The organism is Roseomonas populi, from assembly GCF_024594815.1.
GTDB classification, from domain to species: domain Bacteria; phylum Pseudomonadota; class Alphaproteobacteria; order Acetobacterales; family Acetobacteraceae; genus Roseomonas; species Roseomonas populi.
Genome location: NZ_JANJOU010000006.1, coordinates 1 through 56,121, shown reverse-complemented (window position 1 = coordinate 56,121; position 56,121 = coordinate 1). Strand labels below are relative to the sequence as shown.

Sequence of the window (56,121 nt, the reverse complement as noted above, 5' to 3'; positions counted from 1 at the left end):
GCGCGGGCCTGCGCTGACAACGGCGTGGCACTGGCCGTGCCCTGCCACCGCGTGGTGGGCCGGGACGGATCGCTGCGCGGGTATCGCTGGGGCTTGCCGCGCAAGGCGGCGCTCCTGGCGCGGGAGCGCGGCGGGGCGGCGTGAGGCCCCGCGCCGCGCCGCGATCTCACGCGGAGTGGATTGTCCGTTGCGCGCGAATGCGGATGATGGGGCTTGCATAAGGTGCAACAGGGAGGTCAGGGCGCGTGCAACGCCATTCGACCTATGACAACGTCTTCAGGAAGAAGGGGTCCCACCCTCCGCGGGAGGCGGCGGTGGACCGGTTCGCCGGGATTGACCAGGCGCCCTGGGACACCCAGGCGCCGAAGGAGCTCTGGACCGAGGAGGAGCGGCGGGGCGCCGCGCGGCTGCGGGCGGTGCGGCTGCTGCTCTGGGTCACGGTGCTGGGCGCCGTGGTGGCCCTGCTGGTGGGGCTCTGGCGGGTGTTCCTGGCGGGCTGAGGAGGAGGTTGCCGGCCCCCATCGCGGCGCGTCCTGAACCGTTTGGCGCACTGGTCGCGGCGCGTCGATCAGGTGGACAGCCCGCCCTCGAACTCGGTTGGAAGGGGCGCGGGTCCGGATGCGAGCAGCAGGAGCGGCAACGTGACGACGATCGTGGCGACGAGCAGCAGGCGAAGGACGCCGGGCATGCCTTCGTGCCGGGTGAGCAGGGCGTGCGGCGCGAAGCCGACGAGCAGGACCACGAAGGGCAGGAGCGCCTCCGCTGAGCCTCCCAGGCGGATCGTGATGGCGTAGGTGATGGCAAGGGCGGCCAGTGCGCCGCCAGCAGCGGTTCCCCCCGGGGCGCGGGCCGGCGCGCGCTCCGCCCAGCCGCGCACGACATGGGCCATGTGGGCGAGAGCGGCACCGGCCAGGATGATCGGCGGCCCGAACCAGAGCGAGACCAACGCGAAGCCCCAGAGGCTGGAGACGCCGGTGGGCTCGGCCCCGAGCCAGGCCAGCACGGCAGCCGCCGACCAGGCCAGCGCGGTTCCTGCCATCAGCCCAACCGGAAGGCCGAGGGGGACGACGAAGAGGAAGATGGCCATCACGAGGATCGTGGCGATCGTGACCCGTCCGGCCGGCGCGGAGCCGAGGCCGAGCCAGGGCAAGAGGTAGAGCAGCGGCGCGAGGGGATAGGCGGCGAGCCCCGCCCGAGGTCCCGCGGCAAGCAGCACCGCCCAGCCGAGCGCCGCGACGGCCAGAGGGAGGAGGGCGGCCGGCACGGTGTCTCGCGCGCCGCTCGCAGGGCTAGCGCGGTGCGGCGGGCGCGCCGCTCGGGCGGTCGCGCGGGGTCAGCGTTTCCGTGCCGATGCCGCTGCTGCCGACGATGGTCCACTGGCCGTTGAGGCTGCCGTCATCGGCGCGCTGGAAGATCGCGATGCCCGGACGCTCGGCCACGGTGAAGCCGATCGCGAAGCTCGGGCCGGCGGACATGGCGTATCCCTCGAACCGCGCCTCGCCGACCTGCCACGCGACGCGCCAGGAGGCGAGGCCGACCTGCTGCATGATCATGGTGCCGTTGTAGGCGGTGCCTTCCGGGCTGACGCCGTTCACCTCGTAGAGGCCGTTGCGCTGAGCCTGGGCGGGCGCGGCGGCCAGGGACAGCCCGGCCACGGCCACCATGGGAAGCCAGCGGGCCGCCATCATCATACGCTTCATCATCGTCCTCATTACCCGGCGCATGGTCCCGGCCGGCGCCGCATTCTCGGGCGCGCGGGCCGGTCTGTGAATGGGGGCGGGCGCTACTCCACGACCGCCACGCGCAGCGCGTTGGTGGTGCCGGGCGTGCCGAAGGGGACGCCGGCGACCACCACCACCTCGTCCCCGGTGGTCGCGAAGCCCTCGCTCGCCGCGGCGCGGACGCCCTTGGCGACCATGTCCGTCATGCTCGCCGGTTCCTTGCTCAGCACGGGATGCACGCCCCAGACGAGGGCGAGGCGGCGTGCCGTGCGCTCGTTCGCCGTCATGCCGATGATGGGGGCGGCGGGGCGTTCCCGTGCCACGCGCAGCACGGTGGAGCCGGTGGAGGTGAAGGCGCCGATCGCCTCGGCGTCGATGGTGCTGGCCACCTGGCGCGCGGCGGCGGCGATGGCGTCGGAGGAGGTGTGGCGCGGCTCCGGGCGGTTGTTGTCGGTGATGGCGCGCCAGCCCGGGTCCTGCTCGGTCCGGGCGACGATGCGGTCCATGATGTTCACCGCCTCGTAGGGGTAGCTGCCGGCCGCGGTCTCGGCGGAGAGCATGACGGCATCGGCGCCGTCGAACACCGCGGTCGCCACGTCGGACGCCTCCGCGCGGGTGGGCGTGGGTGCGGAGATCATGCTCTCCAGCATCTGGGTGGCCACCACCACGGGCAGGCCGCGGGTGCGGGCGGCGCGGACGATGCGCTTCTGGATCAGCGGCACCTCCTCCGGCGGGCACTCCACGCCGAGGTCGCCGCGCGCGACCATCACGGCATCGGCGATGTCGAGGATGTCGTCCATCCGCTCCACCGCCTGTGGCTTCTCCATCTTCACCATGATCCAGGCGCGGCCGTTGGCGATGGCCTTGGCCTCGGCCACGTCCTCCGGGCGCTGGACGAAGGAGAGGCCGATGAACTCCACGCCCTGCTCCAGCACGAAGTCGAGGTCGGCGCGGTCCTTCTCCGTTAGTGCGGGGATGGGCAGCACCACGTCCGGCACGTTCACGCCCTTGCGGTCGGACAGGGCGCCGCCGACGAGGACTTCCGTCTCCAGGTGGTCGTCGCGCTGGCGAACGACGCCGAGGCGAAGCTTGCCGTCATCCAGCAGCAGGGTGGTGCCGATGCGGGCGGCGGCGATGATCTCGGGGTGGGGCAGCTGCACGCGCCGCACGTCACCGGGCACGGGGGAGAGGTCCAGGCGGAAGGACTGGCCCTGCTGGAGCTGGACGCGGCCGCCGCCGAACTTGCCGACGCGGAGCTTCGGGCCCTGGACATCCGCCAGGATGCCGATGGGGCGGCCGGTGCGGCGCTCGATCTCGCGGATGGTGGCGATACGGGCGGCGTGATCCTCGTGGCTGCCGTGGGAGAAGTTGAGGCGGAAGACGTCGGCGCCGGCGCGGAACAGCCGCTCGATCACCTGCGGGTCGGCGCTGGCCGGGCCGAGGGTGGCGATCATCTTCGTGCGGCGGCGGCGGCGGATGGGGATGCGGCTGGCCAAGCGGGGGCCTCCTATCTGCTCGAATACCGGGCGGCGGAGGGTTTCGGGCGGGACCTCCATGATCCGGGCCACCTCCTCCACGCGCTCCGGGGGGACGCGGCGCCACTGGGAGACAGCGGCGGTGGAGATGCCGAGCCCGGTGGCGATCCGGGTGACGGCGCCACGGCGGGCGAGAAGGTCTTCGAGGAGCTTGTCGCGCATAGGGCGAAGTTAGGCGCCCTAAGTTACATATGCGAGGGCCTTCGGACTTATATTTATTAAGCTATGATGATGGCCCGGAAGTCGTTGACGTTCGTCAAGGTGGGGCCGGTGGTGACGAGGTCGTCCAGAACCCTGAAGACGTCGTGGCTGCGGTGGGCGTGCAAGGCCGCAATCGGATCCATGCCGGCGGCGCGGCTGCGGGACAGGGTATCCGGGGCGGCGATGGCGCCGGCATTGTCCATGGCGCCGTCGATCCCGTCCGTGTCGCCCATCAGCGCCCAGATCCCGGGATGGCCGCCCAGGGCTGCGGTGAGGCCGAGGAGGCACTCGCCGTTGCGGCCGCCCGCGCCCTTTGCACCGCCGAGGGTGACCGTGGTCTCGCCGCCCGAGAGGAGGACGGCGGGCCCGGCCACCGGCTGGCCGTGGGCAGCGACGGAACGGGCGATGCCGGCGAGGAGGGTTCCGACCTCCCGCGCCTCGCCTTCCAGCGCGTCCCCGAGGATGAGGGGGGCGAGGCCCAGCGCCTCCGCCTCTCTCGCGGCGGCCTGAAGGGCCATGAGGGGGGTGGCGATCAGGCGGTACTCGGCGCGGGCGAGGCGCGGGTCGCCGGGCTTGGGGGTTTCCTCCTCCGCCGCCTCCAGATGGGCGCGGACGGGGGCGGGAAGGTCGATGCCGTAGCGGGCGACGATGCGCCGCGCGTCCTCGAAGCTGCTGGGGTCCGGGACGGTTGGGCCGGAGGCGATAGCGGCCGGGTCGTCGCCGGGGACATCCGAGATGGCGAGGGTGACCATGCGAGCGGGATGCGCCGCCGCCGCGAGGCGCCCGCCCTTGATGGCGGAGAGGTGGCGGCGAAGGACGTTCATCTCGTTGATGGTGGCGCCGCAGGCCAGCAGGGCGCGGTTGACGGCCTGCTTGTCCGCCAGGGTCAGGCCGGGGGCGGCCAGCGGCATGAGGGCGGAGCCGCCGCCGGAGATGAGGGCGAGGACGAGGTCATCCTCCGCCAGGCCCCCGACGGCCTGCAGGATGCGGCGAGCGGCAACCTCGCCGGCTGCGTCGGGAACGGGGTGGGAGGCTTCCAGCACCTCGATGTGCCGGGTGGGCACGGCGTGGCCGTATCGGGTGACGACGAGGCCGGTCATCGGAACGTCGGGCCAGGCATCCTCAAGCGCCGCTGCCATGACGGCGGAGGACTTGCCAGCGCCCACCACGACCACGCGGCCCTTCGGCCTCTCCGGCAGGAAGTCCTTCAGGATGGCGCGGGGATCGGCGCTGCGGACGGCGGCGTCGAAGAGGCGGCGCAGGGCGTCGCGGGCGCGGCTGTCGTTCCAGTCGGTCAAGTTCGGTCCTCCCCGGCGGCGCGCATCATGGCGGCGGGCGCGGGCGCGGCAAGAGGCTTGTGGTATGCTTGGTGGTATGGAAGAAGGGGCTCGGGAGGAGGGGCCGTGCCGTCAGGAGCCGCCGAGGCGCATCAGGGGCAGGGAGAGCGTGCGCAGGATCTCCGCGCTCGCGCGCTGCCGGTGCGCGGAGACGGCGGCACGGGCGGCCTCCGGGTCGCCGCCCTCCAGTGCGGACAGGATGCGGGCGTGCTCGTCGGCGGAGCCGGCGGGTTCCGGGCGCAGCGCGGCCGTGGCGAATCGGGCGCGCTGGGCAAGGTCGGCCGCCTCCTGCGCCAGGCGGGCGAGGCGCGCGTTGCCGCAGCCCTGGAGGAGGGCGCGGTGGAACGCGTCGTCTGCCGCGGCCCAGGCGCGGCGGTCCCCGGCGGAGAGGGCGGCGCGCATGGCTTCCGTGGCGCGGGCCATGGCGGCGGTGGCCCCGGCGTTCGGGTTGACGGCAAGCCGCGCGGCGGCGGCGCCTTCGAGCGCGATCAGCACCTCGTAGGTTTCGGCCATGCCCGCCGGGTCGATCGGCAGCACGCGCAGGCCGCGGCGGGAACGTACGGCCAGGAAGCCCTCGGACTGCAGGCGCAGCACGGCCTCGTGGACGGGGGTGCGGCTCATGCCCAGGCCGGCGGCGAGGTCGCCCTCTGTCGCCTCGTCGCCGGGGGCGAGGCTCATGTCGAGCAGCCGGGCGCGCAGGGCGCGGTAGGCGGACTCGGCGAGGCTGGGGCGCGCCGCCCCTTCGTCTTTGATCGGGTCCTGGCTCATCGGGCGCTGGATGCCAGCCGGCGCCGCATATTCCAACAGGGAAGGATTTCATCGTGAGCAAGCGCGTGCACCGGATTGCCGCCATTCCCGCGGACGGGATCGGCAAGGAGGTCATTCCCGCCGGGCTGCGGGTGCTGGAGGCGCTGGCGAAGCGCGACGGCGGCTTCTCCCTGGAGGTGGAGACGCTGCCCTGGGGCAGCGACTACTACCGCGAGAAGGGCGAGATGATGCCCGAGGACGGGCTGGAGACGCTGCGCGGCTTCGACGCCATCTACTTCGGCGCGGTGGGCGACCCGGAACTGCCGGACAGCATCACGCTCTGGGGACTGCGGCTGAAGATCTGCCAGGGCTTCGACCAGTACGCGAATATCCGCCCCACGCGGGTGCTGCCGGGTCTGACCAGCCCGTTGCGCGCGGTGGAGCCGGGCGACATCGACTGGGTAATCGTGCGGGAGAACTCCGAGGGCGAGTATGCCGGCCATGGCGGGCGGGCCCATCGCGGCCACCCGGAGGAGGTGGCGACGGAGACCGCCATCTTCACCCGCGCGGGCGTGGAGCGGATCATGCGCGTGGCCTTCGACATCGCGCGCGGCCGCCCGCGCAAGCTTCTGACGGTGGTGACGAAGTCCAACGCGCAGCGCCACGGCATGGTGATGTGGGACGACATCGCGGCGCTGGTGGCGAAGGACTACCCGGACGTGACCTGGGAGAAGGAGCTGGTGGACGCCATGGCTGCGCGCATGGTGCGCAAGCCCGCCAGCATCGACACGGTCGTGGCGACGAACCTGCACGCCGACATCCTCTCGGACCTCGCCGGAGCCGTGGCGGGCTCACTCGGCGTGGCGCCGACCGCGAACCTCGATCCGTCGCGCCGCGCGCCCTCGATGTTCGAGCCGATCCACGGCTCGGCCTTCGACATCATGGGCAAGGGGGTCGCCAATCCCGTCGCCACCTTCTGGACCGGCGCGATGATGCTGGAGCAGCTGGGCGAGGGGGACGCGGCGAAGGCCCTGATGGCTGCGGTGGAGCGGGTCTGCGCCGATGGCGTGCTGACGGCCGACCTGGGCGGCACGGCGGACACCGAGACGGTGACGCGGGCGGTGATCGCCGCGATCGAGGGCGCGAACACCCCCTCGGGCGCCACGGCGGCCTGACGGACTGCCCTGGCGCGCCGGGGCTGACGGCGCGCCCGGGCGGGTGCAGGATGCTTGCAAGAAAGAAACGGAGGAAGAGATGTCCAAGCGTTCCCGGCGGTCCGTGCTGGCCGCCCTGACCTTGCTGGGTGCGGGCGCTCTCGTCGGGCCGGCTCCCGCCCTGGCGCAGGCTTTCCCGAACCGCCCCATCACGATCATCGTGCCCTTCGCGGCGGGTGGGCCGACCGACGTGATCAACCGCCTCGTCGCGGAGGGCATGTCCAAGGACCTCGGCCAGCCCGTGGTGGTGGAGAACGTGACGGGGGCGGGCGGCACCATCGCCGCGGCGCGCGTGGCGAACGCGCGGCCTGACGGCTACACCATCCTGGCGCACCATATCGGCCATGCGACCTCCGCCACGCTCTACCGGAACCTGACCTACGACGTGGAGAAGTCCTTCGCGCCGCTCGGCCTCGTCTCCGACGCGGCGATGACGATCGTGGCGCGGCCGGACTTCCCGGCGAACGACCTCGCGGGGCTGATGGCGGAGATCAGGCGCCAGGGCGACAAGCTGAACCTCGCCCATGCCGGGGTGGGCGGCGCGAACCATCTCTGCGGCGTGCTGATGCAGTACGCGGCGAAGACGAACCTCAACACCGTCGCCTTCCGCGGTTCCGCGCCCGTGCTGACGGAGCTGATGGCCGGGCGGATCGACGTGTTCTGCGACCAGGCGACGAACACCGTGCCCTTCATCCGCGACAACCGGATCCGGAGCTACGCGGTGACGCTGGACCGCCGCGTGGAGGGGCTGAACCTGCCGACCACGGCGGAGGCCGGGGAGCCGAGCGTGGCGATGAGCACCTGGCACGGGCTCTACGCACCGGCCGGCACGCCGGAGCCGGTGGTGGAGCGGCTTTCCGCCGCTCTCCGCGCCGCGCTGCGGGAGGAGCGGCTGCGGGCGCGCTTCGCGGAGCTGGTGACGGAGGTGGCGACGCCGGAGCAGGCGACGCCGGCGGCGCACCGGCGCCACCTGGCCGCGGAGGTGGCACGGTGGCGGCCGATCATCCAGGCCGCCGGCGTCTACGCGGACTGAGCGCCCGCGCCTCGTCGCCGCTCAGGCGGCGAGGCGCTTCTGCGGGCCGTAGATCTCCGGCATCTCGCCGATGTCGTGGCGAACGAGGCCGGGCAGGGGGACCATGCGGGTCTCGAAGCCTCCATCGGGGTGGAGGAGGTGCTCCACATAGCCCACGGCCTTCTCGCCCGCCGTCTCCTGATAGGCGTCGCCCACGATGAAGGCGGCGGAAGGGCCCCAGATCTGGCGCAGGCCCTCGCTGATGCCGCGGTCTCGCCACTGGTGGACATGGCCGTTGGCGATGAAGGCCGGCCGCTGCGGCAGGAGGAGGTCTACCAGGCGGTGACGCGGGCGGGACTGGACGCACCAGTAGGTGCTTTCCGTCTCGTCCATCCGCTCCTGGCAGAGGGGCTTGTGCATGAAGACGGCGACGGCGCGGCCGGAGGTGCCGTGCAGGGCCTCCACCAGCATCTCCATCTGCTCCTCGGCCTCGGGCAGCGTCGTGGAGGTGATCTGGGTGTCCAGGCCGATCAGCCGCCAGCCCGGCACGTCGCGCACGAAGGTGTCGGGGCCGAGATGGGCGCGCCAGCGGGCCAGGCGCTCAGCGTTCGCGGGCTGGCGGCAGCCCGGCAGGGGGTCGTCGCCGATGTCGTGGTTCCCCGGCACGGCCAGCCAGTCCAGGCCCAGCTCCTCATGCGCCACGCGGGCGAAGGCGAGGTCCTCGGCACGGTCCGCGCCGTCCAGCGAGATGTCGCCGGTGTTGATCACGAGGTTCGGCCGCGACGCGCGCAGGTGATCGGCCAGGAGATCAAAGTTCGCGCGGAAGCCGGGCACACGGTCGGAGAGGTGGGTGTCGCTGATCTGGGCGAGGCGGAAGGTCATGGGGGCCGTCCTTCTGAGGGAGGATGGGGCCGGCGGCTGGCCGGCCCCGGATCGGGTTCAGGAACGGCGCGGCAGCAGGCGGCGCACCTCGGCCGCCATGTCGCGCTGGACTTCCTCCGGCGTGGCGCGGCCTTCGACGATGCGGGCGATGTTGTCCACCATCGTCTGCGTCACGCGCACGGAGTTCGTGCCGGGGAAGGCGTACCAGGGGATGGAGATCGGGATCTGCTTCACCGCCGCGAGGAAGAGCGGGTTCTCGCGGTAGAACTGGCCGAGATATTGCGGATCGTCGATCGCGATCTGGTTGCAGGGCAGGTAGCCGGTGTTGCGCACCATCAGCGCCTGGCCCTCCGGCCCGGTGGAGAAGCGCAGGAACTTCCAGGCGGCGTCGCGCCTGGCGGGGTCTTTCGCGGTCAACATCCCGGCGGCGCCGCCGGTGGGCAGGCGGCCCTTCGCCAGGTCGATGACGGGCATTCCCGTGGTGCGGAGGGCGAAGTTGTTACCTGCGCCCTCCTTCATGCCGCGGACGAGCGCGGTGGTCTGGAAGATCATGCCGAGCTTGCCGGCGGTGAAGGCCTGGCGCGCGGCGGTGGCGGAGAGATTGGGCATCCCGCCCTCCTTCACCATGCGGTCGATCAGGCGGAGCGAGGCCAAGCCGTCGGGGCCGGCGAAGCCGACGTCGCGCTCGTCCTCCGTCAGCATCCGGCCGCCATGGCCGAAGAGGAGGGCGGAGAACATCCAGTCGTCGCCGTTCCAGGTGAACCACATGCCCTCGGTGCCGTCGCCGAGGCGGTCGATCTTCCCGGCCAGTTGCAGCACGTCGCCCCAGTTGGTGGGGAAGTTGTCGGGGTCGCCGCCGGCGCGGCGGACGAGGTCGGCGTTGTAGTAGGTGACGGGATTGGAGGCGGCGAAGGCGAGGCCGGACTGGAAGCCGCCGAAATGGCCGAGGGCGAGCAGGTTCGAGGTGTAGCCGATGGTGGCGGGGTCGGCGGCTTCCGCCTTGACCAGCGGCATGAGGTCCTGGGCGATGCCGCGCTCAGCGAAGACGCGCAGGCGGTTGAAGCCCTGGTAGGAGAGGTCGGGGAGCTGGTTGGTGGCGGCCTGGCGGAGGATGAGCTGTGCGCCCTCCTCGTAGTTCGGGGTGGTGACGTAGTTCACCTTGATGCCCGGCTCGCGCTTGGCGAAGGCGGCCAGGATGGCGTCGTAGGCCTCCTTGTAGATGAAGGGCTGGGCGTAGTGGACGGTGATCTCCGTCTGCGCCTGCGCGCGCAGGACGCGCGGCATGAAGAGCATGGCGGCGGGCGTGGCCAGCGCCGCGCGGCGGGTGGTGATCGTCATGATTGTCTCCACATCCGGCCTCATCCCTTGAGGCCGGTGGTTGCGATGCCTTCGATGAAGCGGCGCTGGGCCAGCAGGAAGGCGAGGACGAGGGGCGCGGTCATCAGCACCGCGGCCGCCATGAGGGAGCCGAAATCGTCGCCCGCCTCATCCGAGCGGAAGTAGAGGACGCCGAGGGCGGGGGTGGCGTGGGCCGGGCCGTTCACGACGATCAGCGGCCAGAACAGGTCGTTCCAGTGGGCGACGACGGAGAAGATCGCGAAGGCCGTGGCGGCGGGCCAGGCATTCGGCAGCACGATGCGCCAGACGATCTCCGCCTCGCCCAGGCCGTCCATGCGGGCGGCGTGGATCAGGTCGTCCGGCAGCGACTTGAAGAACTGGCGGAAGAGGAAGATCGCGAAGACGGAGATGGTCGCGGGCGCGATCAGGGCCGTGTAGCTGTTCAGCAGGCCCAGTTGGCTGAAGCCGACATAGAGCGGCAGCGCGGGCACGTGGTAAGGCACGAGAAGGCCGAGCATGACGGCGCCGAAGGCGAGGCCGCTACCGGGGAAGCGCAGCTTGGCCAGCGCGTAGCCGGCGGGCACGGCGAAGAGCAGTTGGAAGAAGAGGATGCCGCCGCAGACGACGACGCCGTTCCAGAGATAGCGCCAGACCGGAACCTTGGCGAAGACCTTGCCGTAGTTCTCCACCGCGTAGAAGCGCTCCGGCAGCAGGGAGAGGGAGGCGCGGAAAATCTCGTCCAGCGGCTTCAGGCTGGCGGCGACCATCCAGATATAGGGCATCAGGACGAGCAGGCCGAGCAGCGTCAGCAGGGCGAGGCGCGGCAGGTCGCGGAGAAGGGAGCGGTCAGGCATAGTGGATGCGCCGCTCCATCACGCGGGTCTGGAGCCAGACGAGGGCGAGGACGATGGCGAGGAAGACGAGGGTGATGGCCGCGGAGTAGCCGAGGCGGAAATAGGTGAAGCCCTCCTCGTACATCGCGTAGAGCAGCACTTCCGAAGCCTTGTTCGGGCCGCCCTGGGTCAGCACCGCCACGCTGTCGAAGACGCGCACGGCGCGCGTCATGGTGATGGTGACGACGAAGAGGGTGGTGGGGCCGAGAAGCGGCCAGGTGACAAGGCGGAAGCGGTCCCAGGCGCGGGCCGCGCCGTCCACCTCAGCGGCGGCGTAGAGTTCCCGCGGGATGGCGGTGAGGCCGGCGAGAAATAGGACGAGGTTGAAGCCGATATTCTCCCACACGCCGATGGCGGCGAGCGAGATCAGCACCGTGTCGGAGGAGGAGAGCCAGTTCGGGCCGGCGACGCCCACCGCGCGCAGGGCGGCGTTCAGCGGGCCGATGGTGGGGTGCAGCAGGTACTGCCAGGCCGCCGCCATCGCCACCGGAAGGGAGACGACGGGCAGGAAGAAGATCGCGCGGAAGAGGGCGCGGCCGCGCGTGCCGGCCTCGATCAGCATCGCCAGTGCAAGGCCACCGAGGACGGAGGTGGGCGCGACGATGGCGACGTAGAGGATCGTGTTCCGCAGCGCGATGGCGAAGCCGCGGTCCTGAAGGAGTTCCGCGAAGTTCTCCAGCCCGATCCAGTTCAGGGCGGGTGCGCCCAACTCGTAGTCAGTGAAGGCGAGGGCGATCGTGGCCAGCGTCGGCGCCAGCAGCATCAGCAGAAAGGCGAGGGCGGCTGGGGCTGTCAGCATCCAGCCGGCCAGGGCTTCCCCGGCGGAGAGGCGCGGGGCGGGCAGGGCGAGGGTGGCTTCAGACAAGGGTGGTTGCTTCCGGCGAGAGCGCGTGCACGGGAACGCGCCTGCCCAGGCCGTTGAAGACGAGGGCGCGGCCGAAGGGGAAGCGCAGGGTGATTTCGCCCTCGGGCGGCAGCGTCTCGCGGTCCTCCGGGGCGAGGCGCAGGACCAGGGGCGTTCCGAGGGCGGCGTGGCGGAGGTGGACGAGCAGGCTCTCGCCGAGGAACTCCACCCCCTCCAGCATCGCGGGCAGGCCCGCGCCGGCGAGCTGCAGGTCCTCCGGACGAAGGGCGAGGGTCATGGGGCCGGTGCCGGATACGCGCATCCCCACGGCCTGGCCCGCGACGCGCAGCACGCCATCCACATCCGCCTCCGCGTCCAGGGTGTTGATGCGCGGCGAGCCGATGAAGGTGGCCACACGCAGGTCCTGCGGGTCGGCGTAGATCTCGGCGGGTGGGGCGATCTGCAGGATCTCGCCGGCCTGCATCACCGCTACCCGGTCGGCCATGGTCAGGGCCTCGGACTGGTCGTGGGTGACGTAGACGGTGGCGACGCCGGCGGCCTTGTGGATTGCCACGATCTCCCGCCGCGTCTGCACGCGCAGGCTGGCGTCGAGATTGGAGAGCGGTTCATCCATCAGGAAGGCGGCGGGGCGGCGCACGATGGCGCGCGCCAGGGCGACGCGCTGCCGCTGCCCGCCGGAGAGCTGGCCGGGGCGGCGGGAGAGCATGGGGCCGAGGCCGAGGGCCTCCGCGGCACCGCGCACGTCTCGTGTGATGCTGTCCCGCGCGGCGCGCGTGCCGGGCAGGAGGGCGCCGATGAGGGGCAGGCGCTGCGCCGCGTTCAGGCGCCGCATGGCCAGCGGCACCGCGACGTTCTCCTCCACCGTCAGGTGCGGGTAGAGGGCGTAGGACTGGAACACCATGGCCACGTCGCGCTGCGAAGGGCGCAGCCCCGTCACCTCGCGCCCGCCGATGCGGATGCTGCCGGAGTCCGGCCGCTCGATGCCGGCGATGCAGCGGAGCAGGGTGGACTTGCCGCAGCCTGAAGGACCGAGGAGGGCCACGAACTCGCCCGCGGCCACGCCGAGGGAGACGCCGCGCAACACCTGCGCGCCGCCGAAGCCCTTGCCCAGGCCCGCGATCGAAATGCCGTCCACTTGTGGCCCCCGCCAATCACGGGCGGGGACTACGCATGGGCGCTGACAGCAGCGTTTCCGTTTGATGAAGGAACTGTGTCAAACGCCACGCGACGCTCCCGGTGGTGTCAGTGGCTGGTGTTAGCGGCGCGCGCGGCGTCGGCCCGGGCGGATGGAGTCGAGGACGTTGAGAACGAGGACGGCGAGGGGTCCGTGGCGTTCATGCCGAAGATGCCGGTGACGAGGGTGGGCGGCAGCAGGGTGTCGCGCCGGGTCCGCGCCAGCTTGAAGCGGGCCACGTCGCGGTCCTGGAGGAGGCGGTCCTCGATCCCGTTCATTCGTTGCGAGAGGGCTGCCGAGGCGCGGCCGATGCCTTCCAGGATGGCGCGTAGCAGAATGTCCCACTGCTGCGCGGCGGTCTCGGCGGAGACCGCTTCCTCACCCGCGAGCTGCGGGGCGCGGAGGGGGTGTCGCCGGGCCGTAACCAACAGGCGCGGCGCCATGGGCATGTGCAGGACGCCCATCTGCAGGGGGTCGGGCGCTTCCAGCGCCTCGTGGTGGAAATCCGGGAGGGTGCCCCAGATCGCGGTGCCGTCCGTGTCGAGGTGGGCGATCTCGGCGCGCTCGTCCAGCGCCGCGCGAGCCACGGGGGGCAGGCCAGGCAGGGCCTGGAGGAAGCGGTGCGCCCGCGCGTCGCGCAGGTCGAAGTGCAGCCAGAGCTCCATGGGTGGGATGCCCCCGGCCAGCGCCGCTTCCACGGCCGCATCGTCCAGCGGTTCGGGGCGGTCGAGGCGGCGCGCCCAGAGAAGGCCGTGGCGGGGGGTAGACCGGTGTCGGGCATCCTCGCTCCGTCGTCGCGCGGCGGGTCTGCGCCGGCGCAGTTATGGCGCGGAGCATGGCGGAGGCGGCTTCGGGCGTTCAGGCGGCAGGATCGAATTCAGGAAAGATTCATGTTCCAGGCGGTGATCCCGGTCACCGAACCGCCGCTCATCAATCGCTAGCAGGCCTATCCCGCCAGCCCGGCCAGCGCGGCCTTGTAGCGCCGGGCGATCTCGTCCCGCCGGTGGTGGCGCCCGCCGGAGACAACGGTCCGGCCGCCTACCATCACGGTTCCCACGGCAGCCTGCCCGGCGCTGAAGACGAAGGCGTCGAGCCAGCCGTCGCTCTCCGCAAGTGCCAGGGAGGGGTGGGAGCCGTCGAGCACCACCAAGTCCGCGCGGTGGCCGGGCTCGATCCGGCCGATGCGGCGGCCGGCGGCCTGGCCGCCCCCGGCGAGCGCCGCCTCGTAGAGGCTGCGGCCGGTGGAGGCGCCCTGCCTGGCCGCCAGGAGGTTGCGGCCGCGTCGGGCGAGGCGCTGGGAGTACTCGAGCATCCGCAACTCGCCCGGCGCGCTGATCTCAACGTTGGAATCGGAGCCGACGCCGAACCGGCCGCCGGCGGCAAGGAAGCTGGGCGCCTCGAAAACCCCGTCGCCGAGATTGGCCTCGGTGACCGGGCAGAGCCCGGCCACGGCACCGGAGCGGGCCAAGTCCTGCACCTCCGCCGCATTCATGTGAGTGGCGTGGACGAGGCACCAGCGCTGGTCCACCGGAGCGTGGGAGAGCAGCCACTCGACGGGGCGCTGACCGGACCAGGCGAGGCAGTCCTCCACCTCCCGTACCTGCTCCGCGACGTGGATGTGGACCGGGCCTTCCGCCCGCAGAGTTAGCATCTCCCTCAGCCCTTCCGGCGCCACGGCGCGGAGGGAGTGCGGCGCCATGCCGAGCGCCGCGTCCTCCAGCGGCGCGAGGGCGGCGGACGAGGCTTCCAGCAGGCGGGCGTAGCCGTCCACATCGTGGAGGAAGCGGGCCTGGCCGGGCGTGGCGGGCTGCGCCCCGAAGCCGCCATGGGTGTAGAGCACGGGCAGCAGCGTGAGGCCGATCCCCGTCTCCTCCGCCGCGGCGGCCACGCGGGCGCCGAGTTCGGCCGGGTTCGCGTAGGGGCGGCCGGCCGGGTCGTGGTGCAGGTAGTGGAACTCCGCCAGCGCGGTGAAGCCGCCCTCCAGCATCTCCACCATGGCCTGGGCGGCGACGGCCTGCACCTCCTCCGGCCCCAGCCGCGCGAGGAAGCCGTACATCACCTGCCGCCAGGTCCAGAAGCTGTCCTCCCCGGGGCCGCGCGTCTCAGCCAACCCGGCCATGGCGCGCTGGAAGGTATGGCTGTGCAGGTTGGGCAGGCCGGGCAGGGCGATGCCGGGCACCCGCTCGCATTCCTCGGCCACGGCGGCGGGCCGGACCGCGCGGATCCAGCCCGAGTCGATGTCCAGCACCACATCGCTCGCCCAGCCCGAAGGCAGCAGCGCGGTCTCAAGCAGAAGCCGGCGCGTCGTCATTCCCACCCCGCGATCCATAGGGACGGGAGATTAGGCCGGGGTACGGCAGGCGGCCAAAGAGGCCACAGGGGCGGCGGCTTTCGTTCCGGTTGCGCCGCTACGGTCCACTACCGTAAGCTGCATCGGTCATCGCGCAGGGGTTGTGTGTGTCCAGCCAGGTCGAGCTTGCCGCGTCAGCCGCTTCCGAGGACCAGGAGGTGCGCCTGCTGGTGCTGGAGATGACCGTGGCGGCCATCGCCGCCCGGCTGCCCCAGGTGGATTTCGAGGAGGTCGTCTCCATGCTCGTCTTCGTGGCGAAGAGTTCCGAGGCGGCGGCGGGCGAGATTACGGACCTGCCGGAGGGCTCCCCGCGCCTGCACGACGCCAGCCATTTCGCCACGATGATGCTGGACCGGATCGCGGCCTCTCGCCGGTCGCCCCGCACCTCTGGGCGGCACTGAGGCGGGCCCGGCGGTTCTCCGGTCAGGATCCCTGCCGGGGTGCGGTGGCGAGCCAGCGAGTCTTCATCGCCTCCCACTCCACCCTGTCGTCGCTGAACAGGCGGAGAAGGTCGTCCGGCACGCGCTCATGCAGCGCGTTATCCCAGGTTTCGTGCAGGCTGCGGCGCAACCATAGGTCGAAGGGATCGCTCGCAACGGACTGGCCTGGGCGGTTGGCGGGGCGGTAGGACATGCGGCCCTCTTTGATAACGACTTGCAAAAGATAACGCCCCGAACTGGCGCTGGCTTCCTGCCGCGGCCACGTCTCTGCCTTATTTCAGTCTGACCCGGCCCTCCTTCGGCCCGGGCCGACCTTGCGACCTGGCGTTCACGATCGCGTTGGAAGCATCTGGCGTCGGCATCCCCATCCGGATGTCCTGCCCGAAAACGGCGCGGAAACCTTCGAAATCCGGAGCGCGGCGGCAAGCTCCGCGCGGGCCGGGGCGAGGAGGCCTTGCCGGGATGCCGCCTACCCCGCGCCCCCATCCTCTCCAAGCAGGCGGGAGGCGCGGCGGCGCAGCCGTTCCAGCATGCCGCCGAGCAGGACGATCTCCTCGGGCGTTAATGCCTCGGCCAGTTCCGCTTGCAGGGCGTGGGCGCGAGGGACGATGCGGCGATAGAGCGCCTCGCCCTGCGGCGCCAGGCGCAAAACCTGGGCGCGCTGGTCCTCCGGGTGCGGGGCGCGCGTGACGAGTTCCTTGTCGGCCAGGCGGATCACGGCGCGGCTGACCTTCACGCGGTCCATCTCCGTCGCGGCGATCACCGCCTGGGTGGAGAGGGGGGCGCCTTCGCCCAGGACGGCCATGACCCGCCATTCCGGGATGGAGAGGCCGAACTCCGCCTCGTAGCGCGCGGCGAATGCACGGCTGACGCTCTCCGCCGCAACCGAGATCCGGTAGGGCAGGAACTTCGAAAGCCGGAGGGGAGGGGGTTCGTTCGTGTCGATGATGGACCTCTTGAATCGTCTCATATGAGATGATACGTCACGATCATAACATCCCGGTCCGGCCCGTCGATGGGCAAGGTGGCCGGAAGCCGGAGGAGGCGGTCTTGCACGTCGACTACCAGTCGCTCCGCTTCGAGTACCGCCGCTCGCCGGACCAGTCCGCGGCCGCCGTGGCCCGGCATCCGGTGGTGGTTGTGGGGGCCGGCCCGGTGGGTCTGGCCGTCGCGATCGACCTTGCGCAGGCCGGGCAGCGCGTGCTGCTGCTGGATGACGACCGCAGCCTGTCCAACGGCTCCCGCGCCATCTGCTTCGCCAAGCGCACGCTGGAGGTCTTCGACCGGCTGGGCTGCGGCAACGCCATGGTGGAGAAGGGCGTCACCTGGAATCTCGGGCGGGTCTTCCACCGCGACGACCCCGTCTACTCCTTCGACCTGCTGCCGGAAGGCGGCCATCGCCGCCCGGCCTTCATCAACCTCCAGCAGTACTACGTCGAGGGATTCCTGCTGGAGCGGGCCCAGGCGCTGCCGAACATCGAGATCCGCTGGGAGAACAAGGTCACGGGCGTGTCGCAGTCGGCCGACGCCGTGACCCTGACCGTGGAGACGCCGGAGGGCGAGTACTGTCTCGCGGCCGATTACCTTGTGGCCGCCGACGGAGCGCGGTCCCCGATCCGCAAGGCCATGGGGCTGGAGAGCAAGGGGCGCAGCTTCCGCGACCGCTTCCTGATCGCCGACGTGAAGATGAAGGCGGACTTCCCGGCCGAGCGCTGGTTCTGGTTCGACCCGCCCTTTCACCCCAACCAGTCCGTGCTGCTGCACAGCCAGCCGGACGGCGTGTGGCGCATCGACTTCCAGCTGGGCTGGGACGCCGATCCGGTGGCCGAGCGCGCGCCGGAGCGGGTGATCCCCCGCGTGCGCGCCCTGCTGGGGCATGACGCGGAGTTCGAGCTGGAGTGGGTGAGCATCTACACCTTCTCCTGCCTTCGGATGGAGCGGTTCCGGCACGGGCGCGTGCTCTTCGCCGGGGATTCGGCGCACGGGGTCTCGCCCTTCGGCGCACGCGGGGCGAACAGCGGCGTGCAGGACGCGGAGAACCTAGCCTGGAAGCTGGCCCTGGTGCTGCGCGGTGAGGCGCCGGACGCGCTCCTGGACAGCTACGACAGCGAGCGCGTGGCGGCGGCGGACGAGAACATCCTGAACTCCACCCGCTCCACGGACTTCATCACCCCGAAGAACGAGGCGAGCCGTGCCTTCCGCGACGCGGTGCTGGACCTGGCGAAGGACTGCGCCTTCGCGCGCCGGCTGGTGAACAGCGGGCGGCTTTCCCTGCCAAGCACCTACCGCAACTCACCGCTCAACACGCCGGACGATGATGGCTTCGAGGGCGCGATGCTGCCCGGCGCCCCCGCGCTGGACGCGCCGCTGGCGGATGGGGGCTGGCTGCTGGACCGGCTGGGCGGCGGCTTCACCCTGCTGCATTTCGGCGATGCCGCGCCGGCCGCGCAGGGTGTGCGCGTGGTGAACTTGACGCCCGGAGAGGATGTGGAAGGCCTGGCGGCCCGCCGCTACGATGCCCGCCCGGGCACGACCTATCTTATCCGCCCGGACCAGCACATCTGTGCGCGCTGGCGCCGGTTCGATCCCGCGAAGCTGCGGGCGGCGCTGGACCGCGCCACCGCCCGGGTGCCGGAGATGGCCGCATGCTGAACACCGAGCCCAACATCGCCTCCCCCGACGACTTCTACGAGGCGCTGATCGCGCTGCACGGGAACCTGACGCCGGAGCAGAGCCGCGCCGTGGATGCGCGCCTGATCCTGCTCCTCTCCAATCACATCGGCGATGCTGCCGTGCTGCGCCAGGCCATGGCGCGGGCGCGGCAGGGAATCGTACCGGCGGGGCACGACGCCGTCCTCGCCGCCCGCGCCTGAACAAGGGAAACCGCATGTCCGGCTTTGCCAGCACGAACGACCTCGCCGAGAAGACCATCTCCTTCGACGAGCTTGGTCCCGGCCTCTACGGCTACACGGCGGAGGGTGACCCGAACTCCGGCGTGGTGATCGGCGACGACAGCGTGCTGGTGGTGGACGCCCAGGCGACGCCCCGCATGGCGGCGGACGTGATCGCGCGCATCCGCAAGGTGACGGACAAGCCGGTGAAGCATGTCGTCCTCTCGCATTACCACGCCGTGCGTGTCCTCGGTGCGTCCGGCTACGAGGGGGCGGAGATCATCGCCTCCGACGTGACGCGCGACCTGATCGTGGAGCGCGGGCAGCAGGACATGGACAGCGAGATCGGCCGCTTTCCCCGCCTGTTTCGGGGCAAGGAGAGCATCCCCGGCCTGACCTGGCCGCACGTGACCTTCCAGAAGAAGATGACGCTGTGGCTGGGCAAGCGCGAGGTGCAGATCATCCATATCGGCCGTTCCCACACGGCGGGCGACACGGTGGTGTGGCTGCCGAAGGAGCGCGTGCTCTTCTCCGGTGACTGCGTGGAGTACGGCGCGACCCCGTACTGCGGCGACGCGCATTTCGCGGACTGGTCTGGCACGCTGGATGCGATCCGGGCGCTGAAGCCGGTGGCGCTGGTGCCGGGGCGGGGTGCCTCGCTGACCACGCCGGACCAGATCGAGGAAGGGCTGCAGGGGACGGCGGACTTCATCTCCGACCTGTTCGGCATCGCCAGGAAGGGCGTTGCCGCCGGGCATTCGCTGAAGCAGGTCTATGACGAGGCGATGTCGGCCATGCGGCCCAAGTACGGGCACTGGGTAATCTTCGAGCACTGCATGCCCTTCGACGTCTCCCGCGCCTATGACGAGGCGAAGGGGCTCGACCATCCCCGCATCTGGACCGCCGAGCGTGACGTGGAGATGTGGAAGGCGCTGGAGCACGGCACCGAGATGAAATCCGCCGAACTGGATCGTTAGAGGAGGAGTCCGCGATGAATGCCCCCTTTCGTCCGCAGCCGCTGACGACGAACGAGACCGGCTACATGCCGGGCTTCGGCAACGGCTTCGAGACCGAGGCCCTGCCGGGTGCCCTGCCGATCGGCCGCAACTCGCCGCAGCGCTGCGCCTACGGCCTCTATGCCGAGCAGCTTTCGGGATCCCCCTTCACCGCGCCGCGCGCGACGAATGAGCGGTCCTGGCTCTACCGCATCCGCCCCACGGTGGCGCATTGGGGCGCCTTCGAGAAGGTGGATGCCGGGCTGTGGCGCACCGCGCCCTGCGCCGAGGTGGACCTGCCCCTCTCGCCGCTGCGCTGGGATCTGCTGCCGCTGCCAGAGGGGAAGGTCTCCTTCCTGGAAGGCATCCGGACCATCACCACGGCGGGTGATGCCGGCAGCCAGTCCGGCATGGGCGCGCATGTCTACCTCATCACCCGCTCCATGGAGGATGAGTACTTCTACAATGCCGACGCGGAGATGATGTTCGTCCCGCAGCAGGGCAGCCTGCGGATCGCGACGGAGTTCGGCGTGATCGACCTGCGCCCGACCGAGATCGCGGTGATCCCGCGCGGCGTGAAGATCCGCGTGGAAATCCCGGGCGGCCCGGCCCGCGGCTACCTGTGCGAGAACTATGGCGGCGCCTTTACCCTGCCGGAGCGCGGGCCGATCGGGGCGAACTGCCTGGCGAATCAGCGCGACTTCCTCACCCCCGTTGCCGCCTATGAGGATCGGGAGGTGCCTTCGCAGCTCTATGTGAAGTCCGGCGGCACGCTCTGGCGGACGGAGATCGGGCAATCCCCGCTGGACGTGGTCGCGTGGCACGGCAACTATGCGCCGTACAAGTACGACCTGCGCCGCTTCTCCCCGGTCGGGCCGGTCCTGTTCGACCATGCCGATCCCTCGATCTTCACCGTGCTGACCTCGCCCAGCGAAACGCCGGGCACGGCGAACATCGACTTCGTGATCTTCCCCGATCGCTGGCTTGTGGCGGAGAACACCTTCCGCCCACCCTGGTACCACATGAACGTCATGAGCGAGTTCATGGGGCTGATCGAGGGCGTGTACGACGCCAAGACTGGCGGTGGCTTCACCCCCGGCGGCTTCAGCCTGCATAACTGCATGTTGCCGCACGGCCCGGACATGGACGCCTTCGAAAAGGCGAGCGCGGCGGAGTTGAAGCCGCACAAGCTGGAGGGCACCATGGCCTTCATGTTCGAGACGCGGCTGCCCCAGAAGGTGACGCGCTTCGCGGCGGAGGCCCCGCAGTTCCAGCGCAGCTACACGAACTACGGCCACACTCTCGCCAAGCACTTCAACCCGAACCAGCGGTAATCCATGCCCGACGCCACGCACGACCCCGCCCTGAAGAGCTGGGTGCAATCCGCCAACGGTCATCCGGATTTCCCGATCCAGAACCTGCCGCTCGGCGTCTTCATCCCGCTTGACATGGGCAGCGCCCGGGTGGGCGTGGCCGTCGGGGACATGGTGCTGGACCTCACCATGGCGCCCGTGGAGCAGGACGTGCGGGAGGCGGCGGCTAACGCGTCGCTGAACGCGCTCTTCGCGCTGGGGGAGGGGCCGCGCAAGGCGCTGCGCGCGCGGCTCTCCGAACTCCTGGCCGAGGGCAGCGCGCACCGCGCGGAGCTGGAGCAGCACCTGCACCCGATGGAGGCCTGCACGCTGTTGCTGCCCGCGAAGATCGGCGACTACACCGATTTCTACGTGGGCATCCACCACGCGACCAACGTGGGCAAGGTGTTCCGGCCGGATAATCCCCTTCTGCCGAACTACAAGCACGTTCCCATCGCCTATCACGGCCGTGCTTCCTCCGTGCGCGTCTCCGGCACGCCGGTGCGGCGGCCGAAGGGGCAGCTCAAGGCGCCGGATTCCGACGCGCCGCGCTTCGCGCCCTGCGAGCGGCTGGATTACGAGCTGGAGATGGCGGTCTGGATCGGGCCGGGCAGCACGCTGGGCGATTCCATTCCCGTCGCGAAGGCCGCATCCCATGTCGCGGGCTACGGGCTGCTGAACGACTGGTCCGCGCGCGACATCCAGGCCTGGGAGTACCAGCCGCTCGGGCCGTTCCTGGCGAAGAACTTCGGTTCCACCGTCTCCCCCTGGGTGATCACGCCGGAGGCGCTGGAGCCCTTCCGCATCGCCCAGCCCGCGCGGCCGGAGGGTGATCCCGCCCCGCTGCCGTACCTGCAGGACGAGGCGGACCAGGCGGGCGGTGCGCTGGACCTCGCGCTGGAGGTGCTGATCCTCACCCCCGCCATGCGGGAGAAGGGGCTGGCGCCGCACCGCCTCTCCCTCTCCAACGCGAAGCACATGTACTGGACCGTGGCGCAGATGGTGGCGCACCACAGCTCCAACGGGTGCGACCTGAATCCCGGCGACATGCTGGGATCCGGCACCATCTCCGCCCCGGATGCCCAGGGCTTCGGCAGCCTCCTGGAGACGACGAAGGGCGGGAAGGAGCCGGTGCAGCTTCCTTCCGGCGAGACGCGCAAGTTCGTGGAGGACGGGGACGAGATCATTCTGCGGGCCCGTGCCGCGCGGGATGGCTTCGCGACTATCGGCTTCGGGGATTGCCGCGCGTCCATTCTGCCGGCCAACTGAGCGCGAATGAACGGGCCGGCCGCAAAGGCCGGCCTTCCCGGAGGAATGAACCATGAAAGACGTCAAGCTGGGCCGCCGCGCCCTGATGGGCGCCGGCCTCGCCGCGGCGCTGCCCCTGCCGGCCCTCGCCGCCTATCCGGACCGCTCCGTGCGCTGGGTCGTGGCCTATGCGGCGGGCGGCGGCACGGACACGCTGGCCCGCCTTGTGGGCGCTGCCCTGTCCCAGCGCATCGGCCAGCCCGTGGTGATCGACAACAAGCCGGGCGCCGCCACCAACATCGGTGCCGAGTTCACCGCCAAGGCGCCCGCGGACGGCTATACGGTGATGACGGCGGACAACGGCACGCTCGTCTTCAACGCCGCGCTCTTCAAGCGCCTGCCCTATGACCCTGTGCGGGATTTCCGCCCGGTGGGACTGATGGCGCGCTTCCCGCTCTTCCTCGTGGTGGGAGAGAAGCCGCCCGCGGCGACGGTGCAGGAGCTGATCCAGAAGGCGAAGGCGTCGCCCGTGGATTGCGCCACCCCCGGCATCGGTTCCCCGCACCACCTGGCCATGGAGCGGCTGGCGCGGGAAACGGGGGTGCGGTTCAACCACGTGCCCTATCGCGGCGCCGCCCCCGCACTGAACGACCTGCTGGCCGGCAACATCCCGATGATGGTGCTGGACTACCCTTCGGGCGCCGAATACCTGCGCTCGGGCAAGGTGAAGGCGCTGGCCGTGTTCTCGCCCCAGCCGCTGCAGGACATGCCGGCCGTTCCCACGATCCAGGCGGCGCTGAACCTGCGCGGCTTCGAGGCCTTCGCCTGGCAGGGCGTGGTGGTGCCAAAGGCGACGCCGGACGCGGTGGTGGCGCAGCTGACGAAGGAACTGGACGCCGCGGTCAAGGAAGCTTCCGTCCGCACGCGGATGCAGCAGATCGGGCTGGAGCCGCTGACCGGCGGCCCGACGGAGTTCGAGGCGCTGCTGGAGCGCGAGCGCGGGATCTGGCTGCCCCTGATCCGCGACCTCGGCATCACGCTGGACTGACGCGATGAGGCTTCACGGCTACTTCCGGTCCTCCGCCGCGTGGCGGGTGCGGATCGCGCTGAACCTCAAGGGGCTGGTCGCGGAGCAACTGTTCCGCCACCTCCGCAAGGGGGAGCAGCGCGCGCCCGACTACCTGTGTCTGAACCCGCAGGGGCTGCTGCCCTCCCTGGAGACAGATGACGGGCAGGTTCTCACCCAGTCCATGGCCATCATCGAGTGGCTGGACGAGACGCATCCCGAGCCGCGACTGGTGCCCGGCGATGCGCTTGCCCGCGCCCGCATCCGCGCCTTCGCCCAGGCCATCGCCTGCGACATCCACCCCGTGCAGAACCTGAAGGTGCTCGCCCGCTTGCGCGCCCTGGGCCACCCTGAGGAGGTGGTGACGGGTTGGGCGCGCGACACCATCCAGGAGGGGCTGGAGGCCTGCGAGGGGCTGCTGCAAGGCGGGGAGGGACCCCTCTGCTTCGGATCCGCGCCGACGCTGGCCGATATCTGCCTCGTTCCGCAGCTCGGCAACGCCAGGCGTTTCGGGGCGGACACCTCCGGGCTGGCGCGCATCACCGAGGCCGCCCGGGCCTGCGCCGGGCACCCGGCCTTCGCGGCCGCCGCGCCGGAGAAGCAGGCCGACGTTGAGTAACGAAACGGGGAGGGGAATAGCATTCCCTTGCCCCACCTCCCCCGCAGCATGGCGCGACTACGCGGCGGGGGATCTTTGGGAATTCGCGCTCTTTGCCGCGGCGCAGCGTGTTCTTAGCCTAATAGCATGAACGACACGCCCTCCTGCGCTGCCCCGTTCGGCTGTCGGCCGGGCCTCTGTCGCGGCTGAACGCCGCACCAGACCAGGCCGCCGCGCCTTCAGCGGCACCCCGCAAAGCCCGGAGTTCCCAAAGCATGTCCGAGCACGCACTCGGCGCGCGCGGCGCCCTCGCATCGCCCGAGCCCATTCGCGCCCGCCTGCCGCGCGTCAACCTCTCCCAGTACCGCCGCTTCATCTCGCCGCTGGTGATTGTCCTGCTCTGGCAGGCGGCCTCCATGGCCGGGCTGATCTCGCCGCGCACCCTTGCCGCGCCCACCACCATCCTTGCCAGCGCCTGGGAACTGGTCCTCTCCGGCGAGTTGCCGCGGCACCTGCTCGTCTCGCTTGGCCGCGTCGCCTCCGGGCTTGCCATCGGTGTCACAACGGGCGCGGCGCTGGCCCTCGTCGCCGGCCTCTCCCGCCTCGGCGAGGAGGTGGTGGACGCGCCGATGCAGATGCTGCGCACGCTGCCCTTCCTGGCGCTCGTGCCGCTCTTCATCCTTTGGTTCGGCATCGGCGAGACGCCGAAGATCGCGCTCGTCGCGCTCGGCAGTGCCTTCCCCGTCTATCTGACGCTCTTCGCCGGCATCCGCGGCGTGGACCCGAAGCTGATGGAGGCCGGCAAGGTCTTCGGGCTGGACCGGCGCGGGCTGGTGCGCCACGTCGTGTTGCCGGCGGCGCTGCCCTCCGGCCTTGTCGGGCTGCGCTACGCCCTTGGCAGCGCCTGGCTCTCGCTGGTGATCGCGGAGCAGATCAACGCCACCGCCGGCATCGGCTTCCTGATCAACGACGCGCGGGACTTCCTCCGCACGGACGTGATCGTCGTCGGCCTGCTGGTCTATGCGCTGCTCGGCCTTTCGGCCGATGCCCTGGTGCGCGCCTTCGAGCGCCGTGCGCTGGCCTGGCGCCCCTCCCTGGTGAAGGGCTGAATCCCAATGAGCGACAATCGCGCCGTCTCCGTTCGTAGCCTCACCCGCCGCTTCGGCACCAACACCGTCCTCAACGCGCTGGACCTGGAGCTGGAGCCGGGCTCCTTCACCGCGCTGCTCGGCCGCTCCGGCTCCGGCAAGTCCACGCTGCTGCGGACCCTGGCCGGGTTGGACCCCGCGCCCGCCGATGCGGAGATCAGGGTTCCGGCCTCCGTCGCCGTCGCTTTCCAGGAGCCGCGCCTGCTGCCCTGGAAGAAGGTGTGGCAGAACGTGACCATCGGCCTGCCCGGCAGCGGCGCCAAGGCGCGCGCGGAGCGGGCCCTGGCCGAGGTGGGCCTGAACCGCCATACGGAAGCCTGGCCCGCCACCCTCTCCGGCGGCGAGGCCCAGCGCACCGCCCTGGCTCGCGCCCTGGTGCGGGAGCCGCGCCTGCTGCTGCTGGACGAGCCCTTCGCGGCGCTGGATGCGCTGACCCGCATCCGCATGCACGCGCTGGTGCTGGACCTCTGGCGCGTCCACACGCCCACTACGCTGATCGTCACGCACGACGTGGACGAGGCGGTGCTGCTGGCGGACCGCGTGCTGGTGCTGGATGCCGGCCGCATCGCGGCGGACATCCCGGTGGAGATGCCGCGGCCGCGCTCCCACGGCGATTCCCGCTTCGTCGCGCTGCGCCGCCGCCTCCTCTCCGAGCTCGGCGTCGAGGCCGAGGTGATCCGGGAAGCTGCCTGATGCTCTCGCGCCGCACCGCGCTCCTCGCCGCGCTGGCCGCGCCGGCCGTTGCGCGGGCGCAGTCCCCGGTTATCGTCCGGGCCGCGCAGTACAAGGCGGGGGATGGGCTTCTGCTCCGCCTCGCGGGCCTGGCCGACACGCCTTACCGCGTCGAGTGGTCGGAGTTCGGCTCCGGCAACCTGATGCTGGAGGCCGCGAATGCCGGCGCCCTGGACCTGGCCTATGGCAGCGAGATCCCGCCCACCTTCGCCGCCGTCTCCGGTGCCCGCGTGAAGCTCGTCGCCGTGATCCGCGGCGACGTGAACGAGCAGACGGTGCTGGTGCCGAAGGACAGCGCCATCCAGTCCATCAAGGACCTGAAGGGCAAGCGCGTGGGCTATGTCCGCGCCACGACCACGCACTACTATCTCTCGCGCATGCTGAACGAGGTGGGGCTATCCCTGGCCGACGTGCAGCTGGTGAACCTGACGCCCGCGGACGGCGCCGCCGCCTTCCGCAACGGCGCTCTCGATGCCTGGGCCATTTACGGCTACTCCGTGCCGATCGCGCGGCAGTCCGGCGCGCGGGTGCTGCGGACGGCGCAGGGCATCCTCTCCGGCAACTATCCCTACTTCACCCGCGCCAATATCGGGGACGAGCCTGCCCGAGCGGAGGCGGTGCGCGACCTGCTGGACCGCATCCGGCGGGCTCTGCCCTATATCCAGGAGCACCCGGCGGAGTACGCGGCTGCCCAGGCGGCCGCCCTGAACGTGCCGGAGGCCACCATCCGCGCACTGCTGGACAATGTCTCCCAGCCGCGCAGCCTCGCGCCCGTGGACGACGCCGCCATCGCTTCCCAGCAGGCGGTCGCGGATGAGTTTGCCCGCATTGGTATCATTCCCCGCAAAGTGGACGTCGCGCCGATGTGGGACCGCAACTTCTGGCGCCCGGGGCGCGCGGCATGATGGACGGCACGCTCCTTTCAACGCGCCCCGACCCGGTGCGCGACCTTGCCCGCCGCTTCGCGGGCACCGCCGCGGAGCACGACCGCGAGGGCAGCTTCCCGCTGGAGAACATCGCGGCGCTGCGCGAGGCCGGGATGCTCGGCCTGACCGTTCCCGCCGAGTTCGGCGGGGCCGGGACGGAGCTGGCGGAGGCAGCCCGCATTGTCGGCACGATCGCGGAGGGCTGCCCGGCCACGGCGCTGGTGCTGGCCATGCAGTTCATCCAGCAGCGCGGCGTCGCCCGCAGCGCCGCCATCCCGCGCGCGGTGCGTGCGCGGCTGGCGGAAGGCGCGGTGAAGCGGGGCGAGGTAATGAACGCGCTGCGCGTGGAGCCGGAACTCGGCACCCCGGCCCGTGGCGGCCTGCCCGCCACGGTGGCGCGCCGCACGGCGGATGGCTGGTCGCTCACCGGGCGGAAGATCTACTCGACGGGCAGCCCGGCGCTGGACTGGGGCCTCGTGTTTGCTCGGACGGACGAGGAGGCGCCGCGCACCGGGCTCTTTCTCCTGCCCATGCGGGCACCCGGGGTGCGGATCGTCGAGACCTGGGACCAGGCGGGGCTGCGAGCCTCCGGCAGCCACGACGTGCTGATGAACGAGGTGCTGATCCCGGATGACCACGCGCTGGACCTGCGTGTGCCCGAGGACTGGAACGGGCGCGATGCCGATGCCGCGGCCTGGAACACGCTGCTGATCGCCGCGCTCTATACGGGCGTGGCGCGGGCGGCGCGGGACTGGCTCATCAGATTCCTCCGCAACCGCGTGCCCGCCAATCTCGGCCAGCCTCTCGCCACCTTGCCGCGCATGCAGGAGGCGGTGGGGCGGATCGAGGCGCTGATCCTCACCAATGAGCGGCTGGTGGGTAGCGCGGCGCGGGAGGAGACGACCGCCGCCGAACTCGGCCTGGTGAAGACGGTGGCCGCCGAGAACGCCGTCGCCGCAGTGCAGGAGGCGGTCGCCCTCTGTGGCAACCACGCCCTGGCCCGCAGCAACCCGTTGGAGCGGCACCTGCGCGACGTGCTCTGCGCCCGCATTCACACCCCGCAACCCGACGCCGCGCTGCTTGCTGCCGGGCGCGCCGCGCTGCTGCCCATCTGAACGAAAGGGAACGCCATGACCCTCAACACCCTTCCCACGGCCGGCGTCGAGTTCATCGGCATGGTGCAGCCGCGCCTGCAGTCCGAGATCCATCCGGCCAGCGGCCCTTCCATCGATGTCGGCTACCACGTCGCCTCCGCCCAGGCGCATGACGAAGGCGGCTTCGACCGCATTCTCATCGGCTGGTACTCCAACGGCGTGGACGGGCTGCAGATCGCGGCCCATGCCGCCGCGCACACGAAGAAGGTCGGCTTTCTCGTCGCCCACCGCCCGGGCTTTCAGAACCCCTCCACCGCTGCCCGCGCCTTCAACACGCTGGACCAGCTCAGCAACGGCCGTGCAGCGCTGCACACCATCTCCGGCGGCGACGACGTGGACCAGGCGCGCGACGGCGACTGGCTGGGCAAGGACGAGCGCTACGACCGCACGGACGAGTACCTGACGATCCTGAAGTCCATCTGGGCCGCGAAGTCCCCGGTGGACCATGAGGGAACGTACTACCGGATCAAGGGTGCCTCCCCGGAGGTGCGGAGCGTGCAGCAGCCGCGCATCCCGCTCTACTTCGGCGGCGCTTCCGAGGCCGCGCTGCGCGTGGCCGGCAAGCACGCCGATGTCTACGCGCTGTGGGGCGAGACCCATGCCCAGGTGCGCGAGATCATCGCCCGCGTTCGCGCGGAAGCCGCGAAGCACGGGCGCGCCGACCAGGTGCGCTTCTCCCTCTCCTTCCGCCCCATCCTGGCGGGGACGGAGGAGGCTGCCTGGGCCAAGGCGGAAGGCATCCTGGAGCGCATCCGCGAGGTGCGCGGCAAGGCGGCCCTCGGCCCTGCCAACGGGGCCCCGGCCAATGCCGGCTCCCAGCGCCTCCTCGCCGCCGCCGCCCTCGGCGACCGGCCGGAGGGGCGCCTCTACACCGCGATCGCGCGGGAGACGGGTGCGCGCGGCAATACCACGGCCCTGGTGGGCACGCCGGAGCAGGTGGCCGAGGCTTTCCTCGAATACTACGACCTCGGCGTGACCACCTTCCTCATCCGCGGCTTCGACCCGCTGGAGGATGCGGTGGAGTACGGCCGCTCCCTCCTCCCGGCCACGAAGCGGCTCATCGCCCAGCGTCTCGCCCACAAGGTCGCCGCAGAATGATCACTCGTCGTCTTGTCCTCGGGGCGGCGGCCGTGCTGGCCGCCCCCCGAATCCTCCGCGCCCAGGCGCCGCTCCGCGTGGGTGACCAGCGCGGCAATGCGCGCGCGGTGATGGAGGCTTCCGGCCAGCTCCAGGGCTTCGGCGAGAAGCTCGCCTGGAGCGAGTTCCCCGCCGCCGCCCCCTTGGTGGAGGCGCTGAACGCCGGCGCCATCGACACGGGGCTGGTGGGCGACGCGCCCTTCACCTTCGGCGCAGCCGCCGGCGCGCCGATCAAGGCGATCGCGGCCACGCGGGAGAACCGCGAGGGCCTCGCCATCCTGGTGCAGAAGGACAGCCCCTTCCAGTCGATCCAGGACCTAAAGGGCAAGCGCATCGCCACTGGCCGCGGCTCCATCGGCCATCAGGTCGTGCTGGCGGCGCTGGAGAATGCCGGGCTGCCGCTGGATGCGGTGCAGCTCGTCTTCCTGCTGCCGGCGGATGCCAAGGCGGCCTGGAGCCGCGGCTCCGTCGAGGCCTGGGCGACCTGGGAGCCCTATGTGAGCCAGGAGGAGGTGCTGAACGGCGCCCGCCGCGTGGCGCATGGCCAGGGCATCACCCCCGGCCTCGGCTTCCAGGCCGCGCGCACGGATGCGATCGCCGCGCGCCGGGATGAGCTGGCGGAGTTCGTCCGCCGCCTGGCCGCAGCGCGCGAGTGGGCGAACGCGAACGTCGCCGGCTACGCGAAGACCTGGTCAGACCTGATGAACATCCCGGCCCCGGTGGCCGAGAACTGGTTCCGCCGTGCTGCCACCCGGGTGGTTCCCATCGACGACAGCGTGGCGGCGGACGAGCAGAAGAACATCGACCTCTATGCCCGCGCCGGCCTCGTCCGCCGCCGGATCGAGGCGAAGGACCTGCTTGATGCCTCGTTCAACAACGCCATCCAGGCCGGGGCACGCCGCGCATGAACCAGATCACCCGCATCGCGTCCGGCACGGATGCCAACATCCAGGACTTCGGCGACCTGCTCCGCAACGGAGAGCCGGCGCGGACGGTCGAGGAGGAGCGGCTGCACCGCAAGCAGCGCCTGGCCGCCACCTTCCGGCTCTTCGCGCGCGCGGGCTTCGACCAGGGACTGGCCGGCCACGTCACCGCGCGCGACCCGGAGTTCCCCGATGAGTTCTGGGTGAATCCGCTCGGCCGCCACTTCTCGCAGATCCGCGTCTCCGACCTGATCCGCGTGAACCACCATGGCGAGGTGGTGCATGGCAGCCAGCCCGTGAACCGCGCCGCCTTCGCCATCCACGCCGCCCTGCACAAGGCGCGGCCGGACGTGGTGGCGGCGGCGCATACGCACTCCACCTACGGCAAGGCCTGGGCCTCGCTGAACCGGCTGCTGGACCCGATCAGCCAGGACAGCTGCGCCTTCTACGAGGACCACGCCCTCTTCGACGACTTCACCGGCGTGGTGCTGGACACCTCGGAGGGCGAGCGCATCGGCGCCGCGCTCGGGGACAAGAAGGCGGTGATCCTGCTGAACCACGGCATCCTGACCGTCGGGCACTCGGTGGAGTCCACCGCCTGGTACTACCTGTCGATGGACAATGCCGCCCGGGCCCAGCTTCTGGCCGAGGCCGCCGGCAAGCCCCGCCCCATCCCGCACGATGTGGCGAAGCTGACCCATTCCCAGGTCGGGTCGCAGAAGGGTGGGCTGCTCTCCTTCCAGCCGCTCTACGCCTCGATCACCGCGCTCGAACCCGACCTTCTGGATTAGGCCGATGCAGCGGCGCATCCTTCTCGGTGGGCTCCTCGCGGCGCCCGCCATCATCGGCCCGGCGTGGGCACAGGCGGCCTCTCTGCGCGTGGGCGACCAGCGCGGCGGCATCCAGCCCCTCATGGAGGCTGCGGGCGTCCTGGGCGGCACGCCCTATCGGGTGGAATGGTCCCAGTTCGCCGGGGCGCCGATGCTGCTGGAGGCGCTGAACGCCGGCGCCATCGACACGGGCGGCATCGGCGACGCGCCCTTCACCTCCGCCGTCGCGGCGGGGATTGAGGGGAAGGCCGTCTCCGCCGTCCGCTCCGGCGGGGAGGTCACGGCCCTCGTCGTACCGGGAACCTCCTCCATCCGCACGGTGGCCGACCTGCGCGGCAAGACGATCGCCACACTGCGCGGGCAGACCGGCCACTTCCTCACCCTGGCCGCGCTGGAGCGGGAGAAGCTGCCGCTGGATTCCGTGCGCTTCGCCTTCATCGCGCCAGACGCGGCCAAGGCCGCCATGGCCAATGGCTCCGTGGACGGATGGGCGACCTGGGGCCCCTACATCGCCCTCGCCAAGATCGGGGACGGGGCGCGGGAGATCGTGAACGGCGGCAACGGCCTGATGAGCGGGCAGAGCTACCAGATGGCCTCCGACACGGCCATCAAGGGCAAGCGCGAGATCCTGGCCGACTTCCTCCGCCGCCTTCACCGTGCCCGGGAATGGGGGCTGGCGAACCCGGAGGAGCAGGCGAAGGTGTGGAGCGCCGGCACGGGGTTCCCCCTGCCGGTGGGCCGGGAGGTGGTGACCGTCGCCTCCACCCGGACCGTGCCGATCGATGATAGCGTTGTTGCGGCGCAGCAGCGCGTCAGCGACTTCTTCGCCAATTTGAAGGTGATCCCCCGCGCGCACCGTGTGGCGCCGGCCTTCGATCCGGGCTTCAATGCGGCCATCTTCGCCGCCTGATCACACGAGGAGTATCGACATGCCCGACGGCAGCATCACCAAGCAGCAGAACAGCGGCCCGGCCGCCGGCTACGACTGGCGCAACAAGGGCATCCGCCACGTCTCGAAGGCCGACCGGAGCTGCGACACGCCCGAGACGCTCGGCATGAACCGCGAAGTGGCCATCTCGGGCAGCCGCACCGGCTCCACCCACCTCTGGGCTGGCACCAACCGGATCGAGGCTGGTTCCCAGACCGGTCCGCATCACCATGGCGAGCTGGAGAGCGTGATCTACATCATCTCCGGCACCGCCCACATGCGCTGGGGCGACCGGCTGGAGTTCATCACGGAAGCCAAGGCGGGCGATTTCTTCCTCGTGCCGCCCTATGTTCCGCACCAGGAGATCAACGCCTCCGCGACCGAGGTGCTGCATTGCGCGCTCGTCCGCAGCGGCGTTGAGGAGGTCGTGGTGAACCTGCCGGACATCGAAGTGGCCGAGACGCCGGAGTGGGTGAATGTCAGCTCGGCCGCCATGCCGGGCAAGAAGCCTGTCTGACGGGTACGGGCGGGGCAGGGGCCCCGCCGGACGGGCGCGATGATGGACGAGATCGACCGCAAGATCGTCGGCCTGCTGCAGGCCGACGCCACGCTTTCCGTGGCACAGCTCGCCGACCGGGTCGGCCTTTCGCCCACCCCCTGTTGGAAGCGCGTTCAGAAGCTGGAGGGGAACGGCGTCATCACCCGGCGCGTGGCGCTGGTGGATCCGGAGAAGATCGGCGTTGGCCTGATCGTCTATGTCGCGATCGAGGCGGGCGACCACACGCCGGATTGGCTGGAAAGCTTCACCCGCGCCATCGGCGCCATGCCCGAGGTGATGGAGGCGCACCGCATGGCCGGGGAGGTGGACTACATGCTCCGCGTGGCCGTGACGGGGATGGCCGAGTTCGACGCCTTCTACAAGCGCCTGATCCAGGCCGTGCCGATGCGCAACGTCACCTCGCGCTTCGCCATGGAGCAGCTGAAGTACACCACCGCCTATCCCCTGCACCGTGCCAACTTCCGGGATCGTGCGGGGCGGGATCTGGAGGAGCTGCCCCAGGGATAGGAACGGGATGGGCGGCGAGGGGGGACAACCCCGGCCCTCGCGGGCCGTTGTGCGGGCATCCACAGGATTGCAGGAGCCCCGCATGAGCATCTTCCGTGACATCATGGGCAAGATCTTCGGCCACCCGGCCGCGGCCCAGCCGTCGCCGGGCGGCATCGGCACCATGCCGGGCGGCAGCGCCTCCGACCCGACCGGCGCGGCGCCTGGCGGCCCGGCCCCGGGCAGCATGACGGCGCCCATGCCCGGTGCCGCCCCGGCCACGCCCGCCGCCACCCCCAGCGCCGGCGCCGCGCCCGCCCAGCCGGTGGACGTGGAGGCCGTGCTGACGGACATGGCCTCCAAGAACCCGCAGAAGCTGAACTGGCAGACCTCCATCGTGGACCTGATGAAGCTGTTGAACCTCGACAGCGGCCTCGGCGCCCGCAAGGAGCTGGCGCAGGAGCTGGGCTACACTGGCAGCACCGATGATTCCGCCAGCATGAACATCTGGCTGCACAAGCAGGTCATGCAGAAGCTGGCGGAGAACGGCGGCAAGGTGCCGGACAGCCTGAAGGGCTGAACGGCCGCGCCGCCCCCGCACCCAGGGGCGGCGCCTTCCCGCTGGACAGGGCCGCGCCGCCGGTTCCCAATGCCGGCTGGCAGCGGGAGAACAGGCGTGGATGGCATGAGCGGGGCCGGCTACCGGCCCGATACGCACCGGCAACTCACCTTCCACGACGCGGCGGCCGCCTTCGCGAAGGGCAAGGACTCGCCGCGCGCCTACCTGGAGCGCTGCCTGGAGGCCATCGCGGAGCGCGAGCCCGGGGTGAAGGCCTGGGTCGTGATCAACGAGGCGGGTGCTCGCGAGGCGGCCGATGCCAGCGAGGCCCGCTGGAAGGCCGGCACCCCGCTCTCCCCCATCGACGGCATGCCGATCGGCATCAAGGACCTGATCGAAACCCGGGACATGCCGACCCAGATGGGCTGCGAGGCCTATCGCGGGAACTTCCCGAAGCGCGACAGCGCCATGATCCGCGCCCTGCGGGATGCCGGCGCGGTGGTCCTGGGCAAGACGGTGACGACGGAAATGGGTCAGGGCCACCCCGGCCCGACCACCAACCCCTTCGATCCCCGCCACACGCCCGGCGGCTCCTCCTCCGGCTCGGCGGCCGCGGTGGGCGCCCGCATGGTGCCGGCGGCCATCGGGACGCAGGTGGGCGGCTCCATCATCCGGCCCGCCTCCTATTGCGGGAACGTTGCCCTGAAGCCGACCCAGGGCGCCATCAACCGCGGCGAGCGCCAGGGCCTGTCCCAGAGCACCGCTGGCGTTCATGCCGGCTCCATCCAGGACATGTGGCTGGTCGCGAAGGTCATCGCGACCCGTGCCGGGGGTGATCCGGGGGCGCCCTCGCTCTTCGGGCCGAACACGCCGCCCGTCGCCAGCAAGCCCACGCGCCTGATCGTCATGGAGGCGGAGGGCTGGGCTGTCCTGGACGAGGAATCCCGCCAGGCGTTCCAGGGGGTGCTGGAGAACCTTCGCTCGGCCGGCGTCGAGATCCTCACCCGCGCCGACGCCCCGGCGATCGAGGCCTTCGAGCGCACCATTGCCGACGCCAAGGCGATGACGAACGACCTCTGCGGCTTCGAGACGCGCTGGAGCCAGCAGAACCTGATCGAGGCCAGCCCGGAGGGCGTGAGCCAGCGGTTCCTCGCCCGCCACGCGCGCGGCATGGCGATGACGCTGGACGAATACCGCGCCCGCCTCATCCAGCGCGAGGCCATGCGGCGCGCGCTGGCGGACCTCGCGCCCCTGGGCGACGCGCTGATCGCCCCGGCCTCGCCCGGCCCTGCGCCTGTGTGGGAAGGTGACAAGCCCGGCGAGCCGCTGGCGCCCCGGCCGACCGGCGACATCGTCTACAACGCGGCCACGTCGGCGCTCGGCGTGCCCTGCGTCACCGTGCCGATGACGGCCGTGCGCGGCCTGCCCATGGGGGTGCAGATCATCGGCCATCCCCACATGGACGCCCGCGTGACCGGCTTTGCGCGCTGGATGCTGGAGAAGGTGAAGCCCGTGGTCGTGTGACGGCGGGTCACGCCTCCGCCCGCACCCCCATGGCGATCGTCCGCTCGTCCATGCGCGGGTCGTGCCGAAGCCCGCGCCGGAACGCCCAGGTGTTAGTGAGCTGCAGGAGCTGGATGTAGGGCACCTGCTGCGCGTAGCGGGCCACCGCCTCGCGCAGCAGGGCCTCGCGGCCAGCATCGTCCATGGTGGCGGAGGCGCGCGCCACCATCTCGTCCAGCATCGCGTCGGAGTAGCGCCACATGTTGTTAGATCCGGTCAGCTTCTGCCGGTTCGGCGTGCCGATGATGTTGATGAGGTAGTTCGTCGCCTCGCCGGTGGAACTGCCCCAGGCCGCCATCTGCATCGGGAACTCGAAGCGCGTGCGCCGCGGCACGAAGGCGGCGTAGGGCATCGAATCCACCGTGGTCCGCACGCCGATGCGCGTCCACATCTGCGCCACAGCCTGGGCCAGCCTTGAATCATTCGGCCAGCGGTCGTTTGGCGTCGCGATTACCAGCCGGAAGCCCTGCGGGAATCCTGCCTCGGCCAGCAGGCGCTTCGCTCCGTCCGGATCGAAGGTGTCGGGCTTCACATCGGGGTTGTAGCCAAAGGCCTCGCGCGGCAGCCACTGGCCGGTGGGCTCGGCCGCGCCCTCCATCACCCGCTCCACCAGCGCCTCGCGGTTGATCGCCATGGAGAGTGCCCGGCGCACGCGGAGGTCGAGGAAGGGGTTGCGCGGCAAGGGTGCGCCGCTGTTGTCCGCCACCTGCGCGCTGCCGCCCTCCGGCGAATGCACGGGCGCCATGAACATCGTCCGCAGGCTGGCGATCTCGGAGACGGCCACGCGAGGGTCGCGCTTCAGCTTCGCCAAGTCGCTCGTCGGGATCTGGTCGATCAGGTCCACGTCGCCGGAGAGCAGCGCGGCGGTGCGCGAGGCGTCGTTCGCCAGGAAGCGGTAGTTCACCACCGCCCAGGGCTCCGCTCCGCTCCACCACGCGTCGTTTCGCGCCAGCACGGCGCGATCGCCGGAGGCGTAGGAGACGAGGCGGTAAGGGCCCGTGCCGATGGCGGCCTTGCCGGAGTTGTAGTCCTCCGTCGCCGTGCCGTTCACGTGGCGGGCGATGATGCTGATCTGCGTTAGGTCCACCGGTAGCAGCGGGTGCGGCTGCTTCGTGTGGATGCGGAGGGTGTGCGGGTCCGCCACTTCCACCCGCGCCACCTGGCGAAGGAAGCCGCCGAACCCGCCCGGGCTGTTCGCCACCTCTGGCACGCGGGCGAAGGTGAAGACGACGTCGTCGGCCGTGAAGTCACGGCCGTCATGCCACTTCACGCCGCGGCGCAGCCGGAACTCCCATTCCGTGTCGGCGACCACGCGCCAGCTCTCCGCCAGCCCCGGCACTGGCCGCGCCCGCGCGTCGCGGTCCACCAGCCGGTCGAAGATGTGCATGGTGAGCGAGTTGTTCGGGCCATTGTTATGAAAGTGCGGGTCCACCGAGGTCGGCGGCGTGCCGACGCCGATGGTGAGGGACTGCCCCGGGGCGGGCGCCTGACCCTGCGCTGTCAGGGCAAGGGGAAGCCCCGCCAGGAGGACCCGACGCGAAACGGGAGTGCCACCGGCCATGATCCGCGCCCTCATCCCTGCTGCGGAGGGGAGGCTAGACGAGGCGCGCGGCTGGAGGATACCGCAAAGACTCAGCCGCGCGCGGCCATCGCCTCGCCGAGCGCGGCTGCCTCGCCGAGCGAGGTGACGATGGCGTCCGCCGGCCCTTCCTCGCGCAGCGCGGCCAGCATGGGGCTTTCCGGCGGCGCGTCCCACAGCCCGACGATCACCTTCGCCTGGGGAAGCTGCCGCGCGATCCGGCGCAGGAAGTAGCGCAGCCCTGCCACGCTGTTCCCCTCCTCCAGCACGGAGAGGCAGACCAGCCGGACCAGCGCGGGGTCCAGTTGTGAAAGGTTGGCCGTCTCCAGCACCGCGCTCGGCTCCGCCCGCGCGCCCAGGCCGGCCCGGTGCAGCACCAGCCCGGCCAGCCGCGCCGTCAGCTCGTCCAGCGGGCCGCGCCCGGCGATGCAGACCACGGCGCCCTCAGCCCTCCAGGCGGCGGGAAGGGATGATTCGGCGGCCAGACCGAGGTCGGAGAGGTCGTCCAGCAGCGTGCCGACCTGGGTGCGGATCACATCCAGCCGCTCGGGCTCCAGCGCCTCGCGCGACCAATCGGTCTGCGCCAGCACCAGCCCTTGCAGCGCCACGGTGTCGCCGTAGGCCGCGAGCGTCGCGCCGGGCTCGTCCAGCACCTCGCGCGCCTGCTCCACCAGCCCGTCCGCGTCGCCGTCCAGGGCGCGCTGATAGAAGCTCTCCTCCGGCTGTAGCGGCGGGCGATCGCCCAGCAGCACGTCGAAGAACTCGAAGCGTGGGACGTGGCGGCCCAGCACCACCAGCCCCACCGTCAGGGGCGTCGCGATCAGCAGGCCGATCGGGCCCCAGAGGAAGGCCCAGAAACTCGCCGAGAGCACGACGGAGAGAGGGGAAAGCCCGGTGCGCCGGCCGAAGAGCAGCGGCTCCAGCACCTGCCCCATCACCGCGCCGCCGAGGATGAACATCGCCAGCACCAGCGCCGCCATCGACCAGCCGCTGTCCACTGCCAGGGCCAGGACCAGGGGCGGCGCAATGGCGATCGGCGTGCCGATGAAGGGGACGAAGCGCATCAGCCCGGCCAGGATGCCCCAGAGCAGGGGGCTGGGCAGCCCGATGGCCCAGAGCAGGACCGAGACCATCAGCGCGTAGCCCGCGTTCAGCGCCACCTGCGCTAGGAAGAGCCGGGAGAGGCGCGCGGCGGCGTCGTTCATCGCCGTCATCGTCCGGTGCAGGTCCCGCGCGCCGGCCAGGCGGATGGCCCGGTCCCGCAGGTCCTCCCGGTAGAGCAGCACGAGGATGCTGAAGAGGATGACGAGGCCCGCAGTCGCCAGCGGGTGCAGGATGGGGCCCAGCACCGAGCCCAGCACGTTCAGCAGCGCCGCCTCGGACCGCGGGGCGGGCGCCACGACGACGGTGCCGGGCGGCGCGGCGGGCGGTTCCAGCGGGCTGCCGATGCCGAGGCTTCCCAGCAGCCCCTCGGCCCGGCGCAGCAGGTCACCCAGGCCCTGCAGCGCACCGAGCTTGTCCCGCAGCGTGGCCGCGTAGCGCGGGATGTCCGCTACCAGATCCGCACCCTGAGCCCCGATGGCCGCCATGATGGCGCCGATCAGGGCGAAGGCCGCGAGCACGGCCGCCAGCACGGCGAGGCCCTTGGGCAGCCCCAGGCGCTGCAGCAGCCGGGCAATGGGGGCCAGCACGAAGGCCAGCAGCACCGCCAGCACCAGCGGCACCAGCACGTCCCGCCCGAAATACAGCGCCGCCACGACGATGGCCGCGGAGACGAGCATGGCGGCCCCCGCCACGGAATTGCCCGGCGCGGCGGCGGGGGGAAGGCGTCGGTCAGTTGGGGCCATGCGGCGCGTCGGGTCCGGCTCAAGCGGGAGGGCGCGCGGTAGGACCACGCCCAGCCTCAACCCGCCAGCCCCGCCCGCGTTGCGCCGGATAGCGCCGTGGGGCCGCAGGGGTGCCTCCCCATCGCCACCGGGCGCCGAAAAAGGATCCGAGAACGACCGTGCCCGATTCACCTCGCGCGCCCGAGACCGCCCCGGGGCAGGCGCCGGCCCCGCGCCGCTGGCCGCGCGTCCCCTTGCTCGCCGCCGTCCTGGCCGTGGTTGCGGTGGGGCTTGGCGCCGTGAGTTACGCCCTGGACGACCGGGATTCGGACTCCATCGCCGCTGGCAACGAGCTGGTCGTGGCGCTGGAGGGCACCCTCTCCGCCCTGAAGGACGTGGAGACGGGACAGCGCGGCTACCTCCTCGTCGGGCGGGACGAATACCTGGAGCCCTACCGTGCCGGGCTGGCGGCGGTGGAGGAACGCATGCGCGCGGTCGAGGCACTGCGCGGCCCTGCCGGGCTGCCGGCGGAAGGGCGCCTGCGCGACCTGGTCGCCCAGCGGCAGGGCCAGGCGGAGCGCTCCATCATAGCCCGGCGGGAGGGCGATGCGGACCGCGCCCGCGCCATGGTGGAGACCGGCCAGGGCCGCCAGGTGATGGATGCCATCCGGGCCGAGGTTGCGGCCCAGCAGGCCGCGGCGCGGCAGAGGGTAGAGGCGCTGAACCGTGCCGCCAGTGCGCGCGCCCTCTGGTTCGGCGGCGCGGCACTGGGGGCCGCGCTGCTCGCCTGCCTGTTGCTGGCAGGCTACGCGGTGAACCGCCGGCGCGCGGAGCGGCGGGCCAATACCCTGCTGGACGCGGTGATGGCGAATGCGCCGGTCGGTCTCGGCTTCATCGGGCGCGACATGCGGGTGCGTAACAGCAACCGCGCCCTGGCGGAAATCGCCCGCCGCGCCATGGGGGTGGAGGTTGCCCAGGGGCAGCCGCTGCCGCCCGCAGTCTCCGCCAAGCTGGAACCACGCCTGCGCGCGCTGCAGGAAGGCGGGCGCTCTCAGTCCGACCTGGAGGTGGAGACCCATCCGCGGGAGGGAGAGGCGCACCACCTTCTCGTCACCCTGTTTCCCGCCGCCGGCACCGCGGCGGACGGGCAGGGGGCGGGCATCGTGCTGAGCGACATCACCCGCCGCAAGCGCGCGGAGGAGCGGGTGCGGCGCAGCGAGGCGCGCTTCCGAAACCTGGCCAATTCGCTGCCGCAGCTTGCCTGGCAGACGGACCCTGACGGGCAGATCGAGTGGTACAACCGCCGCTGGTACGACTACACCGGCCAGGACTACGAGGCGATGAAGGGCTCCGGCTGGACCAAGGTCCACCACCCCGACTACGTGGACCGTGTCGTCCCCCGTTTCCGGCAGGCGATTGCCAGCGGGCAGTCCTGGGAGGACTCATTCCCGCTGCGCGGCGCGGACGGCAATTACCGCTGGTTCCTCTCCCGCGCCGTGCCGATCCGCGACGAGCCGGACGAGGCGCACCCGGATGGCGCCATCCTCGGCTGGTTCGGCACCAACACGGACGTTACGGAGCTGCGCGAAGCGCAGGAGGAAGCGACGCTCGCGCGCGAGGCCGCGGAGGACGCGAACCGCGCGAAGAGCACCTTCATCGCGAATATGAGCCACGAGCTCCGCACGCCGCTCTCTGCGGTTATCGGCTACTCCGAGATGCTGGAGGAGGAGGCCGCCGACATCGAGGGCGGCGAGGTGCTGACGAAGGACCTGCAGAAGATCGGCGCCAATGCCCGCCACCTCCTCTCCCTTATCAATGACGTGCTCGACCTCTCCAAGATCGAGGCGGGGCGGATGGAGACGCATGTCGAGGACTTCGAGATCGAGACCCTCGTCTCCGAGACGGTTGCGACCGTTCAGGCGTTGATGCAGCGCAAGGGCAACGCGCTGGAGGTGCAATTGCCGGAAGGGCTGGGCACCATGCGCAGCGACCAGGTGAAGCTGCGCCAGTGCCTCATCAACCTCCTCTCCAATGCCAGCAAGTTCACGGAAGGCGGCCGCATCACCCTTTCCGCCGAGACCGGGCGGGACGCGATGGGGCGGCGCGAGATCGCATTCCATGTGGCCGACACCGGCATCGGCATGAACAAGGAGCAGCTGGCGAAGCTGTTCCGCCGCTTCACCCAGGCCGACAGTTCCACCACCCGCCGCTTCGGCGGCACCGGGCTGGGGCTGGCTATCACCAGGGCCTTCTGCACCCTGCTGGGCGGCGACATCTCCGTGGAGAGCGAGGAGGGAAAGGGAACCACCTTCACCATCCGCGTGCCGATGGACATGCGCGAGACGGGGCCGGAGCCCGCCGCCGAGCAGACCATGCCGAATGTCCCGGACGAGGCGGGCGGCGCCGGGCTGGTCCTGGTGGTGGACGACGACCCGGCCTCGCGCGAGCTGCTCTCCCGCTTCGTGGTGCGGGACGGCTTCGCGGTGCGCTGCGCCACGGACGGGGAGGAGGGGCTTCGCATGGCGCGCCAGCTCCGCCCCACTGCCATCCTGCTGGACGTGATGATGCCGCGCATGGATGGCTGGTCCGTCCTCACCGCGCTGAAGGCGGACCCCGAGTTGGCAGAGATTCCCGTGGTGATGGTTTCCATCGTGCAGGAGAAGGCGCTGGCCGTTTCGCTGGGGGCCGCCGACTATCTCATCAAGCCCGTGCAGTGGCACCGACTGCGGGACGTGCTGGACCGCTATCGCGCCCCCGGGGCCGCCCTGGTGGTGGAGGCCGAGGCCGAGCCCCGGGTGGAGCTGCGCCGCCTGCTGGAGAGCGAGGGGTGGAGCGTGGAGGAGGCCGAGACCGCCGGGGCCGCTATGGCCCGGCTCTCCGCGCCCTCGGCGACCCCTTTCGGCCTCGTCCTCGTCGCCATTCCCGGCCCGGAGGGCGACGGGCTGCACCTCGTCCAGCAGATCCGCGGCAACCCGGCCTGGAGCGAGGTGCAGGTCATCGCCCTTGCGGGCGGCGGCGTGGCGCCTGCGGAGCTGGAGGCGTTGCGCGGCCAGGTCCGGCGCGTCTTCCCCGCCGATGACGAGCCGCCGGAGGCCCTCCTCACGGAACTGCGCCGCATCGCGGCATCCCGGAACCCCCCGCCAGCCCCGCCGTTGAAGGCGCAGACGGAGATTGCATCGCCATGACCAAAATCCTGCTGGTGGAGGACCACGAGGAGCTGTGGGATTTCCTCTCCCGCCGCCTGCGCCGCCGCGGCTTCGACGTGGTGCTGGCCCATGACGGGCAGCAGGGCGTGGACGTCGCGCGCGCGGAAAAGCCGGACGTGATCCTGATGGACATGAACCTGCCGGTCATGGATGGCTGGACGGCCGCCCGCACGCTGCGCGCGGACGAGGAGACCGCCCGCATCCCCATCATCGCGCTGACGGCCCACGCCATGGCGGGGGACCGGGACAAGATGCTGGCGGCGGGCTGCGACGACTACCACCCCAAGCCCGTGGACTTCCCCCAGCTGCTCTCGCAGATCGACGCGGCGATGCTGGCGGCCGAGGGATAACGAGGAGGGCTAGAGCAGGAAGGACAGCGCCTCGCCGCAGGGCTGCTCCACCTTGAAGGCCAGGAGGTCGTCCGCGCGGGTGCGGCCAATGTTCACGGCAGCCACGGGCTTGCCGGCGCGGGCCGCGGCCTGGACGAAGCGGAAGCCGGACCACACCATCAGGGAGGAGCCGACCACCAGCACGGCATCCGCCCCATCCAGCGCCTCGTTCGCCGCATCCACCCTGTCGCGCGGAACGCCCTCGCCGAAGAAGACGACGTCGGGCTTCAGCACGCCGCCGCAGGCCGGGCAGGGCGGCACGTCGAAGGAGGCGAAGTCCTGGCCCTCCAGGTCGGCGTCTCCGTCGGGCGCGCGGGCGGCGTCCAGCCCGGCCCAGTCCGGGTTGCGCCGCGTCATTTCCTCCTGGAATTCCTCGCGCGGGATCACCCGCTCGCAGCCCAGGCAGCGTACCCGGTCCAGGCGCCCGTGCAGGTCCACCACCTGCCGGCTCCCGGCCGCCTGGTGCAGCCGGTCCACGTTCTGGGTCAGCAGGAACCTGCTCTTGCCCCGCCCCTCAAGCCGGGCCAGGGCCTCGTGCGCAGCGTTCGGCCGCACACGGCCGAAGCTGCGCCAGCCGACGAGGCTGCGCGCCCAGTAGCGCTGCCGCGCCGCGTGGCTGCCGGTGAAGGCCTGGAAGGTCATGGGCTGGGCGCGCTTCCACTGGCCGTCGGCGTCCCGGTAGTCGGGAATGCCGGAATTCGTGCTGCACCCGGCGCCGGTCAGCACGAAGATCCGGTCGTGGCCGTGGATGAAGTCCTGAAGTCGCGCGGTGTCGGGCATGCCCGGCATGTAGGTTGCGGGGGGCGAAACCGCCACGCCGCGATCGCCATGCCGCAGCGATCAGAGCCGGGGCGCGATCCCCTCCACCCCCGCCGCCTGCTCCAGCCCGGCCAGGGCGTTGAGATAGGCCGCGCGCGCGGCGTTGGCGGCCACGCGGGTCTGGTTCAGCGTCCGTAGCGCGTCCAGCGTGTCCAGCAGGGTGCGCCCGCCGGCCAGGTAGGCGGCCTCGGTGGAGCGGTAGGCCTCCTCCGCCCGGCGGAGCGCGGCGCCAGTGGTCAGGTCCAGCAGGGCGCGGGCCTGGACGTAGGTGGCCCAGGCCACGGCGAGGTCCGCCTGCGCGGAGGCCAGCGCGGCCTGTGCCTGGGCCTGGGCCTGCCCGCGCTGGGCGTTGGCCACCGCGATGTTCCCCTCCGTGATCCGGCTGGTGAAGATCGGGATGGAGACGCCGATGCCCAGCGTGTCGTTGGCGCGCAGGCGGCGGCTGGATTCCGGGAGGTCCTGGCTCAGCTCCGTCCGCGTCACGCTGCCGGAGACGGAGAGGTCGCGGGACCGCGCTGCCTCGGCCAGCTGCGTGTTGGCGTCCGCCGCGCTCACGTTGCGCGTCGCCACCAGCACGTCCGGGCGGTTCGGCAGCGCGCCGGCCAGGGTCTCGCGGCTCATGTCCAGGGGCGGGGTGTTGGTGAAGTCGCCACGCAGGTCGAAGGGCATGCCGGCCAGGATGGCGGCCACGGGATCGCGCCCGGTGCTGCGGGCCGCGGCCTCGGAGGTGCGGGTGGCATCCTGCCCCAGCAGCGCCGCTACCTGCGCGGCGGCGACGGCATAGGCCTGGGCGGCGTTGGCCACATCCTGCTCGAAAGGCAGGCGGCTGGCCTGGAAGCGCAGAAGGTCCGCCTCCGGGATCGCGCCGTCCCGCACCTGGCGGGAGAGCAGGCCCTCCGTCCCGTTCAGGCTGCCGCGGTTGGCCAGGGCCACCTGGAGGTTGGCGCGGGCCTGTAGGGCCGCGATGAAGGCCTGCCGAAGCGCGAAGAGCTGCCCGCGCAGCGCGTCCAGCACCTGGGCCTCGGCCACGCTGATGTTCTGATCGGCCAGGCGCCGCCGCAGCTCGCGCTTCCCGCCCCGCTCGATGGTGAAGGAGAGGTTCACGGAGGCGTTGTTGAGCGGGGAGACGTAGCGGCCGCCGTTGTAGCCGCTGAAGCGGCTGCGCTCGTTCACCTGCGCCGTGGTCTGGCTGTAGCCCAGCGATCCCGCCGGGTTCGTGTCCGCCACCAGCCGCTGGGCGCGGGTGATGTCCACCCCGCGCCGCGCCGCCACCACGGCCAGGTTGCGGTCCAGCAGCATCGCCTCCGCCTCGCCGAGCGTCAGGGCCGGGGCGCGGATCGGGATGTCCACCGTGGAGGGCGCGCGGGCCGGGCGGGGCGCGGGAACCGGGCGGGGTGCCGGCGCCGGGGCCGCGATGGGGGCCGCCACGCCCGGGGCCACGGCCCCCGGTACGGCGGGCGGGACAGCGGCCGGGCCGGGCACCACCGGCGCGGGCGCGGGAGCCCCGGCGACGGGCGCGGTCGCCCCGGGAAGGGCGGGGACAGGGCGCGCCGGGGCCGGGGCTGGCACGCCTTGCGCCAGCACGCCCTGCGGCAGCAGGGGGGAGGCGAGCAGGGAGGCCGCGAGGACGGCGTGGGGGAGGCGGGTCATGGGACGAGTCCTTCGCGTCAGTCTTGCGAGGATGGGCGTGCGGGGGAAGGCCGGGCCCCCGGGGGCCCGGCACGGTTCATGGGATGGTGACGGCCGGTCACTCGGCGGGGCTGGGCCTCACCAGGGCGGCAAGCTCCTCCTTCTCCTCCCGCTCGGCGCGCTTGCGGCCGAGCAGGTCCACCGTGACCGGGAGAACGACGAGAATGAAGAGCGGCACGAGCCCGATCCCGCCCACCACCACGATGGCCAGCGGCTTCGTCACGTCCGCGCCGATGCCGTGGGCCATGGCCATGGGCAGCAGGCCGCAGAAGGAGGCGAAGCAGGTCATCATGACCGGCCGCAGCCGGTCGAAGCCCGCCCGCGTCAGCGCCGGAGTCCAGGCCATGCCTTCCTGCTCCCGCAGCTGGTTGAAATACGAGAGGAAGATGATGGCCTCCATCACCGTGATGCCGAGCAGGGCCAGGAAGCCGATGGCGGCGGGCACGGAGAAGTTCAGCCCGGCCATCGCCAGCGCCAGCACGCCGCCGGAGATGGAGAGGGGCAGCATGGCGAAGACGATCAGAGTTTCCCGCAGGCGCCCGAAGGCGACGTAGAGCAGCACCGCGATCACCGCGAGGGCGATCGGGACCACCACCATCAGCCGCGCGACCGCCGCCTGCAGGTTGCGGAACTCGCCCACCCATTCCAGCCGGTAGCCCTGGGGCAGCTCCACGTTGCGCTGCACCCGGTCCTGGCTCTCCAGCACAGCGCTGGCGGGATCGCGCCCGCGGACGGAGAAGCGCACGGGCACGTAGCGGGAGGAGTTCTCGCGGTAGATGTAGGAGGCGCCGGAGATCATCTCGATCTTCGCCACGTCGCGCAGCACGGCGTTGTTGCCCACGGGCACGCGGCCGATCGCGTCCGGGCCATCCCGGTACTGCTGGGAGAGGCGGACGATGATCGGGAAGTTGCGGTCCCCGCCCGGCTCGTAGAAGGCACCCGCCTCCTGCCCGCCGACGGCGGCGGAGATGGCGGTGTTCACGTCGTTCACCGTCAGCCCCAGCCGGGCGGCCTTGGCCCGGTCCACCGTGATGGAGAGGGTCTGCTGCCCCACGCTGAGCAGGACGCCGAGGTCGGCGATGCCTTGCACCTGGGACATCTCCCGCCGGATCCGGTCCGCGACGCGGGAGGCAACGGCCGGGTCCGGGCCGATCACCTTCACGGCGTTCGCGCCCTTCACGCCCGATGCCGCCTCCTGGACGTTATCCGAGATCGCCTGGGAGAAGGAGAACTCCACCCCCGCGAACTCCTGCTCCAGCCGGTTGTTGATCGCGGCCACCAGCCCGTCCCGGTCCTTCGCCGTCGTCCACTTCTCCTGCGCGACAAGGGGCACGAAGAACTCGGCGTTGAAGAAGCCCGCGCTGTCCGTGCCGTCATCCGGCCGGCCCTGCTGAGAGGTCACGGTGATCACCTCCGGGAACTCCATCAGCACGCGGCGGATCCGGTTGGCCGCAGGGTTCCCCTCCTCCAGGCTGATGGTGGAGGGCATGGTGGCGCGCAGCCAGATGGAGCCCTCCTCCAGCGTCGGCAGGAACTCGGCGCCGAGGCGGGACATCACGCCCATGCTGCCCACCAGCATGGCGCCGGCCACCAGCATGGTGAGGCCCCGCCGCCGCATGCCGCCGTTGAACAGGCGGGTATAGGCCCAGCGGACGCCCTTCACGGCGAAGGTGTCCTTCTCCTCCGTGTCCGTCTTGAACAGGGTGGCAGAGAGGGCGGGGGTGATGGTGAAGGTGGCGAGCAGCGCGCCGCCGATGGCGTAGGCGTAGGTCTTGGCCATCGGGCCGAAGATGCGCCCTTCGATCCCGCCCATCGCGAAGAGGGGGATGAAGGCCGCGATGATGATCAGGATCGAGAAGAGGATGGCGTTGTCCACCTCGCTCGCGGCCTTCAGCACTGTCTGCGCCACCGGGCGCGGCTTCTCGCCGGGCTTCAGGTGGTGGCGGGCCAAGTGCAGGTGGCGGAAGATGTTCTCCACCATGATCACGGTGGCATCCACCAGCAGGCCGAAGTCCAGCGCGCCGAGGGAGAGGAGATTTGCGCTCTCCCCCCGCGCCAGCATCATCAGCACGGCGAAGAAGAAGGCGAAGGGGATGGTGGCGGCGATCACGATCGCGCCGCGCAGGTCGCCGAGGAAGAGCCACTGGATCACGAGGATCAGCAGCACGCCCTCCAGGATGTTGTGCACCACCTTCACCGTGGTGGTGTTCACCAGGTCCTCGCGGTCGTAGAGGGGCATGATCTTCACGCCGGGCGGCAGCACGCCGCCCTCGTTGATGCGCTTCACCTCCTCCTGCACGCCGTGGATGGTCGGCAGGGTCTGCTCTCCGCGGCGCATCAGCACCGTGCCGAGCATCACGTCGTCGTCGCCCTCATGCCCGGCGATGCCCAGGCGCGGCAGGTTGCCCACCCCGACGGTCGCCACGTCCGAGACGAGGACGGGCTGCCCGTTCTGGCTGCCCAGCACCACGTTGCGGATATCGTCCAGCGAGTGGATCAGGCCGATGCCCTGCACCACCACGGATTGCGGCCCGACGTTCAGCGTGCCCGCGCCCACGTTCACGGAGCCCTGGCGGATCGCGTCCACCACGTTCGGCAGGGAGAGGCCGTAGGCGTTCATCCGGGGCAGGTCCACCTGCACCGAGTAGGTCTTGGAGCGGCCACCGAAGGAGGTGACGTCGATCACGCCAGGCACGCGCTTGAAGCGGCGGTCCAGCACCCATTCCTGCAGGGTCTTCAGGTCCTCCAGCGGGAAGCCGGGCGGGCCCACCAGCCGGTAGCGCATGATCTCGCCGATCGGGGAGGCGGGGGAGATGCCGGGCTGGGCCCCGTTGGGCAGGGCGCCGAGCTGGCCCAGGCGGTTCAGGACCTGCTGGACCGCCTCCTCGTAGGTGTAGTTGAAGTTGAACTGCACGCGCACGTCGGAGAGGCCGAACAGGCTGGTGGAGCGCAGCGTGGTCAGGTTCGGCAGCCCGGACATCGCCACCTCGATCGGGATGGTGATGGTCCGCTCCACCTCCTCGGCGTTCTGGCCGGGGTTCTGGGTGATGACCACCACGGTGGGCGGCACCGGATCCGGGTAGGCCTCGATGTTGAGGGTGCGGAAGCCAAGGACGCCGACGATCATGAACACGGCGAAGAACAGGAGCACGAGCGGCCGGCGCTCGAGTGCCTGGGTGACGAGGTGGCGCAAGGTCGCGGCTCCCGCGGGCGTGTAAGTCTCTGGACGTAGCTTTCGGCAGGGCAGGGCGCTAACCCACTGGCGCCCCCCGCCCGCGGCCCCCAATTGGCCCGGCCCGAGACAAATCGGAAGCGGAAATTCAGGGGTGTAAGCGCCGTGTAAGTTGACCGGCCCATAACCCTGCCCATGGACCGGGGGCGGGGGCCATGGGCACCGCAGGCCGGTGCCGGAGACCGCTCAGCGCGGCTCGCGTTAACAGGGTGCAGGAAACAGGTGACGGCCATGAACATGATGACCCCGCCGCAGATCGCCGAGGTTGCCTCCCAGAGCGCCGCCGCGCAGCCCCAGCCGGCTGTGCCGGCCCGCCGGCGCCGGCTGCCCCTGCTGCTGGCCGGCATCGCCGTGGTCGCCGCGGGTGGCTATGCCTGGAAGGAGTTCGGCGGGCATGAGGCGCCGGCCGTGATCTCCCCCGCCCAGGCCGCCTCCAATCTCGGCCGCCAGGCCGACGGGTCCTTCCGCATCACACCGACCGAGGCGAAGCTGCTGCGCGTGGAGCCGGTGGCCGCCCGCGCCTTCCGTCCGGAGCGCGTGGCCGAGGGCCGCATCTCCTTCAACGAGGAGCGGTCCACCCCCGTCTTTTCCCCATATACGGGCCGCGTGGTCCGTGCCCTGGCCCAGCCCGGCCAGCAGGTCCAGGCCGGTGACGTGCTGTTCGAGATCGAGACGACGGACCTGACCCAGGCCGCGAACGACCTCCTCTCCGCCCTGGATGCCGCCGGCAAGTCCCGCACCCAGGTGGACCTGGCCCGCCGCAACGATGCGCGCCAGCGCGACCTCTTCGCCGCCAAGGCCGCTGCCCGGCGGGACGTGGAGCAGGCCGGGGCCGACCTGGCCAACGCCATTTCCGACCAGCGCACGGCCGAAGCGACCCTGGCCGCGGCCCGGGACAAGCTGCGCGTGCTCGGCCGCACCCCGGAGCAGGTCGTGCAGATCGAGCAGACCCGCCGCGTGAACGCCGTGGTGGCCGTGACCGCCCCGCTGGCCGGCACGGTGGTGTTCCGCCGCATCGGCCCGAACCAGTGGCTGAACGCCGGCAACTCCGACCCGATCTACACCATCGCCGACCTGTCCCAGATGTGGCTGGTGGCCGGGGTGCGGGAGATGGACGCGCCGATGGTGCGCCCGGGCCAGCAGGTCCAGGTCACCGTGGACGCTCTGCCCGGCCGGACCTTCGGCGCCCGGATCGAGAACGTCGCCAACTCGCTGGACCCCACCACCCGCCGCCTGACCGTCCGCGCCGTGCTGGACGACCCCGAGCACCTGCTGAAGCCGGAGATGTTCGCCTCCTTCCGCATCGCGGTGGGCGACGCGAAGGACGCGGTGGCCGTGCCCGCCGGTGCCCTGATCTACCGCGGCGCCAACACCTCCCTCTGGGAGGCGCTGGGCGACGATCGCTTTGTCATGCGGAGCGTCCGCACCGGCCTGCAGTCCGACGGCATGGTCCAGATCACGGACGGGCTGAACCCCGGCGCCCGGATCGTGACCGGCGGCGCCCTGTTCATCGACCGGGCGGCGCAGGACTGATCCGCCCGGACCCAGGGAGCTGCCTCCAGGCAGGCCCGCGGGATTTATTCCAGGCAGGGAAGGGGGTTGGACCATCAGGTCCAGCCCCCTTCCTGCTTTGGGCTGGCTCTAAGCGTAGTGCCTGACGATCAGGCCCGATCCTGCCTTTGCCGTCGCCTCGGCCTCACGAGCCGGGGCACGCCGTCAGGAGGGGCTCCCTCCTACTCGCGGAGCAGATGATGGAGAGGGGGCCGGGGGGTTGAAGGAGAACCCCGCCAGGATCAGCCCCCAGCGGTGACCGGCGCCGGTGCCGGCGCCATGGGGAGGTGCAGGGAGAAGAGTGCCCCGCCGCCGGGGGCGTCGCCCACCTCTGCCGTGCCACCATGCGCGCTCACGATCCGCTCCACGATGGAGAGCCCCAGGCCAAGGCCGCGGCGCCGCACGTCGCCGGCGCGCCAGTGCCGTCGGAAGACGCTCTTCCGCTCGGACTCCGGCACACCCTTGCCCTGGTCGGCCACCTCCACGACGGCCATCATCTCGTGCGGGGGGCCCAGGCGCAGTGTGACGGTGCCGCCGGGCGGGGAGTGGGCGATCGCGTTCTCCACGAGGTTCCGCAACGCCCGCCCGATCGATTCCCGCTCGCCCCGCACCCAGACCGGGGCGTTGGCGGGAGGGGCTTCCAGGGTCCGGCCCTCCCTCGCAGCAATCGGCGTGAAGCGATGGCCCACATGGGCCACCAGCTCGGCGAGATCGAAGGCGCCCTCGGCCACGGGCATGTCGCGCGCCGCCTCGGCCGCTTCCAGAAGGTCGGAGACGAGCTCCGCCAGTTCCTGCACGTCGCGCCGCAGCCTGTCCGTGACGTCGCCCGCATCCAACAGGTCCAGCTCGGCCTGGATGATGGCGAGGGGGGTGCGCAACTCGTGCGCCACCTCGGCGGAGAAGCCCCGCTGCCAGGCCAGCGCGTCGTCCAGGCGGTCCAGGGCGCCATTCACGGCCTGGATCAGGGGCAGCAGCTCCCGGGGGATCTCGCCCTCCTCCAGCCGGGGCGGGCCACCATGCCCGATCCGCTCCGCCTCCCGCGCCGCGCGGCGCAGCGGGGCGGAGAGGAGGATGAGCAGGCCGACATTGGCGGCGAAGAGGAGCAGGCCGCCCAGGGTCAGCACGGCCAGCACCGGGCCGAGCGCCGCCGCCGGCACGTCGTCCAGCACGATGTAGGAGCGTTCCATGTCCTGGGCGATCTGCACGGCCACGCGCCGGCCATCGGGCATGGTGATCCAGCGCGTCACGCCCCAGAGCCGGGTGCCGTCCTGCCCCTGCTGGAAGGTGTCGGGGATGCGCCCGTCCTCCGCCACGCGCGGCAGCTGGGCCTGCACGCCGGGCGAGGCCGCGACGCGACGGCCTTCCGCATCGGCCACGGCGAAGAGCATGGAGCCGCTGGCCGCGTCGAAGCGCCGCCCGGATTCGCCGCCGAGAGGGCGGTTGAGGCCGTCCAGGCCTTCCCTGGCGATGCGGCTCGTCACCTCCGCGCCGGCGGCCAGGATGCCGCGCTGGTGCTCCAGCCAGACGACGTAGCTGAGGGTCTGGTGGAGGATGAGCCCGCCGACAATCAGCGCGCCGAGCCCGATCACCGCATAGGCGGCGGCCAGGCGCGCGACGAGGCTGTGCGGCCGCTTCGGCGGCGCGGCGGGGGGCTCCGCCAGGGGAAGGTGGGTGCGCCGGACCATCGCTGAAGTGATCAGCCTGCCGTGCCCGCGAAGGGGGCGGGCAGGGGCGGGCCGGCGGCGCCGATCCGGGTGGGGGCAGGAAGGGTAGGGGCGGGAGGGCGGCGGGCAAGCGGCATGGGCGACCTGGTGATCCTCATCGCGCCGTCCTCCGTGGAAGACTTCCGCTCGGAGAAGCGGCATTTCCGGGCGCTGCGGCTTGGCAGGGCCCTCTCGCCCGACGCAATCTCCGCGCCCGACGTGAAGGGACCATGGATGCGCGTTCTTCTGGTGGAGGACAATGCCCGGCTTGCGGCGCTGCTGGCGGAGGGCCTGCGCCGCGCGGGCTGGCAGGCCGATACGGGCGGCTCCATCGAGGATGCGGAGGCCGCGCTGGCCACCGGCGACTACGATGTCGTGGTGCTCGACCGCGGCCTGCCGGACGGCGACGGCCTCGATCTGCTGCGCCGCCTGCGCCACCGGCCCGGCGCGCCGCCCGTGCTGATGATGACGGCCCGGGGCGAGGTGGCCGAGGTGGTGGAGGGGCTCGACCTCGGCGCGGACGACTACATGGTGAAGCCCGTGGCGCTGGGGGAGCTGGTGGCACGGCTGAACGCTGCCCGCCGCCGCGGCGGGCGCGGCGTCGCCCCGACCGTGCTCGGCGCCGTCTCGCTCGACCCGCTTTCCCGCGCGCTGACGGTCGCCGGCCAGCCCTTCGACCCGCCGCCGCGCGAGCGCACCCTGCTGGAGGTGCTGCTGCGGGCCGCGCCCCGCCCGGTCTCCAAGGAGACGCTGGAGAGCCGCCTGGCCGGCCCGGACGGCGCGGTGCAGCCAAACGCGGTGGAGGTCTATGTCCACCGCCTGCGCGCGCGCCTCGGCGCTGCGGGGGCGGGGGTGGTGATCCAGACCGTGCGCGGCCTCGGCTACCGGCTGGAGGCCGCGCCCGGTCCTGCCGCCGGAACGCCCGCTGCGCCCGGCGGGAAATGAATTATAGTCCGCCCTGGATTCGCCGGGCTGCAGCCCAGGGGCGCCGCCCCGCGTTGCCGGCCCGGAGAGATGAGAGGGGACCGATGCGCCGAATGCTGATGCGCCCGTTGCTGGCTCTGGGCCTGGCCGCCACGGCGCTCGCTGCCTGCGGGGGCACGAACCCGCCGCCGGCGCCGATGGCCGAGATTCCCTTGCGTGCGCCCACGCTGCCGCCGAGGGTTCTCTTCGTCTCCCTGCCGGGCGTCGCGCCCGTGCCGCACCCCATGCAGGTGGAACTGACACGGGGCGCGGAGGCGGTCTGCGCGCCCCTTCTCAATACGGTGCTGGAACCGGCCGGGCAGGACCGCTTCCGCGTGGTCGTCAATTCGCCGGGCTTCGCCGCGACTCGGGAGAGCGTGCTGCGCCGCACCGTGGACAGCCCGCCCGGCGGGCCGGAGCTGGCGCTGGACGGCGCGAACAACGGCCGCTGCGACTACGTCTTCAGGACCATGGCCGCCCGCTGAACAGGGCGGGGGCCGCACCCCGCGCGGGATGCGGCCCCGTTCCTGCCGGTAACGATCAGCCCTGGCGGGAGCCGGAGGGCGCCTCCACCGCCACGAAGGCGCGCTGCCCGTCGCGCAGCAGCTGCAGGGCCACGGCACCGTCATTGGCGGAAAGCGCCTCGCGGATGGCCGAGACCGCCGCGTCCGGATCCTTCACCGCCTTGCCGCCCACCGCGGTGATGACGTCGCCTGGCTTCAGCCCCGCTTCGGCCGCCGGGCTGTCCGGCCGCACGCTGGCGATCACCGCGCCCTCCGTGCCGCGCGGCACCTCCAGCCCGGCCCTCTCGGCCTCTTGAAGGCTCGCCAGGCCGATGCCGATCCGGCCGCGGCCCTGCTGCGCCTCCTGCCCGCCGCGCGCCTGCTCCGCGCCGTCGCGCAGCGCGGCCAGCCGCACGTCCAGCCGGGTCTCGCGCCCGTCGCGGCGGGCGGTGAGGCTGGTCTGCGCGCCTTCGTGCAGGGCGCCCACGGCGCGGGCCAGGTCGCGCGGGCTGCGGACGGGCGTGTCGCCCAGCGCCGTCACCACGTCGCCCGGCTTCAGCCCGGCGCGGGAGGCGGGGCTGTTCTCCTCCACCCCGGCCACCAGCGCGCCCTCGGCCTTCGGCAGGCGCAGCGCCCGGGCCATGGTGGCGTCCACCGGCTGGGTGGAGGCGCCGAGGAAGCCGCGCTCGACGTGCCCGTTCGCCTTCAGCTGCGCCACCACGGTGGAGACGAGGTTGGAGGGAATGGCGAAGCCGATGCCGATGGAGCCGCCGGAGGGGCTGTAGATGGCCGTGTTCACCCCGATCACGGAGCCGTCCTGCGCGAAGAGCGGGCCGCCGGAGTTGCCGCGGTTGATCGGCGCGTCCACCTGCAGGAAGTCGTCATAGGGGCCGCTGTGGATGTCGCGCCCGCGCGCCGAGAGGATGCCGGCCGTGACGGTGCCGCCCAGGCCGAAGGGGTTGCCCACGGCCACCACCCAGTCGCCGACCCGTGCCGCGTCGGAGTTGCCGAGGTTCAGGAAGGGCAGGTTGCCGCCCGCATCCACCTTCAGCAGGGCCAGGTCCGTGCGCGGGTCGCGCCCGACGATCTTGGCCGACAGCTCCCGCCCGTCGTCCAGCGTCACCTTCACCTGAGTCGCGCCATCCACGACGTGGTTGTTGGTGACGACATGGCCTTCCGCGTCCACGATGAAGCCGGAGCCGAGCGCCTGCCGGGCCTGTGCCTGCGGCTTGCCGCCCTCCTCGCCTCCGAAGTAGCGGCGGAACATCTGGTCCTGCTGCGATCCCTCGGGGAAGGGCGAGTTGACGTTCTCGGCCCTGGCGCGCTCGGTCGCGGTGATCGTCACCACGGCGGGCCGAACCCGGGCGACGAGGTCGCCGAAGCCCGGCAGCGGGACGGAAGGCGCGGCCACGGCGGGGGCGGATTGCTGCGGGCCCTCGGCGAAGGCCGGGATAGCGAGCCAGCCGGCGGCGCCGGTTAGCGCGGTGCCGGCCAGCAGCATGGCGCCCAGTGCGGCCCCGCGGCGGCGGTTCGAGGGAGTGGTCATCGGGTGCGTCCTGTCGCTGCGGCGGAAGACCCCGCCGGATGACGCCACCATCCATCCCCCCCGGTGGAGAGGCCGCGACAAGATCATGAAAGAATTTTCAGGATCGGCGGTCAGGCATCCGGGCCGGGCGGCAGGGTGAGCACGGCCGAGAGGCCTGGCATCGGCCCCGGCCGGGCATCCCGCAGCAGCAACTCCCCATCGTGCAGCCGCGCAACCGCGGCGACGAGGGAGAGCCCCAGCCCCGTGCCGGGCGTCGTCCGGCTCCGGTCCAGCCGGTAGAAGCGCCGCACGGCCATGTCCCGCTCCGCCGCGGGAATGCCGGGCCCCTCGTCCGAGACCTCGAGCAGCGGCCCCGTCCGCAGCGCGACGCGGACGGTGCCGGCGCCGTGGGCCAGGGCGTTGTCCAGCAGGTTCGCCAGCGCCTGGCGCAGCAGCGGTGCGCTGCCCGTGGCGGTAATCCCCGGCGGTATATCGGTGGCAAGCTGCCGCCCCGCCTCCTCGGCGACGGGCGCATAGGCCTCGGCGACGCCCGCGACCAGGGCGGAAAGGTCCAGCCGCGCGAAGCCCTCCCGCCCGGCTCCCGCCTCGGCCCTCGCGATCCGCAGCAGCGCGGCGAAGGTGGAGAGGATGCCGTCCAGCTCCTCGACCGCGCCCTCCAGCACGGCGGAATCGGCTGACGGGTCGCGCGCCCGGGCCAGCGCCGCCTCCAGCCGCTGCCGGAGGTGGGAGAGGGGCGAGCGCAGGTCGTGCGCCACGTCGTCCGTTACCTGCCGCACCTCGGCCACCAGGGCCTCGATCCGCGACAGCATCTCGTTGATCGTCGCGGCCAGGCGGTCGAACTCGTCGCCGGTGCCGCTCTCCGGAAGGCGCCGCGCCAGGTCGCCGGCCATCACCGCCCTTGCGGCGCCGCTCATCGCAGCCAGCCGCCGTTCCAGCCGGCCCGCCAGCAGGAAGCCCAGACCGAGCGCCACCAGCGCCGCGATGCCGCCCGCCACGGGCGGCGTCCAGGCCAGGGCGAGGGCGGCGCGGTCCACGGAGGAGAGATCGGTCGCCACGACGAGGTTCACGCCCCCCGGCAGCACCGCGCCCAGTGCCCGGAGCGGCGGCGCGCTGCCCTGCGCCTGCAGGGTGGCGAAGCCGCGCAGCACGGGCGGCGTCCCGGGCAGGGCCCCGGCTAAGGTCCGCCCATCCGGGCCCTGGAGCAACACCAGCAAGGGGCCGCGGCGCCGGGTGTAGACCTCCGCCGCCTCGGAGAGGCCGCGCAGGCCGTAGCTCTCGTAGTCGCGCAGCAGCCCTTCGGCCTCCGCCGCCAGCACGAGATCCAGCTGCTGCCGCAGGGCGTCCTGCGCGCGCAGCCAGCCCCAGCCGGCGCCGAGGAAGCAGGCCACCAGCACCACCACCGCGACGGCCAGCGCCATGCGCGGCGCGAAGCTGCGGAGGCGGATCAAGTGCCCATTCCCCGGAGAGGCGTCACCCTGGAAGGGGCCCCGCCAGGGTATAGCCGGCACCGCGCACCGTGCGGATCATCGGTGTCTCGCCCCCTGCCTCCAGCTTGCGGCGCAGGCGGCTGACATGGACGTCCACCACGTTCGTCGTGGGGTCGAAGGCGAAGTCCCAGACCCTCTCCAGCAGCATCGTGCGGGTCAGCACCTCGCCGGGGTGGCGCATCATGTACTCGAGGAGGCGGAATTCTGTCGGCAGCAGCTCCACCGGGCGCCCGGCGCGCGTCACGCGGCGGCGCAGCAGGTCCATCCGCAGGTCGCCCACCACCAGCTCCTGCAGCTCCGCCTGGGCTGCGGGGCGGCGGGCGAGGGCGCGGATGCGGGCGCGCAGCTCGGAGAAGGCGAATGGCTTGGCGAGGTAGTCGTCGGCGCCCGCCTCCAATCCCTCGACGCGCCGGTCCACCTCGGCCAGGGCGGTGAGGACGAGGACGGGGGTGTTGATGGCGGAGGCGCGGAGGGCGCGCAGGATGGAGAGGCCGTCCGGACCCGGCAGCATCCGGTCCGTCACGATCACGTCGTAGGGCTCGTTCAGCGCGAGGAAGAGCCCGTCCTTGCCGTTATGCGCGACGTCCACGACCTGGCCGTCCTCGGTCAGGCCCTTGGCGACGTAGTCGGCCGCCGCGACGTCGTCCTCGATGAGCAGGATCCGCATCCCGTCTCCTTCGGGTCGGGAGAGATGTTCTGCGCCAGCGCCCCGGACATGAAAAGGGCCGGGCCCACCCTTCGGCGGCCCGGCCCTGATCAGGCGGCGGCGGCCCCACAGCCCCCCCCCCGCGCACCCAAAAAGCGACGTAGAACAAAAAAAAACA

At 71.7% G+C, this 56,121-nt stretch carries 52 protein-coding genes (1 of these 52 only partly in view); 29 read left to right on the top strand and 23 right to left on the bottom strand.

Features of this window, described 5'->3' with window-relative positions:
- Positions 1-144, top strand: the final stretch of a protein-coding gene (locus tag NRP21_RS09125) for a methylated-DNA--[protein]-cysteine S-methyltransferase (RefSeq protein WP_257715880.1). 939 nt of this gene lie to the left of the window's left edge; the window shows 144 of its 1,083 coding nt (coding positions 940-1,083); its start codon lies off the left edge, out of view; it ends in the stop codon at positions 142-144.
- 101 nt (positions 145-245) lie between these two features.
- A complete protein-coding gene (locus NRP21_RS09120; RefSeq protein ID WP_257715879.1) occupies positions 246-500 on the top strand; it encodes a hypothetical protein in 255 nt (84 codons plus the stop codon).
- Positions 501-568: 68 nt separating this feature from the next.
- Here NRP21_RS09120 and NRP21_RS09115 read toward each other — a convergent pair whose 3' ends face one another.
- From NRP21_RS09115 to NRP21_RS09095, 5 genes are all read right to left on the bottom strand, one after another.
- Positions 569-1,264 carry a hypothetical protein gene (locus NRP21_RS09115; protein WP_257715878.1) on the bottom strand — a complete coding sequence of 232 codons (696 nt, stop codon included), beginning with the start codon at positions 1,262-1,264 and terminating at the stop codon, positions 569-571.
- Positions 1,265-1,289: 25 nt separating this feature from the next.
- Complete coding sequence (locus tag NRP21_RS09110) at positions 1,290-1,703, bottom strand: hypothetical protein (RefSeq protein ID WP_257715877.1); 414 nt, start codon at positions 1,701-1,703, stop codon at positions 1,290-1,292.
- 80 nt (positions 1,704-1,783) lie between these two features.
- Entirely contained in the window at positions 1,784-3,217 is a 1,434-nt protein-coding gene (gene pyk / locus NRP21_RS09105; protein ID WP_257715897.1) for a pyruvate kinase, read from the bottom strand.
- Between the two features lie 257 nt (positions 3,218-3,474).
- Complete coding sequence (locus NRP21_RS09100) at positions 3,475-4,755, bottom strand: glycerate kinase type-2 family protein (RefSeq protein WP_257715876.1); 1,281 nt, start codon at positions 4,753-4,755, stop codon at positions 3,475-3,477.
- Between the two features lie 111 nt (positions 4,756-4,866).
- Entirely contained in the window at positions 4,867-5,598 is a 732-nt protein-coding gene (locus NRP21_RS09095; RefSeq protein WP_257715875.1) for a GntR family transcriptional regulator, read from the bottom strand.
- 17 nt (positions 5,599-5,615) lie between these two features.
- On the opposite strand from NRP21_RS09095, the gene NRP21_RS09090 reads away from it, so the two are divergent.
- Positions 5,616-6,716 carry a tartrate dehydrogenase gene (locus NRP21_RS09090; RefSeq protein WP_257715874.1) on the top strand — a complete coding sequence of 367 codons (1,101 nt, stop codon included), beginning with the start codon at positions 5,616-5,618 and terminating at the stop codon, positions 6,714-6,716.
- 79 nt (positions 6,717-6,795) lie between these two features.
- Complete coding sequence (locus NRP21_RS09085) at positions 6,796-7,788, top strand: tripartite tricarboxylate transporter substrate-binding protein (protein WP_257715873.1); 993 nt, start codon at positions 6,796-6,798, stop codon at positions 7,786-7,788.
- Between the two features lie 21 nt (positions 7,789-7,809).
- Here the strand turns inward: NRP21_RS09085 and NRP21_RS09080 are convergent, their stop codons facing one another.
- From NRP21_RS09080 to NRP21_RS09050, 7 genes are all read right to left on the bottom strand, one after another.
- The gene (locus NRP21_RS09080; RefSeq protein ID WP_257715872.1) at positions 7,810-8,649 is read right to left on the bottom strand and encodes a metallophosphoesterase family protein; all 840 of its coding nucleotides are present in this window, start codon (positions 8,647-8,649) and stop codon (positions 7,810-7,812) included.
- A gap of 57 nt (positions 8,650-8,706) precedes the next feature.
- Complete coding sequence (locus tag NRP21_RS09075) at positions 8,707-9,987, bottom strand: ABC transporter substrate-binding protein (protein ID WP_257715871.1); 1,281 nt, start codon at positions 9,985-9,987, stop codon at positions 8,707-8,709.
- A 20-nt stretch (positions 9,988-10,007) separates the two neighbouring features.
- Positions 10,008-10,841: a carbohydrate ABC transporter permease gene (locus tag NRP21_RS09070; RefSeq protein ID WP_257715870.1), complete on the bottom strand. Its 834-nt coding sequence runs from the start codon at positions 10,839-10,841 to the stop codon at positions 10,008-10,010.
- Positions 10,834-11,745 carry a carbohydrate ABC transporter permease gene (locus NRP21_RS09065; RefSeq protein WP_257715869.1) on the bottom strand — a complete coding sequence of 304 codons (912 nt, stop codon included), beginning with the start codon at positions 11,743-11,745 and terminating at the stop codon, positions 10,834-10,836. Before NRP21_RS09065 ends, NRP21_RS09070 begins: the two co-directional genes overlap by 8 nt.
- Positions 11,738-12,880, bottom strand: a complete 1,143-nt coding sequence (locus tag NRP21_RS09060) for an ABC transporter ATP-binding protein (RefSeq protein ID WP_257715868.1) — start codon at positions 12,878-12,880, stop codon at positions 11,738-11,740. The genes NRP21_RS09065 and NRP21_RS09060 overlap by 8 nt, the downstream gene beginning before the upstream one ends.
- A 107-nt stretch (positions 12,881-12,987) precedes the next feature.
- Positions 12,988-13,617 carry a CorA family divalent cation transporter gene (locus NRP21_RS09055; RefSeq protein WP_257715867.1) on the bottom strand — a complete coding sequence of 210 codons (630 nt, stop codon included), beginning with the start codon at positions 13,615-13,617 and terminating at the stop codon, positions 12,988-12,990.
- 248 nt (positions 13,618-13,865) lie between these two features.
- Entirely contained in the window at positions 13,866-15,230 is a 1,365-nt protein-coding gene (locus tag NRP21_RS09050; RefSeq protein ID WP_257715866.1) for a formimidoylglutamate deiminase, read from the bottom strand.
- Positions 15,231-15,376: 146 nt separating this feature from the next.
- Here NRP21_RS09050 and NRP21_RS09045 point away from each other — a divergent pair, with 146 nt between their 5' ends.
- Positions 15,377-15,670, top strand: coding sequence for a hypothetical protein (locus tag NRP21_RS09045; RefSeq protein WP_257715865.1), 294 nt, complete (start codon positions 15,377-15,379; stop codon positions 15,668-15,670).
- A gap of 22 nt (positions 15,671-15,692) precedes the next feature.
- Here the strand turns inward: NRP21_RS09045 and NRP21_RS09040 are convergent, their stop codons facing one another.
- Together NRP21_RS09040 and NRP21_RS09035 are read right to left on the bottom strand one after the other, a co-directional pair.
- Entirely contained in the window at positions 15,693-15,902 is a 210-nt protein-coding gene (locus NRP21_RS09040) for a hypothetical protein (RefSeq protein WP_257715864.1), read from the bottom strand.
- A gap of 276 nt (positions 15,903-16,178) precedes the next feature.
- Positions 16,179-16,679, bottom strand: coding sequence for a MarR family winged helix-turn-helix transcriptional regulator (locus NRP21_RS09035; RefSeq protein WP_257715863.1), 501 nt, complete (start codon positions 16,677-16,679; stop codon positions 16,179-16,181).
- Between the two features lie 80 nt (positions 16,680-16,759).
- Between NRP21_RS09035 and NRP21_RS09030 the strand changes: the two genes are divergently transcribed.
- The 19 genes from NRP21_RS09030 to NRP21_RS08940 all read left to right on the top strand — a co-directional run bounded on the left by NRP21_RS09030 (position 16,760) and on the right by NRP21_RS08940 (position 34,765).
- Positions 16,760-18,361 carry an FAD-dependent oxidoreductase gene (locus NRP21_RS09030; RefSeq protein ID WP_257715862.1) on the top strand — a complete coding sequence of 534 codons (1,602 nt, stop codon included), beginning with the start codon at positions 16,760-16,762 and terminating at the stop codon, positions 18,359-18,361.
- Positions 18,355-18,582 carry a DUF2783 domain-containing protein gene (locus NRP21_RS09025; protein WP_257715861.1) on the top strand — a complete coding sequence of 76 codons (228 nt, stop codon included), beginning with the start codon at positions 18,355-18,357 and terminating at the stop codon, positions 18,580-18,582. Before NRP21_RS09030 ends, NRP21_RS09025 begins: the two co-directional genes overlap by 7 nt.
- 14 nt (positions 18,583-18,596) lie before the next feature.
- A complete protein-coding gene (locus NRP21_RS09020; protein ID WP_257715860.1) occupies positions 18,597-19,577 on the top strand; it encodes an MBL fold metallo-hydrolase in 981 nt (326 codons plus the stop codon).
- A 14-nt stretch (positions 19,578-19,591) separates the two neighbouring features.
- Positions 19,592-20,929, top strand: a complete 1,338-nt coding sequence (gene hmgA / locus NRP21_RS09015; RefSeq protein ID WP_257715859.1) for a homogentisate 1,2-dioxygenase — start codon at positions 19,592-19,594, stop codon at positions 20,927-20,929.
- Between the two features lie 3 nt (positions 20,930-20,932).
- Positions 20,933-22,216: a fumarylacetoacetase gene (gene fahA, locus NRP21_RS09010; protein ID WP_257715858.1), complete on the top strand. Its 1,284-nt coding sequence runs from the start codon at positions 20,933-20,935 to the stop codon at positions 22,214-22,216.
- Between the two features lie 52 nt (positions 22,217-22,268).
- On the top strand, positions 22,269-23,243 hold the full coding sequence (locus NRP21_RS09005) for a Bug family tripartite tricarboxylate transporter substrate binding protein (RefSeq protein WP_257715857.1): 975 nt from the start codon (positions 22,269-22,271) through the stop codon (positions 23,241-23,243).
- Between the two features lie 4 nt (positions 23,244-23,247).
- Positions 23,248-23,880, top strand: coding sequence for a maleylacetoacetate isomerase (gene maiA, locus NRP21_RS09000; RefSeq protein ID WP_257715856.1), 633 nt, complete (start codon positions 23,248-23,250; stop codon positions 23,878-23,880).
- 254 nt (positions 23,881-24,134) lie between these two features.
- The gene (locus NRP21_RS08995) at positions 24,135-24,968 is read left to right on the top strand and encodes an ABC transporter permease (protein WP_257715855.1); all 834 of its coding nucleotides are present in this window, start codon (positions 24,135-24,137) and stop codon (positions 24,966-24,968) included.
- A gap of 6 nt (positions 24,969-24,974) precedes the next feature.
- The gene (locus tag NRP21_RS08990) at positions 24,975-25,700 is read left to right on the top strand and encodes an ABC transporter ATP-binding protein (protein ID WP_257715854.1); all 726 of its coding nucleotides are present in this window, start codon (positions 24,975-24,977) and stop codon (positions 25,698-25,700) included.
- Complete coding sequence (locus tag NRP21_RS08985; RefSeq protein WP_257715853.1) at positions 25,700-26,644, top strand: aliphatic sulfonate ABC transporter substrate-binding protein; 945 nt, start codon at positions 25,700-25,702, stop codon at positions 26,642-26,644. The genes NRP21_RS08990 and NRP21_RS08985 overlap by 1 nt, the downstream gene beginning before the upstream one ends.
- On the top strand, positions 26,641-27,780 hold the full coding sequence (locus NRP21_RS08980; protein WP_257715852.1) for an acyl-CoA dehydrogenase family protein: 1,140 nt from the start codon (positions 26,641-26,643) through the stop codon (positions 27,778-27,780). The genes NRP21_RS08985 and NRP21_RS08980 overlap by 4 nt, the downstream gene beginning before the upstream one ends.
- Positions 27,781-27,795: 15 nt before the next feature.
- Entirely contained in the window at positions 27,796-28,917 is a 1,122-nt protein-coding gene (locus NRP21_RS08975) for an LLM class flavin-dependent oxidoreductase (RefSeq protein WP_257715851.1), read from the top strand.
- Positions 28,914-29,864: an ABC transporter substrate-binding protein gene (locus NRP21_RS08970; RefSeq protein ID WP_257715850.1), complete on the top strand. Its 951-nt coding sequence runs from the start codon at positions 28,914-28,916 to the stop codon at positions 29,862-29,864. Before NRP21_RS08975 ends, NRP21_RS08970 begins: the two co-directional genes overlap by 4 nt.
- Positions 29,861-30,670, top strand: coding sequence for a class II aldolase/adducin family protein (locus NRP21_RS08965; RefSeq protein WP_257715849.1), 810 nt, complete (start codon positions 29,861-29,863; stop codon positions 30,668-30,670). Before NRP21_RS08970 ends, NRP21_RS08965 begins: the two co-directional genes overlap by 4 nt.
- Positions 30,671-30,674: 4 nt before the next feature.
- Positions 30,675-31,619, top strand: coding sequence for an ABC transporter substrate-binding protein (locus NRP21_RS08960; RefSeq protein ID WP_257715848.1), 945 nt, complete (start codon positions 30,675-30,677; stop codon positions 31,617-31,619).
- A 19-nt stretch (positions 31,620-31,638) separates the two neighbouring features.
- Complete coding sequence (locus NRP21_RS08955) at positions 31,639-32,154, top strand: cupin domain-containing protein (protein ID WP_257715847.1); 516 nt, start codon at positions 31,639-31,641, stop codon at positions 32,152-32,154.
- Positions 32,155-32,193: 39 nt separating this feature from the next.
- The gene (locus tag NRP21_RS08950) at positions 32,194-32,703 is read left to right on the top strand and encodes an Lrp/AsnC family transcriptional regulator (RefSeq protein WP_257715846.1); all 510 of its coding nucleotides are present in this window, start codon (positions 32,194-32,196) and stop codon (positions 32,701-32,703) included.
- 82 nt (positions 32,704-32,785) lie between these two features.
- Positions 32,786-33,262, top strand: coding sequence for a DUF3597 domain-containing protein (locus tag NRP21_RS08945; protein WP_257715845.1), 477 nt, complete (start codon positions 32,786-32,788; stop codon positions 33,260-33,262).
- Between the two features lie 105 nt (positions 33,263-33,367).
- Positions 33,368-34,765 (top strand): amidase, encoded by a 1,398-nt coding sequence (locus tag NRP21_RS08940; protein WP_257715844.1) that lies wholly within the window; start codon positions 33,368-33,370, stop codon positions 34,763-34,765.
- A 7-nt stretch (positions 34,766-34,772) separates the two neighbouring features.
- On the opposite strand, the gene NRP21_RS08935 is transcribed toward NRP21_RS08940, so the two are convergent.
- Together NRP21_RS08935 and NRP21_RS08930 are read right to left on the bottom strand one after the other, a co-directional pair.
- Positions 34,773-36,365, bottom strand: a complete 1,593-nt coding sequence (locus NRP21_RS08935) for an ABC transporter substrate-binding protein (protein WP_257715843.1) — start codon at positions 36,363-36,365, stop codon at positions 34,773-34,775.
- Positions 36,366-36,436: 71 nt separating this feature from the next.
- Positions 36,437-38,230 (bottom strand): AI-2E family transporter, encoded by a 1,794-nt coding sequence (locus tag NRP21_RS08930; protein WP_257715842.1) that lies wholly within the window; start codon positions 38,228-38,230, stop codon positions 36,437-36,439.
- A gap of 158 nt (positions 38,231-38,388) precedes the next feature.
- Here NRP21_RS08930 and NRP21_RS08925 point away from each other — a divergent pair, with 158 nt between their 5' ends.
- Both NRP21_RS08925 and NRP21_RS08920 read left to right on the top strand, forming a co-directional pair.
- Positions 38,389-41,394 (top strand): response regulator, encoded by a 3,006-nt coding sequence (locus tag NRP21_RS08925; RefSeq protein WP_257715841.1) that lies wholly within the window; start codon positions 38,389-38,391, stop codon positions 41,392-41,394.
- Entirely contained in the window at positions 41,391-41,765 is a 375-nt protein-coding gene (locus NRP21_RS08920; RefSeq protein ID WP_257715840.1) for a response regulator, read from the top strand. The genes NRP21_RS08925 and NRP21_RS08920 overlap by 4 nt, the downstream gene beginning before the upstream one ends.
- Before the next feature lie 9 nt (positions 41,766-41,774).
- Here the strand turns inward: NRP21_RS08920 and NRP21_RS08915 are convergent, their stop codons facing one another.
- From NRP21_RS08915 to NRP21_RS08905, 3 genes are all read right to left on the bottom strand, one after another.
- Entirely contained in the window at positions 41,775-42,620 is an 846-nt protein-coding gene (locus tag NRP21_RS08915; RefSeq protein ID WP_257715839.1) for an NAD-dependent protein deacetylase, read from the bottom strand.
- Positions 42,621-42,644: 24 nt separating this feature from the next.
- The gene (locus NRP21_RS08910; protein ID WP_257715838.1) at positions 42,645-44,273 is read right to left on the bottom strand and encodes a TolC family protein; all 1,629 of its coding nucleotides are present in this window, start codon (positions 44,271-44,273) and stop codon (positions 42,645-42,647) included.
- Positions 44,274-44,370: 97 nt separating this feature from the next.
- Positions 44,371-47,505: an efflux RND transporter permease subunit gene (locus NRP21_RS08905; protein ID WP_257715837.1), complete on the bottom strand. Its 3,135-nt coding sequence runs from the start codon at positions 47,503-47,505 to the stop codon at positions 44,371-44,373.
- Between the two features lie 270 nt (positions 47,506-47,775).
- On the opposite strand from NRP21_RS08905, the gene NRP21_RS08900 reads away from it, so the two are divergent.
- The gene (locus NRP21_RS08900; protein WP_257715836.1) at positions 47,776-49,077 is read left to right on the top strand and encodes an efflux RND transporter periplasmic adaptor subunit; all 1,302 of its coding nucleotides are present in this window, start codon (positions 47,776-47,778) and stop codon (positions 49,075-49,077) included.
- 260 nt (positions 49,078-49,337) lie between these two features.
- On the opposite strand, the gene NRP21_RS08895 is transcribed toward NRP21_RS08900, so the two are convergent.
- Positions 49,338-50,780 (bottom strand): sensor histidine kinase, encoded by a 1,443-nt coding sequence (locus tag NRP21_RS08895; RefSeq protein WP_257715835.1) that lies wholly within the window; start codon positions 50,778-50,780, stop codon positions 49,338-49,340.
- Positions 50,781-50,894: 114 nt separating this feature from the next.
- Here NRP21_RS08895 and NRP21_RS08890 point away from each other — a divergent pair, with 114 nt between their 5' ends.
- Together NRP21_RS08890 and NRP21_RS08885 are read left to right on the top strand one after the other, a co-directional pair.
- Positions 50,895-51,743 carry a response regulator transcription factor gene (locus NRP21_RS08890; protein ID WP_257715834.1) on the top strand — a complete coding sequence of 283 codons (849 nt, stop codon included), beginning with the start codon at positions 50,895-50,897 and terminating at the stop codon, positions 51,741-51,743.
- An 83-nt stretch (positions 51,744-51,826) separates the two neighbouring features.
- On the top strand, positions 51,827-52,246 hold the full coding sequence (locus NRP21_RS08885) for a hypothetical protein (protein WP_257715833.1): 420 nt from the start codon (positions 51,827-51,829) through the stop codon (positions 52,244-52,246).
- A gap of 55 nt (positions 52,247-52,301) precedes the next feature.
- Here NRP21_RS08885 and NRP21_RS08880 read toward each other — a convergent pair whose 3' ends face one another.
- The 3 genes from NRP21_RS08880 to NRP21_RS08870 form a co-directional block, all read right to left on the bottom strand.
- Positions 52,302-53,810 (bottom strand): Do family serine endopeptidase, encoded by a 1,509-nt coding sequence (locus NRP21_RS08880; protein WP_257715832.1) that lies wholly within the window; start codon positions 53,808-53,810, stop codon positions 52,302-52,304.
- Positions 53,811-53,920: 110 nt separating this feature from the next.
- Positions 53,921-55,258, bottom strand: a complete 1,338-nt coding sequence (locus tag NRP21_RS08875) for a sensor histidine kinase (protein WP_257715831.1) — start codon at positions 55,256-55,258, stop codon at positions 53,921-53,923.
- 22 nt (positions 55,259-55,280) lie between these two features.
- Positions 55,281-55,964, bottom strand: a complete 684-nt coding sequence (locus tag NRP21_RS08870; RefSeq protein ID WP_257715830.1) for a response regulator transcription factor — start codon at positions 55,962-55,964, stop codon at positions 55,281-55,283.
- Positions 55,965-56,121 lie beyond the last annotated feature (157 nt).

What these genes read in the sequence shown, in the direction of transcription:
- NRP21_RS09080 (WP_257715872.1), bottom strand. Translation starts at nt 8,649, where the DNA reads ATGACCTTCCGCCTCGCCCAGATCAGCGACACCCACCTCTCCGACCGT.
- NRP21_RS09040 (WP_257715864.1), bottom strand. Translation starts at nt 15,902, where the DNA reads ATGTCCTACCGCCCCGCCAACCGCCCAGGCCAGTCCGTTGCGAGCGAT.
- NRP21_RS08895 (WP_257715835.1), bottom strand. Translation starts at nt 50,780, where the DNA reads ATGGTCCGGCGCACCCACCTTCCCCTGGCGGAGCCCCCCGCCGCGCCG.
- NRP21_RS09005 (WP_257715857.1), top strand. Translation starts at nt 22,269, where the DNA reads ATGAAAGACGTCAAGCTGGGCCGCCGCGCCCTGATGGGCGCCGGCCTC.
- NRP21_RS09070 (WP_257715870.1), bottom strand. Translation starts at nt 10,841, where the DNA reads ATGCCTGACCGCTCCCTTCTCCGCGACCTGCCGCGCCTCGCCCTGCTG.
- NRP21_RS08990 (WP_257715854.1), top strand. Translation starts at nt 24,975, where the DNA reads ATGAGCGACAATCGCGCCGTCTCCGTTCGTAGCCTCACCCGCCGCTTC.
- fahA (WP_257715858.1), top strand. Translation starts at nt 20,933, where the DNA reads ATGCCCGACGCCACGCACGACCCCGCCCTGAAGAGCTGGGTGCAATCC.
- NRP21_RS08940 (WP_257715844.1), top strand. Translation starts at nt 33,368, where the DNA reads ATGAGCGGGGCCGGCTACCGGCCCGATACGCACCGGCAACTCACCTTC.
- NRP21_RS09085 (WP_257715873.1), top strand. Translation starts at nt 6,796, where the DNA reads ATGTCCAAGCGTTCCCGGCGGTCCGTGCTGGCCGCCCTGACCTTGCTG.
- NRP21_RS08995 (WP_257715855.1), top strand. Translation starts at nt 24,135, where the DNA reads ATGTCCGAGCACGCACTCGGCGCGCGCGGCGCCCTCGCATCGCCCGAG.
- NRP21_RS08950 (WP_257715846.1), top strand. Translation starts at nt 32,194, where the DNA reads ATGATGGACGAGATCGACCGCAAGATCGTCGGCCTGCTGCAGGCCGAC.
- NRP21_RS08975 (WP_257715851.1), top strand. Translation starts at nt 27,796, where the DNA reads ATGACCCTCAACACCCTTCCCACGGCCGGCGTCGAGTTCATCGGCATG.
- NRP21_RS08910 (WP_257715838.1), bottom strand. Translation starts at nt 44,273, where the DNA reads ATGACCCGCCTCCCCCACGCCGTCCTCGCGGCCTCCCTGCTCGCCTCC.
- NRP21_RS08970 (WP_257715850.1), top strand. Translation starts at nt 28,914, where the DNA reads ATGATCACTCGTCGTCTTGTCCTCGGGGCGGCGGCCGTGCTGGCCGCC.
- NRP21_RS08920 (WP_257715840.1), top strand. Translation starts at nt 41,391, where the DNA reads ATGACCAAAATCCTGCTGGTGGAGGACCACGAGGAGCTGTGGGATTTC.
- hmgA (WP_257715859.1), top strand. Translation starts at nt 19,592, where the DNA reads ATGAATGCCCCCTTTCGTCCGCAGCCGCTGACGACGAACGAGACCGGC.
- NRP21_RS08965 (WP_257715849.1), top strand. Translation starts at nt 29,861, where the DNA reads ATGAACCAGATCACCCGCATCGCGTCCGGCACGGATGCCAACATCCAG.
- NRP21_RS08945 (WP_257715845.1), top strand. Translation starts at nt 32,786, where the DNA reads ATGAGCATCTTCCGTGACATCATGGGCAAGATCTTCGGCCACCCGGCC.
- NRP21_RS08960 (WP_257715848.1), top strand. Translation starts at nt 30,675, where the DNA reads ATGCAGCGGCGCATCCTTCTCGGTGGGCTCCTCGCGGCGCCCGCCATC.
- NRP21_RS08890 (WP_257715834.1), top strand. Translation starts at nt 50,895, where the DNA reads ATGGGCGACCTGGTGATCCTCATCGCGCCGTCCTCCGTGGAAGACTTC.
- NRP21_RS09035 (WP_257715863.1), bottom strand. Translation starts at nt 16,679, where the DNA reads ATGAGACGATTCAAGAGGTCCATCATCGACACGAACGAACCCCCTCCC.
- NRP21_RS08870 (WP_257715830.1), bottom strand. Translation starts at nt 55,964, where the DNA reads ATGCGGATCCTGCTCATCGAGGACGACGTCGCGGCGGCCGACTACGTC.
- NRP21_RS09110 (WP_257715877.1), bottom strand. Translation starts at nt 1,703, where the DNA reads ATGATGAAGCGTATGATGATGGCGGCCCGCTGGCTTCCCATGGTGGCC.
- NRP21_RS08900 (WP_257715836.1), top strand. Translation starts at nt 47,776, where the DNA reads ATGAACATGATGACCCCGCCGCAGATCGCCGAGGTTGCCTCCCAGAGC.
- NRP21_RS09050 (WP_257715866.1), bottom strand. Translation starts at nt 15,230, where the DNA reads ATGACGACGCGCCGGCTTCTGCTTGAGACCGCGCTGCTGCCTTCGGGC.
- NRP21_RS08985 (WP_257715853.1), top strand. Translation starts at nt 25,700, where the DNA reads ATGCTCTCGCGCCGCACCGCGCTCCTCGCCGCGCTGGCCGCGCCGGCC.
- NRP21_RS08885 (WP_257715833.1), top strand. Translation starts at nt 51,827, where the DNA reads ATGCGCCGAATGCTGATGCGCCCGTTGCTGGCTCTGGGCCTGGCCGCC.
- NRP21_RS08980 (WP_257715852.1), top strand. Translation starts at nt 26,641, where the DNA reads ATGATGGACGGCACGCTCCTTTCAACGCGCCCCGACCCGGTGCGCGAC.
- NRP21_RS09075 (WP_257715871.1), bottom strand. Translation starts at nt 9,987, where the DNA reads ATGACGATCACCACCCGCCGCGCGGCGCTGGCCACGCCCGCCGCCATG.
- NRP21_RS08935 (WP_257715843.1), bottom strand. Translation starts at nt 36,365, where the DNA reads ATGGCCGGTGGCACTCCCGTTTCGCGTCGGGTCCTCCTGGCGGGGCTT.
- NRP21_RS09020 (WP_257715860.1), top strand. Translation starts at nt 18,597, where the DNA reads ATGTCCGGCTTTGCCAGCACGAACGACCTCGCCGAGAAGACCATCTCC.
- NRP21_RS08880 (WP_257715832.1), bottom strand. Translation starts at nt 53,810, where the DNA reads ATGACCACTCCCTCGAACCGCCGCCGCGGGGCCGCACTGGGCGCCATG.
- maiA (WP_257715856.1), top strand. Translation starts at nt 23,248, where the DNA reads ATGAGGCTTCACGGCTACTTCCGGTCCTCCGCCGCGTGGCGGGTGCGG.
- NRP21_RS09025 (WP_257715861.1), top strand. Translation starts at nt 18,355, where the DNA reads ATGCTGAACACCGAGCCCAACATCGCCTCCCCCGACGACTTCTACGAG.
- NRP21_RS08955 (WP_257715847.1), top strand. Translation starts at nt 31,639, where the DNA reads ATGCCCGACGGCAGCATCACCAAGCAGCAGAACAGCGGCCCGGCCGCC.
- NRP21_RS08930 (WP_257715842.1), bottom strand. Translation starts at nt 38,230, where the DNA reads ATGGCCCCAACTGACCGACGCCTTCCCCCCGCCGCCGCGCCGGGCAAT.